Annotated in this window: 34 protein-coding genes (1 of these 34 only partly in view); 15 read left to right on the forward strand and 19 right to left on the reverse strand. The window is 41.4% G+C overall.

Features of this window, described 5'->3' with window-relative positions:
• From WA352_RS13515 to soxR, 4 genes are all read right to left on the reverse strand, one after another.
• Positions 1-3,038 carry the 5' portion of an RHS repeat-associated core domain-containing protein gene (locus WA352_RS13515; protein ID WP_033133560.1) on the reverse strand. It extends 1,834 nt beyond the left edge of the window, so only the first 3,038 of its 4,872 coding nucleotides appear in the window; its start codon is at positions 3,036-3,038; its stop codon lies beyond the left edge, outside the window.
• A gap of 19 nt (positions 3,039-3,057) precedes the next feature.
• Positions 3,058-6,258: a type VI secretion system Vgr family protein gene (locus WA352_RS13520; protein ID WP_033133559.1), complete on the reverse strand. Its 3,201-nt coding sequence runs from the start codon at positions 6,256-6,258 to the stop codon at positions 3,058-3,060.
• Positions 6,259-6,569: 311 nt separating this feature from the next.
• Positions 6,570-8,810 carry a TonB-dependent siderophore receptor gene (locus WA352_RS13525; RefSeq protein WP_033133558.1) on the reverse strand — a complete coding sequence of 747 codons (2,241 nt, stop codon included), beginning with the start codon at positions 8,808-8,810 and terminating at the stop codon, positions 6,570-6,572.
• A gap of 280 nt (positions 8,811-9,090) precedes the next feature.
• Positions 9,091-9,573 (reverse strand): redox-sensitive transcriptional activator SoxR, encoded by a 483-nt coding sequence (gene soxR / locus WA352_RS13530; protein ID WP_033133557.1) that lies wholly within the window; start codon positions 9,571-9,573, stop codon positions 9,091-9,093.
• A gap of 319 nt (positions 9,574-9,892) precedes the next feature.
• On the opposite strand from soxR, the gene WA352_RS13535 reads away from it, so the two are divergent.
• Genes WA352_RS13535 through adeC form a run of 4 tightly spaced genes read left to right on the forward strand, consistent with a single transcriptional unit; the run spans position 9,893 to position 15,947 of the window.
• Complete coding sequence (locus WA352_RS13535) at positions 9,893-10,321, forward strand: DoxX family protein (protein WP_033133556.1); 429 nt, start codon at positions 9,893-9,895, stop codon at positions 10,319-10,321.
• Positions 10,318-11,421, forward strand: a complete 1,104-nt coding sequence (locus WA352_RS13540) for an efflux RND transporter periplasmic adaptor subunit (protein ID WP_033133555.1) — start codon at positions 10,318-10,320, stop codon at positions 11,419-11,421. The genes WA352_RS13535 and WA352_RS13540 overlap by 4 nt, the downstream gene beginning before the upstream one ends.
• Positions 11,422-11,433: 12 nt before the next feature.
• A complete protein-coding gene (locus WA352_RS13545) occupies positions 11,434-14,517 on the forward strand; it encodes a MexW/MexI family multidrug efflux RND transporter permease subunit (protein WP_033133554.1) in 3,084 nt (1,027 codons plus the stop codon).
• Positions 14,514-15,947, forward strand: coding sequence for an AdeC/AdeK/OprM family multidrug efflux complex outer membrane factor (adeC, locus tag WA352_RS13550; protein WP_096089475.1), 1,434 nt, complete (start codon positions 14,514-14,516; stop codon positions 15,945-15,947). The genes WA352_RS13545 and adeC overlap by 4 nt, the downstream gene beginning before the upstream one ends.
• Positions 15,948-16,175: 228 nt before the next feature.
• Here the strand turns inward: adeC and WA352_RS13555 are convergent, their stop codons facing one another.
• Genes WA352_RS13555 through WA352_RS13565 form a run of 3 tightly spaced genes read right to left on the reverse strand, consistent with a single transcriptional unit; the run spans position 16,176 to position 19,475 of the window.
• Complete coding sequence (locus tag WA352_RS13555) at positions 16,176-17,099, reverse strand: alpha/beta hydrolase (protein WP_033133553.1); 924 nt, start codon at positions 17,097-17,099, stop codon at positions 16,176-16,178.
• Positions 17,100-17,135: 36 nt separating this feature from the next.
• Positions 17,136-18,623 carry a flavin-containing monooxygenase gene (locus WA352_RS13560; RefSeq protein ID WP_336142910.1) on the reverse strand — a complete coding sequence of 496 codons (1,488 nt, stop codon included), beginning with the start codon at positions 18,621-18,623 and terminating at the stop codon, positions 17,136-17,138.
• A gap of 12 nt (positions 18,624-18,635) precedes the next feature.
• Positions 18,636-19,475 (reverse strand): SDR family oxidoreductase, encoded by an 840-nt coding sequence (locus tag WA352_RS13565; RefSeq protein ID WP_033133551.1) that lies wholly within the window; start codon positions 19,473-19,475, stop codon positions 18,636-18,638.
• Positions 19,476-19,602: 127 nt separating this feature from the next.
• Here WA352_RS13565 and WA352_RS13570 point away from each other — a divergent pair, with 127 nt between their 5' ends.
• Positions 19,603-20,229, forward strand: coding sequence for a TetR/AcrR family transcriptional regulator (locus WA352_RS13570; protein WP_004805327.1), 627 nt, complete (start codon positions 19,603-19,605; stop codon positions 20,227-20,229).
• On the opposite strand, the gene WA352_RS13575 is transcribed toward WA352_RS13570, so the two are convergent.
• The 4 genes from WA352_RS13575 to WA352_RS13590 form a co-directional block, all read right to left on the reverse strand.
• Complete coding sequence (locus tag WA352_RS13575; protein WP_033133550.1) at positions 20,226-21,125, reverse strand: metal-dependent hydrolase; 900 nt, start codon at positions 21,123-21,125, stop codon at positions 20,226-20,228. The genes WA352_RS13570 and WA352_RS13575 overlap by 4 nt on opposite strands.
• A 34-nt stretch (positions 21,126-21,159) precedes the next feature.
• Positions 21,160-22,389, reverse strand: a complete 1,230-nt coding sequence (locus tag WA352_RS13580) for an NADH:flavin oxidoreductase/NADH oxidase family protein (protein WP_033133549.1) — start codon at positions 22,387-22,389, stop codon at positions 21,160-21,162.
• A 95-nt stretch (positions 22,390-22,484) separates the two neighbouring features.
• The gene (locus tag WA352_RS13585) at positions 22,485-23,231 is read right to left on the reverse strand and encodes an acetoacetate decarboxylase family protein (protein ID WP_033133548.1); all 747 of its coding nucleotides are present in this window, start codon (positions 23,229-23,231) and stop codon (positions 22,485-22,487) included.
• Positions 23,228-24,031: an SDR family NAD(P)-dependent oxidoreductase gene (locus WA352_RS13590; protein ID WP_033133547.1), complete on the reverse strand. Its 804-nt coding sequence runs from the start codon at positions 24,029-24,031 to the stop codon at positions 23,228-23,230. Before WA352_RS13590 ends, WA352_RS13585 begins: the two co-directional genes overlap by 4 nt.
• 109 nt (positions 24,032-24,140) lie before the next feature.
• Here WA352_RS13590 and WA352_RS13595 point away from each other — a divergent pair, with 109 nt between their 5' ends.
• A complete protein-coding gene (locus WA352_RS13595) occupies positions 24,141-25,190 on the forward strand; it encodes a helix-turn-helix transcriptional regulator (protein ID WP_033133564.1) in 1,050 nt (349 codons plus the stop codon).
• Positions 25,191-25,245: 55 nt separating this feature from the next.
• Here the strand turns inward: WA352_RS13595 and WA352_RS13600 are convergent, their stop codons facing one another.
• Positions 25,246-26,127, reverse strand: a complete 882-nt coding sequence (locus tag WA352_RS13600; RefSeq protein ID WP_033133546.1) for a dihydrodipicolinate synthase family protein — start codon at positions 26,125-26,127, stop codon at positions 25,246-25,248.
• A gap of 5 nt (positions 26,128-26,132) precedes the next feature.
• Entirely contained in the window at positions 26,133-26,912 is a 780-nt protein-coding gene (locus WA352_RS13605; RefSeq protein WP_033133545.1) for an aldolase, read from the reverse strand.
• 38 nt (positions 26,913-26,950) lie between these two features.
• On the opposite strand from WA352_RS13605, the gene pdxR reads away from it, so the two are divergent.
• Entirely contained in the window at positions 26,951-28,456 is a 1,506-nt protein-coding gene (pdxR, locus tag WA352_RS13610; protein ID WP_033133544.1) for a MocR-like pyridoxine biosynthesis transcription factor PdxR, read from the forward strand.
• A gap of 12 nt (positions 28,457-28,468) precedes the next feature.
• On the opposite strand, the gene WA352_RS13615 is transcribed toward pdxR, so the two are convergent.
• From WA352_RS13615 to WA352_RS13630, 4 genes are all read right to left on the reverse strand, one after another.
• On the reverse strand, positions 28,469-29,158 hold the full coding sequence (locus WA352_RS13615; RefSeq protein ID WP_033133543.1) for an SDR family NAD(P)-dependent oxidoreductase: 690 nt from the start codon (positions 29,156-29,158) through the stop codon (positions 28,469-28,471).
• 1 nt (position 29,159) lies between these two features.
• Positions 29,160-29,927, reverse strand: coding sequence for an SDR family NAD(P)-dependent oxidoreductase (locus WA352_RS13620; RefSeq protein WP_033133542.1), 768 nt, complete (start codon positions 29,925-29,927; stop codon positions 29,160-29,162).
• Positions 29,924-30,604, reverse strand: a complete 681-nt coding sequence (locus WA352_RS13625; RefSeq protein ID WP_033133541.1) for a glutathione S-transferase family protein — start codon at positions 30,602-30,604, stop codon at positions 29,924-29,926. The genes WA352_RS13620 and WA352_RS13625 overlap by 4 nt, the downstream gene beginning before the upstream one ends.
• A gap of 129 nt (positions 30,605-30,733) precedes the next feature.
• Entirely contained in the window at positions 30,734-31,600 is an 867-nt protein-coding gene (locus WA352_RS13630) for a metal-dependent hydrolase (protein ID WP_033133540.1), read from the reverse strand.
• Between the two features lie 163 nt (positions 31,601-31,763).
• On the opposite strand from WA352_RS13630, the gene WA352_RS13635 reads away from it, so the two are divergent.
• The 8 genes from WA352_RS13635 (at position 31,764) to WA352_RS13670 (ending at position 42,054) form a co-directional block, all read left to right on the forward strand.
• On the forward strand, positions 31,764-32,219 hold the full coding sequence (locus tag WA352_RS13635) for a winged helix-turn-helix transcriptional regulator (protein ID WP_033133539.1): 456 nt from the start codon (positions 31,764-31,766) through the stop codon (positions 32,217-32,219).
• A 244-nt stretch (positions 32,220-32,463) separates the two neighbouring features.
• The gene (locus WA352_RS13640; RefSeq protein WP_033133538.1) at positions 32,464-32,877 is read left to right on the forward strand and encodes a hypothetical protein; all 414 of its coding nucleotides are present in this window, start codon (positions 32,464-32,466) and stop codon (positions 32,875-32,877) included.
• A gap of 8 nt (positions 32,878-32,885) precedes the next feature.
• Positions 32,886-33,215 carry a hypothetical protein gene (locus WA352_RS13645; protein WP_033133537.1) on the forward strand — a complete coding sequence of 110 codons (330 nt, stop codon included), beginning with the start codon at positions 32,886-32,888 and terminating at the stop codon, positions 33,213-33,215.
• 872 nt (positions 33,216-34,087) lie between these two features.
• The gene (locus WA352_RS13650; RefSeq protein WP_162180583.1) at positions 34,088-35,377 is read left to right on the forward strand and encodes a TolC family protein; all 1,290 of its coding nucleotides are present in this window, start codon (positions 34,088-34,090) and stop codon (positions 35,375-35,377) included.
• A 9-nt stretch (positions 35,378-35,386) separates the two neighbouring features.
• The gene (locus WA352_RS13655; RefSeq protein ID WP_033133535.1) at positions 35,387-37,081 is read left to right on the forward strand and encodes an efflux RND transporter periplasmic adaptor subunit; all 1,695 of its coding nucleotides are present in this window, start codon (positions 35,387-35,389) and stop codon (positions 37,079-37,081) included.
• A 4-nt stretch (positions 37,082-37,085) separates the two neighbouring features.
• Positions 37,086-39,254, forward strand: coding sequence for a site-2 protease family protein (locus tag WA352_RS13660; RefSeq protein ID WP_157671719.1), 2,169 nt, complete (start codon positions 37,086-37,088; stop codon positions 39,252-39,254).
• The gene (locus tag WA352_RS13665) at positions 39,247-41,247 is read left to right on the forward strand and encodes a preprotein translocase subunit SecA (RefSeq protein WP_050511459.1); all 2,001 of its coding nucleotides are present in this window, start codon (positions 39,247-39,249) and stop codon (positions 41,245-41,247) included. Before WA352_RS13660 ends, WA352_RS13665 begins: the two co-directional genes overlap by 8 nt.
• Positions 41,248-42,054 carry an efflux RND transporter periplasmic adaptor subunit gene (locus WA352_RS13670; RefSeq protein WP_033133533.1) on the forward strand — a complete coding sequence of 269 codons (807 nt, stop codon included), beginning with the start codon at positions 41,248-41,250 and terminating at the stop codon, positions 42,052-42,054.
• Positions 42,055-42,094: 40 nt separating this feature from the next.
• Here WA352_RS13670 and WA352_RS13675 read toward each other — a convergent pair whose 3' ends face one another.
• Positions 42,095-43,351 carry a hypothetical protein gene (locus tag WA352_RS13675; protein ID WP_033133532.1) on the reverse strand — a complete coding sequence of 419 codons (1,257 nt, stop codon included), beginning with the start codon at positions 43,349-43,351 and terminating at the stop codon, positions 42,095-42,097.
• An 80-nt stretch (positions 43,352-43,431) separates the two neighbouring features.
• Positions 43,432-54,672, reverse strand: a complete 11,241-nt coding sequence (locus tag WA352_RS13680) for a tandem-95 repeat protein (RefSeq protein ID WP_336142923.1) — start codon at positions 54,670-54,672, stop codon at positions 43,432-43,434.
• Positions 54,673-54,694 lie beyond the last annotated feature (22 nt).

The raw sequence follows: 54,694 nt of genomic DNA on the forward strand, positions 1-54,694 counted from the left end.
TGTTTTTGTTCTAATTCCTGCTCGGTATAGCCATAGCCTGCTTGACGCTGTTCCAGTCGTCCCATGCTGTCAAATAAGAATTGTTGAATACGATCTTTCGGTGCAGCCCGATCTTTTAAGTCCTGCCCAAATGCAGAGGCTACCTCAATACTGCTGGATAAATTACCATCTGTTTCATCATATTTGTAAAGGGTTTCTTTACCATCAAAATCAATTTCTTTAATCAGGCGACTGGCAACATCATAGAAAAATTCATAGCTTGCCCCATTTTCATTGGTCAAACGTTTCAGACGATTCAGCTTGTCCCATTGATATTTCAACGTGTGCTTCAAGGCATCCGTACGAGATGAAATCAGTCCTGCTGCGTCATATTGATATTGTGTGAGTTGTCCTTTGGCATCGACATGCGCCAATAAACGCCCTTCGGCATCATGGACAAACTGTTCTTCTGTGGCATCGGCATGTTTGATTTTTTCAAGTTGACCAAAAGCATTCAGTGGCAAACCTTGAATGATCGGTTCACGTTGTTCTGTGGTTAGGTCACTATAGAAGTATTCAACCTTTTGTTTTAAGGCATTTTCAACTGATTTTACTCGCCCACGTTCATCATACTGCCATGTTGTGGTTTTGCCCGAACAGTCGGTATAACTGATCAGATTACCCTGATCATCATACTTTAACTGCTTGGAACCCCCTTTGGCATCTTTTATCGAAGTGAGTAAACCTAAAGCATTGTAACTATATTCTGTTACACGTTTTAGCGGATCGATTTCCTTGCTGATATTGCCCTGAGCATCATATTCCTTAAACCAACGCCCTTGCTCAGCATCGACCATACCTGTTAATTGACGCTTGTCATCATAGGCATAATATAAATTTGAACCGTCAGGTTGGGTAACACTGACAATATTGCCACTTTCATCATATTCATAAATGGTTACCGCGGCGTCTCGATCAACATGCTTGGTAACACGGGCAAAATCATCACGGAAGAACCATTCTTCCAATCCATCAGGATAAATGATGCGATAGGTATAGCCATCAATATCATAGTAATACCAAGTTTCTGCCCCATAGGCATCCGTTACATAGGTTAAACGGATATTTTCATCCCATGCCAGTCTGCTCTCAGAGCTGCCATCATCAGCCCATTCGTGAAAGGCCTTCGATGTGGGTTCAATCCCGTCATATTCCAGATTAATACCACGACCAGTCAGATCGGTATAACGGCTTAATAAGTGATGCTCATATTGATAATGATAGCTTGCGCCATTTTCAGTAATGGCCTCGATTAAGTCGCCTTTATGGTTATAGTTATAACTCGCAAGTGGACGAAGCAATTGCCCATTTCCCACCAACCATGCATCGTCAATACGGCCTTGCGCATCGACTTGGAAAGCGACATGCGCCAATAATTTTTGCTTCTCTTTAATCAATACATCCGAAATAAATGAATGATCACCCGATTGATGGTCATAACGAACCGCTAAGGTCACCCCATTTTTATATTCAATCGCAGATAAGCGATAATAATCTTGATACTTTTCAAAAATATGCTTTTCTTCTTTTTGATAAGAAATCATCTGAATATGTTCAGAGATCACACTATAATAAAAATCTTCTGTTTGATTGTGAAAGCTTTCGCCCACTTTTAATTGAGGTAATTTGACTGGGCGTGCGTCTGGACCAATATATTCTAGCCCTGCCAACGGTTTGATATATGCGGCCTGTTGTTCCGTTTCTTCAATATATTCACTTTGCGGCACAATTCGGGTGGTAAAAGAGGTCAACCATCTTGCCCCGAACTCTCCTTGGTCTAATTGATACAAGTTCGATGCATAGGTTCGATTTAAAATAAAACTTTCAATCGCAGACACATAGGCATCCTGATGAGTTAAAAACTCAGTTCCCAATGCATAAGTAATATGTTTTTTAGTACCTGTTTTGGTCTTTCCACCACCTAAATTCAGTGGACATGACACTTCATTTGGATTGTTTTTAGCTTTGGCTTGGTGATTGGTTTTTTCCAGTTCCCCACTCGGTCGACTCTTTTCTTTTTTAGCGACCTGTTTCTGAGTAATATTAGCTGTGGCTTTTTTCTTTAATTTGAATTTTTGCACAGCTTTTAATAAGACATTTAATAACCAAGCAATACTCATTGCTTTGCCCGGATCGGCTAAAGTCATCAAGAACTGCGGCGCTTTTTTACCAAAACCACGAATCCCTGTAATAACCAGTTGAATCGGCTGTTTCGCACTGGCTGGCACAACCGATGAAACACCTTTGGCAACCGTGTTAATATTTTCCTTAACGCTCGCTTTCCATAAGTTCGTCAAACCATCTACAGCATTATTAAAAGTAGCTTTCGGATTACGCTGTAAATTATCTAGATTGACTTTATTAAGTTGTTTCTGTGCTTGTTTGACATTACCTGCTGAACTAAAGACGTGACCATTTAATATTTTTTGTATGCCGTTGGCAAAATCATTACTGATGCTGGTGATTTTTGTTCCACAGTGCTGCATCATATCTTTGACAAGCGGTTGAGCTTTTGCCGCAAACTGATCGAGTTCACCTGCAATACGTTCATTTAAGTGATCACTTAAAATCACCAAAATGGTATCGGAAATGACCCCACCTGCTTTTTGACGAACCAGATTCAAAGTCGGTCTCAAGCTCATGCGCATTGTTGCCATGGTTGGCGGTACAGGAATAATCCCAATCACATCTAAACCAAGATTCAGCCAATCCCCAAAACCCGGGTTTGGTTTTTTACTGATATCGATAACATCGTAAACGGCATCCACCAAAGCAATCGCATTACCAATCACTGGAAGCGAGCCTGCTACACTTTTAATGGTATTTAAGTCGACATAGTCCTTGGTGTTCTTCTTCAACCATGAATTGATTTTATTCATACCTGCTTTGACATCAGCAGCATACATTTTGTTTAAAGGCACAACCGCAACTTGTCCAGTATTGGTTCTTACACTCTGTTTATTTTGCTGATTGTTGGTCTTCTTAGGTGGTGTCGCCATCTTTCATCATTCTCAAAGCTTAATTTTTAAAATCAAAACGCGTTAGATCGAACGGATCTTTGGTTTTTTTATCGCTTGCCATTAGGTTTTGTTGCGCACGCAATGGATTTTTGAACTGGGATAGACTGTCCAAAGGACTGCCTATATTTTTCATCACTTTTTGTGCCAATGGGTTGTCCTTGACCTGATCAGCCAATAGCTTATTTGCTTGTTCTGTCAGGTTCGACTGAACCCCCTGCTGTAGCATTGGCAATAAAGCCTTTGCTCCACCCTCCTTCAACTGCTTTGCAGTCTCAAGCGTTTTTAACACTGAAGAAGGACTGGTAAAGGATTGACCTAAAGCATTCTTGGCGCTGCTAACCGCATTTTTAAGACCTGTCTCTGCTTTGCCCAATAAGGTTTGCGCATCAGGGTCATTTTCATTTGGCCACATTGGCGGGCGTTTAAAGTCACTGGATTCCGCCCACGGATCACGTTTATCATCTTCAAATACAACTTTAGCTGCACCCGTTGCCAGCCCAGAAACCCGAACAAAACCTTTATCATCCAATTGACCAGAAAACTGCTGACCCAGTGAATCAATAACCTGATAGCCACCCTGTTTCACAAACTCGCCATGTTTGTAATCGTGCAGCAATTCCAGTACCCCTTGTCCGCGCTTTGGTGGTGGTGGCAAACTAGACTGTGCACTAACGCTTGAGCCGCTCATAAACAAATGCTGCCCCGCCTTCACCTCAAACTTGCCACCCGTCACAGGAAAAATACCTGAGCCATTCAGCTTGATTTGAGAACCACCCGCGGTAATTACAATTTCTTTCGGACTGCTAATCTGAATCTGACTTTCAGTGGAAATGATCTGGATGCCTTGTTTGGCGAGCAAATCCAGTCCATCTGACTGTGCCTGAACCTCAAACTTGCCTTTGGCAGCCACCTGCTTAATCCCATTCTGGGCAGCAAACAGGCTGATTCGATTTTGAGCATGACCAATCAAATTTTTTTGCGTACTTAAGTTAATACTATCGCCTGCAATCTGATTGATTTGCCCATCTGCAGATACATGAATATCCTCATTACTGCTTAGACCAATACCTGCTGGCGAATGAAGCAACAACAACGCTTTATTAAATTTGGCAATCTTTGCTTCAATCTGTTCTGCAAATTCTTTTAACTGTTCTAAAGATTCAATTTCATCAGTTTGCTGATTTTTGGCGACTTCACTTAAAGCTTTGGCATTGTTCTGGTTGCCTTCTAGCTGTTGCTTGGCAGGTTCTGCATCGAGATGCTCCCCTTGGGCCTGATCCTGCTTTTGAGTACTGAGCAGTAAACCATTGCCTGCACGCACTGCACCCCATTGATCGGTCCGTAGCTCAAAACCCTCACCCCGATCTTCACTTTCAGCCTTATCTTTTGGATGGCTGAGTTTACCCAGATTCAGTTGAGTGGCGGCATGACTACTTTGTAGTTGCGCACTGATTTGTCCCGTGGTGTCATCAAAACGTAGTTGGTTAAACCCTTCACCTTGGTATTCTTTGGATTTAATCCCTGCCAGTTTCTTGGTATCAGGCAACTTGCCCACATGGTCAAACTTAGTCGGACTACGCTGTGCTTCATGAATCCGCCCAACCACAAAAGGTCGATCAATATCACCATCAAAGAAATCAATCACCACGATTTCACCAATCCGCGGCAAGAATCGTGCACCGTAGCCTTCACCTGCCCACGGCGTTAATACATCCACCCATGCAGAGTCAGTATCATTGTCATTGGCACCTGCACCACTATCATGACTGTGGTCATCTGCTCGGGTAAACAGGAAACGAACTTTAATCCGCCCCCATTCATCCACATAAATTTCGTCACCGCTTGGCCCTACTACTTTGGCACGTTGTGGATGTGTCGCAGGTCGATGTTGTAGCGGGTTATATTCAGGAACCAGACCAATATTGCGTCGTTGCAATGTCAGTTGATTGGCTTGCCGCTCATCAGAAACCACATGCTGAAAAGGACTGCTTTGCCAATTGCTTTGTTGAAGCAAAGCTGCGACTTGATCCGTTAAATCTTTAGGTAGGTTATTTTGGTTATAGAACGTTTTTGAGCTGATCAGAAACTCTTTGTCTGCGCCATCATGCTGATCAATTTCAGGATGTTCATTCAGTTCAAACCAATAGCCCACTGGGGTATCGCGAACAGTCGATGTCGCAATAAACTGCTTGGCCTGTGAATCATAATACTGGCTTAAGTTCTGATTCAGTTTTTCAATTTGAGCATTGCCCGATTTGGTGGCGCCATCCTCCCCCTTTAAATCCTGAATCCAAGCAGGGGAAAAATGCCATGCCTGTTCTAACGCAAGCTGTTGGTTATCATGTAGATCGCTATGCTGATGTTTACTCTGAACACTGCCTGCGCCTTCTTCTTGCTCCAAGGCATCGGCTTGCCAACGCTGTACATGCACTGCACTCGGTTGAAGGGTACGCTGCGCTACAAATGCGGTGATGCTGTCCTGTGTTTCGGTTGCACTACTGCGATGAAAGCGGATATGACGGCGCTCTAGGGCTTTATATTGATTATTGTCATCAATGAGTCTGAGTTTCTGCGGCTGAATCTGTTCGCTGGAACTAGATACTTTCAGTTGTGCTTCATCAATCAACCAGTTAATCGACTCTGCTCGCATCAAACGTGTCAAAAAGTCGTAATCAAGTTCATTGGCCTGCATAATAAATGGACGAATGTCATATTGTTTGCTTAAGCCACTTAAGTCCAGACTTAAACTGGCCGCAAACAATGGACTTTTAGCCTGCCATTCTTTAAAAATGGTCTGAATCACATCAACGACGGATTTCGCCATAAAAACACGGCTGTTACGACGCTGCTTCCACAAGGCGGTGGGGTCTTGTACACCTAAACGATAAATAGTCAGCGAACCGTCACTGGCGCCGATATCGGCTTGAGTAATAATCCCTGAGATACGCGTCAACTCTGCTTTATCGGTCACAATATCAATGGCAACCTGACTGCCAATAAAGCTTTTTAAAGGAATGACTGCATTGGTCGAAAGACAGAGTAATTGTAGGTCAAGGCCATGATTGAGCTGATGCAGACCCTCAATACGCTGTAAGAAAACTTGATTATTTAAAGATGTGTTTGAAAATTGAGCGTGAATCGCACGTTTTTGTGCTGTCAGGCCCAAGCTTTCTAAAGCTTGAAAGATATTATTCGCCATCTTTTTTTATAGATTATCTGCTTGAATTTAGCGCATTTTACTCAAAATATCGTTTTACTGTCCATACAGAACCGTCTATTTATGACAATTTGCGTCACTTTTTTGTTCGCTTTATATTATCGAGTCAGGGTAATTAAATTTATGCTTTTGAGTTAGATTGTTTTTTACTTAAAATACTTTGATTCACTTTAGCTATTTTTATAATAAACGTTGCTGCAACTTGCACCTATGGCATCTAAAAAATCTTTTGAATAAAGGCCTATTCTGATCGTTAGGCCTTTATTCACGATTAAAAGTTTATTTTCTGCTGTTTAGAATTTGGCACGTAGCGATAAAGTTACATTACGTGGTTCGCCCCAATAAACACCATTATAGAAACCGACCTGTTGATAGTATTTTTCATCAAATAAGTTATTCACTTGTAAGTTTGCACTGAATGACTCGTTGAAGGTATAGCCCATATTGGCGCTTGCCAAGAAGTAAGCATCTTGTCGCACATAACTATCTGAGTTTTTAGGTGCACTGCTCGACTTACTTACCACCTCACTTTGCCAATTCACACCAAAGCCAATATTGAACTTATTGGCGCCGTCCCAGAGCTGTTCAGGGAGTTTGAAATTGGTATAGATTTTGACTTGATTCTGAGGAAGCGTGGTTGAAGCCTTCACAGTTTCTGAACTAATACTGTTCACATAGGTATAACCCGCCGTAATATTCCACGTCGGTGTGATTCGACCGATGGCTTCTAACTCAAAGCCTTCAATTTTTAGGCCTTCACCCGAGGCTTTCATTGGGTCACCGCCATCATCGGTTTTAATACCTGCTGCGATCGCCTCTTCATCACGAACTGCAACATTCTCCTTTTTCGACCAGAACGCAGCAGCGGTTGCCAAAAGTTGGTTATCCAATAAACTGGCTTTTAAACCCGCCTCATAGCTTTTACCTGTTTCAGGATCTAGGAAACTGTTATTGCGGTCTTTCTGGCTGCTTGGATTAAACATATCGGTATAACTGGCATAAGCAGTGACAATATCGTTAATCGCGTAAGTGGTACCAAAGTAAGGTGTGAAAGCATCGGTTTTCACATCACTCTTGGTACCATTCGTTGCCGAATAATCACTATAACGTCCCCCGACAATCAATTTTAGATCATCTGTTAGGTTTAGCTTTAAGGTACTGTATGCACCATAATTACGTTGTTTCGCATCTTTAGTCGAAGGAATAACCGTGTAGCCTGGTTTAGGTGTTGTATTACCATTCCATGTACGCCAATCATTAATCACACAAGTATCACCAATATTATTAGAAGGTAGCGTTACCCCGTCCACTTTCTTGGTACAAGTCAATTGATTACTGGCAATACCGTCAATAGCTCCACCCGGACTATCTGTAGAACGATCAAAGCCATTTCCACCAATCACCAATTCATGCTCACGATTAAATAATTTAAACGGCCCACTGGCGAACAACTCTAAGCTGGTCTTTTTAGATTCAGATGTTGGATATACTGTTGACCAAACCCCAACGCCCGTTCCATCATTTTGGTTAGGAAAACCAGAACCGCCGTAAGACATCAGCCAGAAACTTTTGGACAATGAATGTGAAGCTGCCGCCTTGATCATCCAGTCATTCTCAAATTTATAGGTCAAATCAGCAAATACAGTTTTGTCACTTTGGCTAATGGTATTCCAGCGATTGGCCAAGCTGAAATTGCGCGGTAAATTGGCCAGCGAACCATCTTGATTCCAGTACGGTACAGTTCCCCACGTCGAACCCCGTGGTTGGTTGTCTTGATATTGAAAACCAATACTGCCTGTTAATTTGTCCGTGATATCGGCTTCAACCATCGCCATCGCCGCCAAGGTTTCCAGAGAGTAATAATCCATATAGGATTCTCCCTCTCGACGTGCGGCCATCACACGGCTGCGCACACTGCCATCAGCCGTCAAAGGGATTGAAACATCCGCCTCATTGCGAATGGTATTCCAGCGACTAAATGAGGTGGCAACCGAGCCTGTCAGTTCCTTTGCAGGACGTTTCCGAATCATATTAATGGTGGCAGATGGATTTCCCGTAGATCCTGTTAAACCTGTTGCCCCCTTCACGACTTCAATACGATCAAAGAAAAAACTATCAACCCGTGGGCTATTCTCGCCAATTGGCATGCCATCAATTTGACGATTGCTAATCGCATAGCCTCGCGCAGAATAATTTGAGCGTTCACTATCATTTTTAGTGACCGTGACCCCTGGCGTGGCCGCAAGCACATCATCAATAATATTGAGATTCCGTTGCTCAATCTGTTCCCGCGTAATGACACTGACGGATTGTGGTGTTTCTTTTAAGGAAAGTTTTAGCTTGGATGATGTACGAGATGATTTCGCTTGAAAGCTTTCGCTACCTTCTGTTTTTTCATCCTCGGCTGCAACTTTGATGGTTGGGAGTACGCTTGCGCCCTGTTCTTGCGCCCAAGCGTGATGTGAAAATGCCCCGAAAATCAGAATCGATTTTATCGCAATATTTAAAGCAGATTGTTTAAGCTGATTGTTCATAATGCTACAAATTAATAAATAAGAATCATTATTATTATCAATATCAATACAAAAATAAATGCAGAATTCACAATTACTTAATATTTATTTGATCTTTTGGGCCAAAAAAGGAAAACGAATCATCCATAGAGATCAAGATGATAATCAAATACATCGAAGCACCAATGTACTTCGATTCAGGACAGGAGCTCAGTTAAAATTTTTTTACTTATACTTTCTGTAGTCGATATAAAGTATATTTTTCCAATCTAAACTAGGTTAATTATTATTTTTCAATCAATTAAAGCTCTAATATTGAATCATCCTCGCGCTCTAGAATACGCGGACCTGAGCCCTGCTCTGCCAGAATATCTTCTGGATTACGCAAACGGCATTGTTCCAAAGATAAACATCCGCAGCCAATGCACCAGTCCATTTCATCCCTTAAACGAGTCAGCTTCTGGATTCGCTCATCCAAGTCCTTACGCCAACAGGTCGATAATTCTGCCCACTGCTCAGCCGTTAACTTGCTACCTATTGGGTAAACACTCAATGCTTTTTTAATCTCCTCCAATGAAATGCCAACTTTTTGCGCGACTTTAATAATGCCGATATAGCGCAGCACAGCCAAAGGATAACGACGTTGATTGCCATTGGTTCGAATACTTTTAATCAGTCCTTTGGATTCATAAAAATGTAGGGTGGAAACCGCGACACCACTTCGTTTGGCGACTTCCCCAACCGTCAGCATCCGATTGATATCAATTTTTCGTTCGAGTGTCATGATTCAATATCTCAAGATTACTTTAGGTTTTATAGTGTATGGCAAAGTAGTTTGTCAATTTAAAGCCTCCCATCATGAGTCAGAACAAGCCATTTGCTTAAGCTCAGCTCCATAAAAAATGCAGAAGCATCGACACAAATTGTGCTGACACTCCTGCTAAAAATGCCTTTTTCCAGACTTTAATTTTCGAGCTCACCCCATTGACCTCAATATAACTTGAGGTTTTAGACTACTTGGCACTGCATTATCAAATGCAATTAAGCAATTCATTTTTAATGTTTTTCAGCAGTCAGTCTGAATCTACTCAGGAAATACGCCTATGCCGTACTTCATTAAATCAAGTTTAGAAAGTCAATGGTTATGGATCATTAGCCGGTGTTGTCTGGCACTGTTATTTTTTAGCTCAGGTCTCAGCAAAGTACTGGATGTCAATACTGGCTTTCAGGAAATGCAAGCTGCAGGTTTAGAACCTGCATGGCTGTTTAATTATGCCTCGGCACTGGTTTTACTTGTGGGTGCATACAGTATTTTGTTTGATCGCTACCTTTGGCTAGGTGCTGCACTGCTCTCTGTTTTTTTAGTGATTACAATTGTATTGGTACACACCTTTTGGAATCTGTCTGGGGGACAAGCACAAATCTCGCTTTATTTTGCACTTGAACACATTTCGGTGATTGGTGGCTTAATCGGTACGGCTATTGCCAGCCATTTTCGTCAACAGCTGCAAGAGGTTGGAGTGATCGCATGAAAACCAAACTGCGTATTTTGCTGATTATCAGTATTTTAATTGTGATTGCTGTAGCCACTTATGTTTATTTTAAATCCCGCTCCACAGAGAATGCTTCCAGCTACAGTTATCCACCCGTAAAAGTCGCGCTGACAACAGTCAAACAACAAGTCACACCGCGTATTCTGTCCAGTATTGGTGAGTTGGAGGCTGTACGGCAAGTTCAAGTTTCAGCGGAAACAACAGGCGTGATTGAACAGATTTATTTCCAGTCAGGACAATTCGTCAAAAAGGGACAATTACTGGTTCAACTCAAAACCAATGTCGAGCAAGGCAATTTAGGTCGGCTACAAGCCAAGCTGAAACAGGCAGAAATGACCTATCACCGCACCAAACAACTGATTGATAGCAATGCGATTTCACGTGCGGAACTAGATACGGCGCTAGCCGATCGAGATATGACCCGTGCTGAAATCCAGCAATTGCAAGCGCTAATTGAACAAAAGTCCATTCGTGCGCCCTTCTCTGGGGTGATCGGGATTCGCCAAGTTCATCAAGGGCAATACCTTGAAGCAGGCATCAGTATTGCCAATTTAGTGGATACACAGCAACTGCTTGCCAATTTCACACTGGATGAACAACTGGCGGCACGGTTAAAAACCGGCCAAGCCGTTCAATTAAAAATAGATGCCTTTCCCGAACAAAGTTTCACTGCCGTAGTAAATGCAATTGATCCAATGGTGAGTAAATCTAGAACCATGACTGGACAGGCACTGCTCAATAATCAGCATCAACAATTAAAACCAGGCATGTACGCAAAAATAGAAATACAGGAAGCCAATCTACCCAGTTTGGTCATCCCTGAAACTGCAATTACTTATACCGCCTATGGCAACACTGTTTTTCTGGTGAAACATGGGCCACAAAAACAAACGGTACAACGGGTTGCGGTCGAACTCGGCGAACGTCATCAAGGTTGGGTCGAAGTACAATCGGGTATTAAAGCTGGTGACCAAGTGGTGGTTTCAGGACAAGTCCGACTTAGTGATGGTATGCAAATCGAACCGACGGTGAATAGCCTAGAGCAAACTTCATCATCCCAAGCCAAAGCCAAGCTTTAGGGAGACACTCAGATGAAATTTACCGATCTTTTTGTAAAACGCCCTGTACTGGCTCTGGTGGTCAGTACCCTGATTTTATTGGCGGGTTTATTCTCACTGAATAAATTGCCGATTCGCCAGTATCCTTTATTAGAAAGTTCAACCATTAGCATCAGCACTGAATATCCGGGTGCATCGGCTGAGCTGATGCAAGGTTTTGTCACGCAACCGATTGCCCAAGCGGTCTCTTCGGTTGAAGGCATTGATTATCTCAGTTCGTCCTCAGTACAAGGCCGCAGTGTCATCACCTTACGTATGCAACTCAACCGAGACTCCACTCAAGCCCTGACCGAAGTCATGGCCAAGGTCAATCAAGTTCGCTACAAATTGCCTGAACAGGCATTTGACCCTGTGATTGAACGCTCCTCAGGCGAATCGACCGACGTAGCCTATATCGGCTTTTCCAGTGAACAGCTGTCTATGCCCGAGCTAACCGACTACCTGTCACGGGTGGTTGAACCGATGCTATCCACCATTGATGGCGTGGCAAAAGTTCAAACCTATGGTAGCCAACGCCTTGCCATGCGGATCTGGCTAGATGCAGACCGTTTGGCCAGTCGTGGTGTGACCGCTGCCGATGTCGCTAGTGCGATTCGTCAAAACAACTACCAAGCCGCCCCCGGCCAAATCAAAGGTGAGTTGGTGGTTTCCAATGTCAATGTGTCAACCGAGCTGACCAGTATTCAGGACTTTAAAAATCTGGTGATTCGTAATGATGGGCAGAACCTGATTCGTTTGCAGGATGTCGCCACGGTTGAACTTGGGGCAGCATCTACCGAAACCAGTGCCTCGATGGACGGGCAACCCGCAATTTTTATTGGTTTACAGGCCACTCCAACAGGTAATCCACTGGTGATTGTTCAAGGCATCAAGGATAAATTGCCTGAGATACAGAAAACCTTACCCCCCAGTGTCAAAGCCAATCTAGCCTATGAAACCGCACGTTTTATTGATGCTTCAATTGATGAAGTGCTGCATACCTTTATCGAAGCCCTAATTATTGTGATTGTTGTGATCTATCTGTGCTTAGGTTCACTTCGTAGTGTCTTGATTCCTGTGGTGACAATTCCGCTTTCAATGCTGGGTGCTTTAGGCTTGATGCTGATTTTTGGCTTTAGTATTAACTTACTGACCTTATTGGCGATGGTACTAGCAATTGGACTGGTGGTGGATGATGCCATTGTAGTGGTGGAAAACGTACACCGCCATATTGAAGAAGGCTTGTCACCTATTGCTGCTGCACTGGTCGGTGCACGTGAAGTCGCAGGCCCCGTAATCGCCATGACCATTACCCTTGCTGCGGTCTATGCGCCGATTGGCCTGATGGGTGGACTAACGGGTTCATTATTTAAGGAATTTGCACTGACCTTGGCAGGCGCAGTTTTGGTCTCAGGGATTATTGCCCTCACCCTCTCCCCAGTGATGAGTTCCTATCTGCTGCAATCCAAGCAGGACGAAGGCCGAATGGCCAAAGCTGCTGAATGGTTCTTTGAACGTTTAACTCATGTCTATCACCACTTACTGCAATTTTCATTGCAGCATCGTTGGATCACTGTGGTCTTTGCCGTTGCTGTTTTTGCCAGCCTACCTTTTCTTTATCAACTCCCACAAAAGGAATTGGCCCCACTGGAAGATCAAGCCAGTGTGCTGACCGCGATTAAGGCACCACAACATGCCAATTTAAACTATGCCGAACACTTCAACTATGAATTAGATAAAGTGTTCTGGACCCTACCTGAAACCAGCACCACATGGATTATTAATGGTACGGATGGCCCAGCAGCCAGTTTCGGGGGCACTACCCTATCCACATGGGCTGAACGTACGCGCTCTGCTGATGAACTTCAACAGGAATTACAAGCCAAGGTCGGTGCAGTAGAAGGTAGCAGTATTTTTGTATTCCAAAATCCAGCTTTGCCCGGTTCAACAGGTGGCTTACCAGTACAGATGGTGCTGCGTAGTGCGCAAGACTATGCCACCATTTATCAAACCATGGAAAATATCAAACAAAAAGCACGTGAAAGCGGTCTGTTTGTGGTGGTAGACAGTGATCTGGATTTCAACAATCCGATGCTGAAAATTGAAGTCGATCGTGCTAAAGCCAATAGCTTGGGCATTCGGATGCAGGACATCGGCGAAGCACTCGCCACGCTCGTGGGTGAAAACTATGTCAATCGTTTTAGTATGCTGGGCCGCGCTTATGATGTGATCCCTCAAAGTATCAAAAGCCAGCGCCTGACCCCACAAGCATTGACCCAGCAATTTGTACGCACTGATCAGGGGACATTGATTCCATTGTCTACCGTCGTCCATCTAAATGAACAGGTTGAGCCGAATAAACTGACACAGTTTGACCAGCAGAATGCCGCAACCTTCCAAGCCATTCCTGCGCCCGGTGTTTCTCTCGGCCAAGCTTTAGCTTTCCTTGAGCAAGTCACGGCTGAGTTACCGACAGGGTTTAGCCATGACTGGCAAGCTGATGCCCGCCAGTATATGCAAGAAGGCAATACGCTGTTGTTTGCATTTTTGGCTGCATTGGTGGTGATTTATCTGGTCTTGGCCGCGCAATATGAAAGTCTGGTCGACCCGTTCATTATCTTAATTACCGTGCCCCTATCGATTTGCGGTGCCTTGATTCCTTTGGCACTCGGTTATGCCACCGTCAATATCTATACCCAAATTGGTCTGGTGACCCTAATCGGTTTGATTAGTAAGCATGGCATCCTCATGGTTGAATTTGCCAATGAGTTGCAACTGCATGAAGGACTGAATAAACAGGCCGCCATCCTTAAAGCGGCACAAATTCGCTTACGCCCGATTCTGATGACCACGGCGGCGATGGTATTTGGTCTTATTCCACTACTGTTTGCGACGGGTGCTGGCGCACATAGCCGTTTTGGTCTTGGATTGGTGATTGTGTGCGGCATGTTGATTGGCACATTCTTCACCCTGTTTGTATTGCCCACCATTTATAGTCTGCTGGCACGTCAACATAACCAAAGTTCGGCTCGTGTGCAGGAACTACAGAAAATTGATGCAATGGAGTCTCAAGCATGAATAACGATCCAGTCTTCACCAAAAGCTCCCAGCATCATTCATACAAGCAGATGATCAGCACTGGACTCATCATGGCAGCTTTGGCCATGTCACTCAGTGGTTGCCAAAATCTTAAACCACAACCACCCAACGTCAGTGCTGATATTCCGAACAGTTACGACCATTCGATTCAAGGCAGCTCCATTGCATCCCAAGGCTATCAGCAGTTTCTTGCTGATCCGCGTTTAGTGCAGGTGATTGAACTAGCCCTCAGTCATAATCGTGATTTACGCAGTGCAAGCCTGAATATTCAGCGTGCACAGCAATATTATCAGATCAGGAAAAATGATCAGTTTCCAATGATTGCTGGCCGTGCAGAGCTGCTTCGCCAAGTCTCTCCGACACTTGATCCAAACAATCCCCGTTCAAGCTTGCAAGTTGGCCTTGGTTTGACAGCTTATGAACTGGATTTTTGGGGACGGGTTCGCAATCTGAAAGATGCGGCACTGGATCGTTATCTGGCGACCCAAAGTGCGCGTGATGCCATGCAAATCAGTTTGGTCAGTCAAGTCAGCCAAGCTTGGTTGGATTATGCCTTTACCCATGCACAGTTAAAACTTGCCCAACAAACGCTTGCGACACAATTGAATGCCTATCAGCTCAATCAAAAACGTTTCGATGCGGGCACTGACAGTGAAATTCCCTTACGTCAGGCACAGATCTCAGTCGAAACTGCACGTCATGATGCGGCCAACTATCAAACGCAAGTGCTGCAGGCGCAGAATTTACTCAATCTATTGGTGGGACAACAGCTTCCTGTAGATCTCTTGCCACAACAACCCGTTAAAAACATCAGTACCAACGCAGTTTTAAGCACAGGTTTAAGCAGTGATTTACTCAATAATCGTCCTGACCTCAAGCTCGCTGAATATCAATTGCACGAAGCAGGTGCCAATATTGCGGTTGCCAAAGCTGCCTTATTTCCCAGCATTCGATTAACAGGCTCAGCGGGTTATGCATCGACTCAACTCAGTGATCTGTTTAAATCTGGTCATGCGGTCTGGTCGATTGGCCCGAGTCTGGATCTGCCGATCTTTGACTGGGGTACCCGTCAGGCCAATCTTAAAATTTCAAAAATCGAGCAGCAAATCGCCCTATCGAATTATGAAAAATCCATTCAATCTGCCTTTAAAGAAGTCAATGATAGCCTTGCCACACGTGCCTATATGGATGAACGGATTACTGCACAACAGCGCCTAGTCGATGCGACCAATCGGAACTACAAACTGTCTAATACCCGCTTTCGTGCAGGGATTGATAGTTATTTAAGTGTCTTGGATGCACAACGCTCTCATTATGCTGCTGAGCAAAGTTTGCTATTGCTGGAACAGGCACGGCTCAACAATCAGATTGAACTCTATAAAGTATTGGGTGGAGGCTTAACACAATAATCACCGCAACGGGTTTTAAGAATGGCTACGGCTGTTCTTAAAACCTCATCCAACCAACCAAAGATAAGCTAGGCTAATAACCGGAACCAAAAGAGCAGCCTATAATCGAGTTAAGCCGATGTTTTATTTCTTATTTGTGAATCATTGTCTATTTTTAAGATCAATCAGCGATTTATATAAATGTTAAAAAATTAAAATGAACCGTTTAAAAAGTCTAAAACGTGAAGCTTATGTCTTTGCCAATGTCGCTTGAATAAAATCACCAATCTCATCTAAGGCCTGTTCAGATTTTTGCACAAAGCGATTAAACATCTGAAAGTTATGCCACATATTTTCATAGACATGCAGATGAACCTGCACACCCGCTTGTTGGGCACGCTCAGCCAGATTGATCGCATCATCCACTAAAATCTCTTCACTGCCTGCTTGAATCAATAACGGTGGAAGACCATTTAAATCAGCAAAAATAGGTGAAATACGTGGATCATTAGATCGTAATTGCCCGCGATATCCATCCCCACCCCGTTTTAAAGCATAAGCACGAATCATCGGATCTCGTTTGGCATTTTTAAATACCGAAGCTGAACTCAAAGTAATATCCACATAGGGCGAAATCATGATCATCCCAGCAGGTAAAATCTGCCCTGCCTCTCTTAATTCCACCGCGAATGCTAAGGCCAAAGCACATCCACCAGAATCTCCACCCAAAATAATTTGCTCAGGCGTCCAGCCATCACTCAGTAAATGTTGATAGACCGACCTCACATCCTCCAATGCCGCAGGATAAGGATGTTCAGGCGCACGTCGATAATCCAGCATATATACTTTGACCTTGGCCCGTGCAGCCAATTCGGTAGCAAGTGCTCGATGGGTTCGTGATGAACCTGCAAAAAAAGCACCGCCATGACAATGCAATAATATCCCTTGCACCTCACCCGCAGGCCTTGCCACTTCGACGGGAACAATACGTTGATCCCGTGCATCTCTTAATTTAATCTGCTGTATAGCAACATCGGCTCTGGGTTTAAAAATACGTGATCCAAGCTCCATTGCACCACGCAAGATCGGAAAAGGTAAAGCCAGACCACTGGCCAGCTTAAAACTCAGCCGCAAGCCCAGTTTCACGCCTGTTTCAATCAGCTTTTGCTGCATCATATGCTCCTGTTGATGGCATCACCGAGTCATCATTTAACTGGCTTTTTGATCCATTTTAGACTCAGTAAAACCAAGTACATAATCATTCAGATCGCATTGTGCCAAGCGAGCACGCATCTCAAAGGTGGTCCATGGCCATAAAGTACTGTTACGACCATTCCGATCGATAAAGTAGCTGCTGCATCCACCGGTATTCCACACCGTATTCGTTAATGCCGCTTGGATTTCATCATTGTATTGCTGCAATACCTCAGCACGAATTTCAACAGTTTCAATCTGCTGCGCCTGTACTTTTTTCAGCATATCCAAGATATATGCCAATTGTGCTTCAATGATGATGAGTGCCGATGAGCTGACCGCAATATTAGGACCAAACATGACAAAGGCATTTGGGCAGCTTTCGACCACCGTACCAAGGTAGCCTTGGGCACTGCCTTGCCATACTTCGTCCATGCTTTTACCATGTTTATTACGAATCTGTTTGGCAATTGGCGGATTACTGACTTCAAAGCCTGTACCAAAAATAATCGCATCGACCTCATGTTGCGATCCATCACTGGCGATCAAAGTATTGCCATGCACTTCTTCCACCCCACAACGCAATACCTCTACATTCGACTTTGCCAATGCTGGATACCATTGATTGGACTGTAATACCCGTTTGCAACCGATGGTAAAGTCAGGCAATAGTTTTTCTCGTAGCGCAGGATCTTTCACCCCTAAGCGAATATTCAATTTGGCTAAGCGTTCAATCTGGCTGACCAGTTTTGGATGGTGCATACTGGAATTTAAGGATTCAAATACGCCATAAACGCCATAACGGGTCAAACGCTGAGTGACTGGAAGTACTTTAAACAGTGCCTGAGCAAGTTTTGGTAGGCTTTGATCCATTTTTGGCAATACCCATTGTGGGGTACGCTGCAGTAAAGTGAGTTTCTCCACTTGGGCTTGAATCTCAGGTACAAATTGAATTGCAGATGCACCTGCACCAACAACGGCAACCTTTTTACCATTTAAGTCAACATCATGATTCCATTCTGCCGAGTGGAACTGAGCCCCTTTAAATGTCTCTAAACCTTTAATCCTAGGCAATACAGGTTGTTGCATTGGCCCACCCGCCATAATCGCAAAACGGGCATGGATAAGGCCATGATTGGTTTTCACCACCCAATGTTTAGCCTGATCATCCCAAGCACTTTCCAGCATTTCATAGCCAAAGCGTACATACTTTTGCACATCGAATTGCTGTGCAACATGTTGTATATAGGTCTTAATTTCTTGTTGCTGTGCAAACACCCGACTCCATTGTGGATTCGGTGCAAATGAATAGGAATATAACGCCGACGGCACATCACAAGCACAACCTGGATAAGTGTTGGCACGCCAGACACCGCCAATTTCATCGGCTTTTTCCAAGACCACAAAATCTGTAAAACCTGCTTGCTGTAACTTAATGGCTGCACCAATCCCTGCAAAGCCAGCCCCGATAATCACCACGTGAAATTTTTCGATCTTCGCCATGAGTTTTAATCCTTATTTTGTCTGTGCCAATTGGCTTAAACGTTGGCTATATGCTTTGCGATCATTCTGATCCAAGCCTTTTAAAATACGATCATCTCCGATCAGTTTTCGGAATCCAGTATTCAACCAATGCGGGACCAATCCATAGGCTTTCGGGGTATGGGTTAAATAATTCGGCACCGCAATTTCAGCAAGATTATGTGCGATGGCTTGAATAATCGCATTCGCCACATCTTGGGGTTCTACCGTCGGAATCGGCAAACTGTCTCCAGTTCCAGACGACAACTCAGTCAAGACTTTGGACGGTAGCACTGCCGATAAGCCAATCGGCGTGTCTCTAAGCTCTTGTTGCATCGATGCGGTTAAACCCACCACAGCAAATTTGGTCGCGCAATAAATACTGGCACCCGGAATCGGATATTTACCTGCTAGCGAAGCCACATTGACGATATGCCCTGTTTGTCGCTCCAGCATTTTGGGCAATACCGCTTTCATACCATGAATCACTCCACGTAAATTGATATCAATTTGCGCATCGGTAATGGCTTGGCTTTCCTCGACCATCGCCCCCATTGGCATAATGCCAGCGTTGTTGACCAAGATATCGATGGGACCCAATTGCTTTTCAATCTGCGCAATGAGGTCATGAAATGAGTTCTGTGAACGTACATCCAAATAGCCGCCAAAGCCTTGCACTTTAGTGGCGGCTTGCTGAGCCAACTCTAGATCAATATCGCCAATCGCCACTTTGGCGCCAAGTTTCCTAAAGGCAACGGCGGTGGCCAAACCAATCCCTCGTCCACCACCGGTAATCAGCACCACTTTGTTTAAAAAATTGTATTTTTTTCCCATGTCCAGTTCCTTTCGCCAGTCAAAAAACCACCAATTCGGAATATAATGTCATTTACGGAATGAAGTGTCAATTTTAGTTGATTTTGTTTTATCGTATTTCCGATAAAGTTCTGATAAAATTTTTAGCATGAATGATCAAACAACTCTCTCGCGTGCTGAACGCCAACGTATTCAATTACAAGCAGAAATTATTGAAGCTGCTTTTTTGGAATTTTCTGAACGCGGTTATCATCAAACTGCGATCTCTGACATTGCCAAAAGACTCGGTATTGGTCACGGCACTTTCTATCGTCATTTTGAGAATAAAAGAGACATCCTAGATAAAGTCATTGTCGATACCATGTTCAAAATAACCGCCTTATTGGCCGATGAAAATGCACCAGATGCGGTATCCACACTGGAGGCTTATCGTATCCAATGCGAACGGATTTCCAGTAAATTTCAGGAGTTTGCCAAGGACAATCCACGTGCGGTACGTTTGATTTTGCTTGAAGCGACCTCGATTGATAAAGAAATGACCGCCCAAGTGCATAACCTGCTGCACCTTGGAGGTTTACTCACTGCAGACTATTTAAAAAATGGGGTGAAGTGCGGTTATTTAAAAGCAGATCTAGATACTGAAATGACAGGACATGCCATTGTCGGCATGATTATCGCCGGCGCATTTAAGTTCTTATCTGCACCTGAAGATGCCAATCTGTTAAAAAAATATAGCGATGCTGCAATTCAAATGATGATGGCGGGCATCGCTTAAAACTCAACTTTGGCTTGTGATTTATGTGGCTTAAATGCTGGCATTTGATTTAAATAGGCCAAGGCCTGCTCTGTTGCCCCTTCATGTAATGGGCTGTGTTTGGGATTAAAATAGCGTAAGCAAGCAGTCAAGACATCACCCACACGCGGCACGCGATCCTGTCGTGCGGCACGTAAATAGTCTTTGATGCGAAAACGCTGCGGTAATTGCGGATCTTTTGCAACCAAGGTTTCCACAGCAACATAAGCCAATATAATAAATAAAGGAAAGGTAATAGCAGCTGTACCTGTTCGTAACAGTAAGTTATTACTTAAATGCCGAAACAGGGCATCGGCGACTTCACGATGTTCTACTTCTTCGGCACCATGCCACTGCAATAGGCGTAGCATTTCCTCATCGACAGGTGCTTGTTGTAAACCTTGTGCATTGAGTACCCAATGTCCTAATACGCCAGTAAGGTGTTCCGCTGCTGCAACCATAGCAAGGCGGGTATGTAACCATGTCTGTTTCAAGCCTGAGTGATGCAGCTCATAACCGAATGGTTTCTGCCCAAGCATGTCATGAAATATCCAGTTCATCAGTTGACTATATTGACTCAGATCAATCCCCAAGGCCTCAATATGTCGCGTGCCCAAGATATGTCCATGACTGTGCGCCCCTTCCTGTTTAATAAAAGCGATGACTGCTGCTTTTAACTGTTCATCCTGGATTAGTGGCAGTGCATCTCTGAAGGTCTGACAGAACCAGCGTTCAGGTGCGGGGGTAATTGGGTTGATGACATTAAGAATCTGCGACGCCAAAGGATCATCATAAATCCAATGGCTCGGTGTTTCTGTAAAATCAAATACGGGACGTCGAGGAACAATGTGATGGGTTTGTTTGATTAATCCGCGCATAAAAGAACTCCTTGTATCAATAAAACCTTGAGCACTAATCCTGCGTCAAAATGTTAAAGCCCATACGCGGTCCAAATGCCAGTAAAGTACGGACGAGACTCTTAATCGCCTTCGGTTGTTGACCACTACTAATACGACGGAATTGAGCTGCATGCCAAGCCAATTGCAGATAAGCATCGATAGGTTTATAGCCAACTGCAGGAATTTTTGTAGGCGCTGTGACTGATTTTCCTGCCATGAGCTGTTTGGCTAGATCTGGCTGTAAGGCGAAAGGACGAGCTAAACCGACGACATCTACCGTGCCATCACTGACTAAACGATTCATTACGTCTACATCGCGTAGTCCACCAGTCAACATCAGTGGTAATTGACTTTGTTGGCGCAATGCGGTGGCATAATCTAGAAAATAAGCATCTCGCTGAACCTGACGATCAGGGGCATAGCCCAGTTGCGCTGGAGATTCGTAATTGCCCCCAGACACTTCCAATAAATCTATCCCTTCCTCTTCTAATGCCAAAGCAATGTGCCGTGACTCTTCCTGACTCAGCCCGCCTTTCTGGAAATCGGCAGAATTCAGTTTGACACTGAGGATTTTATTTTTGCCAATGGCCTGACGCACAGCTCGAACTGTTTCAATCAAGATACGACGACGATTTTCTGGATTCCCGCCCCATTGATCGGTACGGGTATTGACCAAAGGCGATAAAAATTGAGATAACAAATAGCCATGTGCCGCATGGACTTGTACACCATCAAAGCCAGCCTGTACCGCCAATGCCGCTGTGGTGGCAAAACGTTGGATTTGTTCTAGGATTTCTGTTTCAGACATGGCTCGCGGGACACGAATCAGATTCATTGCGGGTAAATCTAAGCCTACTGCTGAAGGTGCAATCGGCTTTTTAAGTAACGGCAGTACAGCAACCCGCCCCGGATGGTTAATTTGCATAATAATCTTGCTGCCATTGGCTTGTGCCGCTTGGGCCCAAAGTTTATGCGCTTGTAAGAATTGTTCATCTTCCAGCACCACATTTCTTGGCTCAACAAAGGCACGATGGTCAACCATGACATTGCCAGTGATTAATAAACCCGTACCGCCTCTGGCCCATGCCGCATAGAGTTGCTGTAAATCCGTGGTGGGCGAGCCATGTCGATCAGCCAATTGTTCACTCATGGCAGACTTTGCAATTCGGTTTGGAATAGTGATGCCACATGCCAAAGCTAATGGTTGTTGTAAGGGTGAATGGCTAACATTTGATTGTGTCATTTTGCTGTTCCTCAAACTCTGATCGATATAGATCGATGTCATCTGTTTTATTCATTTTTCTGAGTAAATCTATAAGTCAATCTGGGGTTTATCCTCTATAAAACCCGTGGATTAAATTGACGCAATAAAAACAACGGAGTCCGTAATCGAGGAATTTGAATCGGTGGAATCAAGCCACCCGATAAATCCACCCGATGTAAGCGCGCATCCACCACTTTGCCTAAGCCCATTTCATGCAAAGGATCATTCACCGTTCCCCTAAAGCATAATTCCATCTCCACACGACGCACTTCAACAACATGCTCTTTCGGGGTGAATCGAACTTCTCGAGGTAAACCTAACCCCAAACCACCTGTAATATTACGATGCGGCAAACCTAAAATAGGCGGTGCATCCTGTAGTACTTCACCCAATTTAGCTTCCATTTCAATCAGCACCGTCCCACGGCGTGATGCTTGGCTGATGATGCGTGAACCATCATTATCCCAACTGATTTCCCCAATTTTTTTCGGATAACCGAGCAACTCACGCCCAATAATCATGGCGCGATCATCATCCAGTATCATCCACGGGCAAAAGATGCCGGTTTTATTGCCGACCTGAATATGCACAAATAGTCCCGCTTCGTGATAAGCGCCGGTATACACATTTTCAGGGAAATAAGCACAAAACAAATCCGCTCTGGCTGGTTTCGCCAGCTTCATTCCAGCAGGCAGCCAACGTGCCATTCGCTTCTCATCGACTTCGACCACCGCAGTTAAATATTGGGCATTGTGATAGAGCTTATTGCCCAAATTGGCGAGACCTATGGGTGTGCGTAAATCTTGAATCAACTGTCTCATGCTTTTAATCTCGAAAAGACGTGCTTTAATATCGGTAATAAAATAATGCGCGGGGTATAACGTCCCCCTAGAGTCTGTGCCTGTGCAATTAAGCCGGGAATCACAATACGGCGATTGCAAGCCATGCCTTGAATGGCCTCTTTAGCAACCCGTTCTGCAGTTACCCAAACCAGACTGCCACCAATTCCATTAATCTTGCTGATCCCTGCCACTGCATTAAAACCGGTGATAGTGGGACCAGGTGCCAATAAGGTGCAGCTCACCCCAGTACCGCTCAGCTCGCTATACAGCGACTCGGCAAAAGAGTTAGCAAAGGCTTTGCTTGCCGCATAAGTGGCATTGGCTGGTGTGGGTTGATGACCTGAGGTAGATCCAACAATAAGAATGGCACCCCGTCGTTTCTGAATCATATTGGGCAATACTGCCAATGTCAGATCCTGTACAGCCACTACATTTAGCTCGGTCTGTTCACGTTCACGATCTGCATCTAAGTCCTGCAATCGGCCAAAAGTGGCAAAGCCTGCGTTATTACATAAAATCGCGACATCCAGCTGCTCGAGTTCTTGACGGAATTGAGTTCTTGCCTCGCGATCCGCGAGATCACAGGGACGTAACATCACGTCAACTTGATATTTTTGACCTAAATGAAGCGCTAAAGCCTCAAGTTTATCAACTCGTCGTGCCACCAGAACAAGCGAATAGCCACGTGCAGCGAATTGTTTTGCGAGTTCTTCGCCAATACCAGACGATGCGCCAGTAATCACAACGGGGGAATCTTTAATAGGAAGAGGTAAACTCATTACCAATACTCAGATCAACAGAATAACCCTAGTATCAAAGAGCTAAAACTTGAGCGTGAGCGGTAATTCAGCCATACTGCTAATCATTTTCGGCCAATTAAAACTAAAAATGAAAGATCCCTATGGCTTGTCCAAAGCGACTATCCCGATTTCATATGCACATTTATTATTAGAAATCATGGTTGAAAAAGGCTTTTCTGCTTCCGAAATTCTATACCAAAGCAAAATACCGTCAGCACTTCTGCATCAAGTCGATGCCCGTATTACTCCAATCCAATGGTCAAAATTGGCATGGGTCAGTTTAGGCTTAGCGCAAGACTGTGGTCTGGGATATGAATATGGACTCAAACTTCGTTTAACCGCGCATGGTGCCATGGGCTTTGCACTAATGAGTAGCCCCTCGCTCAAACATGCTATTGCCTTGGCCAGTCAGTTTTTTAATATGCGGCTCAAAGATTATCGTATTGATTGTTATGAACAAGCCCAGCAGTCGATTATTGAAATTCAGCAGACCCATCCTGTGGTCAGCCAGCACCCTGAACAGGCAGACATCCTAAGACGTTTTTTTTATGAATGTTTGATGATTGGTATTATCCAAACAGGCCGAAGCTTAATCGATCACCGTTTTGCCGATGTTGAACTGTGGGTAGATTGGCCTGAACCACCCTATCACGCCAGATTTCAAGCACAACTTCCTCTGATCCACTTTAATCAGGCGCAAAATCAAGTGCGCTATCCAAGCTTAGTGCTCAATCATGCCACCAAAATGGCAGATCCAATGGCTTTCCAGCAGGCTTTAGCCCAATGTGAAGCTGAACAAATCCGTTTTTCCGAAACCATTCAAGATATTGGACTCAGGGTCAAAACCGAGTTGCAGCTCACGCCACAAAAAGGCTACCCGAGTTTAGATAGCGTTGCTGAGCGCTTGCATACATCCAGCAGAACCTTAAGACGAAAGTTAGATGAAGCAGGTTATTCCTATCTGGGTTTATTAGATGAGGTCAGATATCAAGAGGCAAAACAGCTGTTACTCAATCCACACATGGAAGTACAGGATATCGCACTGTACTTAGGCTATCTACAACCTGCCAACTTTGCCCGTGCCTTTAAGAAATGGAGTGGGCTTACACCCAGTCAATTTCGTCAAACTCAAACTTAAGCTGCTCAGAATATATTTAAGTCAGGTCGCTCGATGTCGACCTGACTTAACTTATTTATTTTACAGCCGCTTGTATCAAGCCTTTTAACTGCTCAATTTCAGCTCCTGTCGCACCTTGCAAAGGCGATCTTGGCATACCAACCGAAAAGCCCAGTAAGTTAAGCCCTGATTTCACTGTTTTCGGTAAGCCACCTTTGACAATAAAGCTCAGCACAGGTAATTGCTGATAAAATATCGCCTGCGCTTTTGGCAGATCACCTTGTTGAATCGCTTGATACAATTGCTTTGGCAGGTCACCCAACAAATTCGGCGCAACAGTACACCAACCAGCTGCTCCAGCACAGAAGGCTTCTAGCGCCAATGGATTAGAACCGTTATAAAAAGGCAATTTTCCGCGGCTCAATGCATGAAACTTATGCATGCGCTGAATATCACCAGTGCTGTCTTTGACCATACAAACATTGTCGATCTCATTAAACATTTTCACGATCAATTCAGGTGACATATCAATCCCGCTGGTGGCAGGATTGTTATAGACCATAATCGGCAATTTTACCGATGCGGCAATCTGCTGATAATAATCATAAATTTCTTGATTGGTGAGTTTCCAGTAAGAGACAGGAATCACCATAATCACATCTGCACCCAATTCTTCTGCTTTTTTGGCTTTTTGAATCGCCATTGCAGTGGTCAGTTCAGAAATCCCAACAATCACCGGAACACGCTGATTCACCACTTCAATTGTGGTTTGCGCCACCTGTTGCCATTCTTGCCAAGTTAAATAGGCACTTTCCCCTGCACTGCCTAAAGGTGCAATCGCATCACATTGTGATTCAAGCAATGCATTTAGACTGATGCTCAAGGCCTCAAGGTCAAGCTGTTGGCCGTCTGCTTTAAATGGCGTGACGGGATAAGCAATAATGCCTTCAATTTTCATGAGATTTACTCCTCGATACAATCTTGATGGTTTTTCAACGCCTTACGTGCGTAATAGGCAAAATTGACTTTGTTACGCTTATCGGTAGACAGCCAGTCATGCGCTTCTTTTGCCAGTTCATGCGGAATCGGTTGGATTTGTCCTGCAGACATGGCTAACAGTTGCAAACGTGCGGCACGTTCAATCAACAGCGCTAAATTACAGGCTTCTTCAATGCTCTTTCCTGCCACCAATTGACCATGATGAGACAGCAACACCGCCCGATTTTTTCCCAAAGCTTCAGAAATAAAAATGCCTTCTTCATTACCGACTGGTACTCCCGGCCATTCATCGACAAAAGAACAATCCTCATACAAGGCACAGGTATCCATTTGCGAGATGGCAAGTGGCACACGTAGCATCGACAAGGCTGCAATATGAGTGGGATGAGTATGGATAATGCAATTCACTTCAGGATGTTGCTGATAAATCCAGGTATGAAAACGGTTGGCTGGATTGGCCATGCCTTGCTGATCTAAAGGTTTAAGGTCCTGATCCACGACCAATAAATTGGCTGCGGTAATTTCGTCAAAACCCAAACCAAAACGTTGCGTAATAAAGCTATTTTCTTGTTCGGCACGACAGGTAATTTGTCCTGCCAAGCCTGCATCATGACCATGATCAAATAAAATACGACAGGTCAAAGCTAGCTTCTGTCGATCCGTGTAATTGACCTCTTGGATCAAATTCATATTCTGCTGCGCAGTTTGCATCAATTGCTGTTTGCTGAGTAATGCGGTTTGCATGAGACCACCTCGCTACGGTTGATTTGTGGATGGGACAGATGCAGAATACGAAGTCAGTGGATGAGTTAAAATATCCAGTTTTTAAAACTTATATGGTCCAGATCAGCATGCAGCAGCCATGGAAGATTCGTCTTCATCTTGAAGACCGAGAAGAAAAAACCATCTTTCTCAAATTGGCCAATCAGATTATTGAAGAGATTCTGTCTGGACGGCTCAGCTCAGGTTCACGTCTGTCTGGCTCGCGCTCGCTTGCCGATGAATTAAGAATTAATCGTAAAACCGTACAGTCGGTTTATGAGGATTTAGAGGCACAAGGTTGGTTGATCTCTAAGCCACGCCAAGGCACTTTTGTGGCGGAGAATTTGCCTGAGTTAAAACATAAAAAGATCAATGCAGCAGCAGAACCTAATCCTTCATCCAATACAATCAGTCTAGTAGCAATTAAGAATGATGGCATTCCAGATACGCGCCTCATCCCTTATGAATTATTTTCCCGTGCTTATCGACATGCCCTGATTCAAGTGACCCGTTCTCAGATCATGGGCTATGGCGATCCTCAAGGCAGTATTGAATTACGTCAGGCATTGCTGCAAATGCTGTCGATGGAACGTTTTATTAAAACCAGCGTTGACAATATCTGTGTGGTTCGTGGTAGCCAAATGGGGATTTTTTTAGCGGCTCGTGTGCTGGCTAAACAAAGCTCATCACGCAAAGTGATTGTGGTGGAACAATGGTCTTATCCACCTGCTGTCGAAACCTTTTTATCGCATCATTATCACATCGTTCGGGTTCGACTAGATCAACACGGTCTTGATATTGAACATCTGGAAGAAATATTAGAAAAGTATGCTCTGGCTGCAATCTATACCACCCCACATCATCAATATCCCAGCACCGTAACCATGGCCATGGATCGACGCCTGAAACTATTGGAACTGTCGAAGGCTTTTGATTTTTATATTATTGAAGATGACTATGACCATGAGTTTCATTATGACAGCCGCCCAATTCCACCGCTGATCAGCTTACCGCATGCAGAAAAGGTGATTCATATTGGTTCACTGTCCAAGGTCTTTGCCCCAAGCCTAAGAATTGGTTATGTGGTCGCCAATCGAGACATCATCCACGCCATGAATCAGGATATTTTATTGATCGATAAACAAGGCAATATCATCACTGAACTGGCGATGGCGGAACTGATGCAACAGGGGGAAATCAAACGGCATATCCGCAAGATGCGCAAGGTTTATCAACAACGGCGCGACTTTGCGCTGGGTCGCTTGCAAGCGGTATTTAAAGATCAGGTCGAAATCAACTCACCATTGGGGGGTATGGCCTTATGGGTCAAATTTAAATTTCCCTATCGTGCTGAATATGCCGAGCTACTGAATCAATTGCATATTGATGCCGAAGCGCATTTTTCGGAGCAAGGTCAGCAATCTAATGAGCATTTTCATATCCGCTTTGGTTATGCTGCCATTAATGAAACGGAAATTTCAAACATCATCCGTTTGCTCTATGGCACATTTCAGCCCGACGATTGAATGCGCATGATTTTATAATCCTAAGCGCAGTTCCTGACTCCATGTCGACCTAGGTTGTTGGTACAAATGCCAACAGGTCTGTTGCAATGATTGCATTAATTCATTGTTTTCATTTTGCAAATGTGGCACCACACAATAGACCACATGAATGCCCTTGGGGTGGAACTCTCTGGCTAAGGACTGTGCTAAAGCGCGAATACTGGCAGACATGCTTTGACTAAATAAATCCTGCTCCGATTCGACGGGCTGCTGAGTCCCTAAAAAGATCAAGGTGCCTTGCTGTTTCGGCAGCATCTGCCGAATTACAGCTTGGGCAATACTCACCGCCGTTAAACCTGTGTTTTGCCAATAGTTCTCAAGCTGTTCAGCGGACAATGCATGACTATTTTCAGGTAGCACAAAGTCAGGCTGAAAAATGCATAAATCGACAAAATGCCCTGCTTTCTGAATCTGCTGCATAACACTTTTTAGCGAAGCAGCATCAAGTAGATTGAGTCGAACAGCGATCAGCCCCTCCGCTTGAACTTCAATTTTTGGCTGTGTTTGTATCGCATCATGCTGCAGTTGATAAACAGGCAGAGCATCGCACTGAACTTGCTCAGCAAAAAGTTGGCTGAGTTGCTGGACATCATTGCCCACAATCACAATACAGCCCTTGGTTTTTCGTTTGGATTTAAACCATTGTGGTAACAACTTACTCATCTTAGAATTTCTCCTGATAAGGACGTAGATCCAATTCATGCGTCCATAAGTCAGCATTTTGCTGATAGAGCATCCAGTAATTTTCGGCAATTGCCTCAATATTTAAACCACCTGTGCCACGAGTTAACCGCGCCAGCCGCCCCAAGCCCCATAAGGCTTTATTGACACGATCACCATCGACCATGCCATCTACCACCACATGCGCCACATGGATATTTTGAGAACGATATAGCGCTGCCAAATTTAAGGCATAGCTTCTCAGCGCAGACTTACCCATGGTAAATGCAGCAAAAAAAGGTTTCCCGCGCAATGAGGCACTGGCACCAGTAAAAATCAAGCTGCCCTGCTGTTGTTTTTGAAAAATGGGCAAACTACGCTGCGCCACCAATACCGCAGATAAAAAGGTCGAACGCCACATTTGGCTAAAAAACTTTAAACTGCTCTGTAAAAAGATCGAAGGAATATTCCCCCCCACATTATGGATCACTGCTGCCAATGCTTCTGGCTGATCGCTTAAATGCTCAAACAAGGTCTGGACCTGTTGCTGATTTTCAGCATCCAGTGCATAAGCCACTGCTTGCCCACCTTGACCATTAATTGTCGCAGCCACTTTTTCAACTTTATTGAGCGTTCGCCCCACCACATAAACTTTGAATTGCTCATGGGCAAAACGGCAACACACCGCTGCACCAATGCCTTGTTCTGCTCCAACGCCAATCACGACGACAATCCCTGTTGGCTGAGTTGGAGCTTGATCGACCTGATTCATAATTGTTGTATCCAATGCTGAATATGCGGATAGCTGTTAATTTTTGGCCCCCAGATTTTACTGGTGCGTATCACTTCTAACAGTTGAGAACCGACTGCAATATCGGCAATGGTTTTGACTTCGCCAACCAGCCAACCCGTTTGACCTAATACCAATTCAATGCGTTCTAAGTGCCGTGTAAATTCTGCTTCGATATCAGCCTTTGCCATTCGCCCCGTACCTTGCATCTTCACTTGCATATTCAAAGCAGCCTTGAGCAAAGGTTTCATCAGTACAACCTCATGCTTGGGACGACCCTCTGCACTGATGGCCACCGCTTGATTCAAGGCATCAGCATCACTGACCCGAAAATACACTTCATAGAAATATAACAACTCATCGGACCAGTCTTCCCACAATTCGACATAGGCTTTTTGTAGTGGATCTACAGGATATAAAAGTGGCAAATCTGGATAAGCTTCATCCAAATAACGCGCAATGCGGGTACTGTCCTGAATGCGTTGTCCGTTAATGTCCAGCACAGGGACTTTACCGACTTTACTCAACATTGGGACTTTGGCCCCCAATACACCGTTATAATTTACAGTTTCAAATGGAATGCCTTTAAACGCTAACATGCGTGCGACTTTTTTGCAGAACGGTGAAATTTCCCATTGATGTAAGACCACTGTACTCATTGTTATCTATCCATTTTTTATTGAATTCATCTCGGTGATAAGTGAGCAGCTTGGCGCTCACTGCACTTATCTTACAGATATTTGTCCCTTTGGCGATGCATTCATGTAGATGATTTTCTCTACAATTTATTAATGCACGAAAGTCGACTGCTCAGGAGACAGGCCAATTTTGATTTTGGTTTTTGCCACGATGTCAGACTCATCGGTATCGTTGGGATGGAAGTCACGACGATAATAAGAAAAAAATTGTGGCACCAATTTTCGATAGGCCTGCACAGTAAAGCCTGCAAATTTAGCCCACGATTTTAGATTGAGTAATTGCTTATCTCTGGACATCAATACCACTTGGTAGACATTCGAGAAGGTTGTGATAAGAACCAAGCTCAGGCTAAAAATCGCAACCCGTGGGATATAGGCATCAAGCCCTTTGCCATAGAGATATTCATACATATCATAGGCAACCGCTTTGTGTTCGGTTTCTTCCACACTGTGCCACAGCCAGAGATTTCGAATGGTAGTATCGGTCATTAATTCATTGACGTTTTTCATCATCTCCACCACCAGTACTGCGGTGTAATGTTCCAGCCCAACCGTCACCAAGAGATTCCACTTTTTCGGGAAAGTTCGTTCAATCGCTTTGAGGATGATGCCTGTCGCTTTTTCCAATGATTCAGGATCTAGCCCATATTGTTGTGCACTAACATGAAAGGCATGGTGTTCTTTGGAATGCATGGCTTCCTGACCAATGAATGCACCAATATCACGATCCAGTTGTGGGTTACTTTTGACTTGGTCACGCAAAGCCCTGACTGAACGGACAAAGTAAGACTCTCCTTCAGGAAATAGAGTGGAAAGTCCCGTGAAATAATGAGTAAAGGTTGGCTCATCATTACACCAATATTTAGGCATATCCTGAAATTCATAATCCATACGGCGGACTGGAAATGATGCAGGTATCTTTTGCTTTGATTTTTCTTTTAACGCTGACGCAGACATAACTCACCTCAAGAATAGATCTCAAAATATTAAGTTCCAAAAAAGAACTTAATTGAAAAATATAGCTGCTATGATAAGTTGTCAATAAAGCGGATATCTTAATCGTTCAAGTTGTCCTAAAATGACAGCCTGCTTCCTGTAAAGACATATAGATGGTATTGCGATGAAATGGCATGAACTCGGTGAAATGAATTGTCCAATTGCACGGACTTTGTCAATTTTTGGCGACCGTTGGACCCTGCTGATTATTCGTAATGCTTTTATGAAAACCCGTCGTTTTGATGATTTTCAAAAGCAGTTGGGCATCACCCGTCATTTGCTGACCGAACGTATTAACCGCTTGGTGGAGCACAAGATTTTTGAGAAAGTGCTGTATCACGAAGCACCGAAGCGTTATGAGTATAAGCTGACTGAAAAGGGTTTAGCGCTATATCCGATTATTGTCACCATGAGTACATGGGGCAATATTTGGCAGAATGAAAATAAGCAATTTCCTGAGCTGCGTTATCTGCACAAAAGCTGTGGGCATGTGACCAGCCCAAGCCTAACTTGTGATTGTTGCAAGCAGCCTCTTGATGCCAGGCAGATGTCGCCTGTTTATGTGGCGGATGAGGAATGAGAGTAAGGCATGACAAGTGAACAGCACTTACCCAAATCGTTACTGAACCTGTTGTAACCATCTACAAAAAAACTCTTAGCTTAAATATTCTCGATCTATTTATTTTATCAAGTGGTTAAGTTTACATGCAAAAACATATTATTTTTAATAAAAAACAATGTTTTCTATTTAATTAAAATTTCGTGACAAATTTAAACATCCCGACTAAGGTATGGGGTTTTAAACATTAGAAAATGGGTAAAACATGAAAAAATTATTAATAATTGGATTAATGCTTGCTTTGGCTGGTTGTAGCAAAACACTTCCACCAGGAAAAACTACGGCTGATGCAGAAGTACAGATGCCAACAGAAAACCCAACGCCATTCCCAATTGAAGGGGCTGATAAACTTGCAGAAGATTGTAATGAAGTGGCAAGTTTAGCTAAAGCAATAATGCAGTTACGCCAGGATAACAAGAATTCTAAGGCAGCATATAAAACGGCTAATGATCAAGGATATGCTAATGGTAAACTAAGCCAACTTGAACATGAATATGTTAATCAGATGCTGGAGTTCGCTTGGGAAAGTTCAGTAGGTGAAACGGAAAAGATTAAGGAAGAACGTGCCAAAGCATTTGGTCAATTGAACTTAATGATGTGCGAAGCGGCTAGAAAATAGAACAACCTATGAATTTAATTAAAATTTTATTATCTGTCTTGTTTTACTTTACAGTGACAACGGTTCAGGCAGCTAATCAAGCATGTTTAGAACATGCAAACGTGGCTGGAGAAGTTATGGGATGGCGGACTACAGGTAAAACATTGAAGGAAAGTAGGGAAAATCTAGACATTGTATATGGAATGGGGAGACTTTCTACACAAAATTACCGCTATTATAACTCATTGTTAACAATGGCTTACCAGGAGAAAATGGGTAAAAGCAAAGCCGAAAAGAAAGAGCTTATTAAAAAATTTATGAAAAAACATTATGATATTTGTATGACCATTAACTCTTAGATTGGATAGGTAAACAAAGAAAATTGTTTAATAACATCAATTCCGTAATTCTGACTTAAGCTCTATACAAAGCCAGATTTTTTGTCTTTAGATGGTAATACTGTTTCACAGAATAGTATTACCATCTAAATTTTAGAGAGTGCAATCCACTCAGGAAGCGATATACAGAAAATAACGCTATAAGTTGGCATATAAAGTTATGCAATAGGTATAAAAATCCCAGCCTATTACTAGTTAAGTCTGTATACCGGTATATAAATTTAGATATTTTCTAGAGATGGCCTTAGTTAAACTATAGCAATAACATCAGATTTTATTTGTATCAGAATTCAAAATTACCCCTCTTTGACCCACAAAGTTAAAGACTTTTAGTATAGGCCTTAGCTTAATTCACAATACCATACCTAACCAAGATTCAACCAAATTGTTAAAGGAAGGTAATTAGTTGCACTCATAAGTTTTAGATGCTGGTTTACTTATCTAAAGATTATACAGATGAATAAACCCTTACAGAAATTTGATGTTGAAAAACACCCACTAATAGAATCCAAATTGATAAAATAAAAATATGGAGTTTGCCACTAAATAAAAAATTTAATATCCCCCTCCAATTACAACACTTTAGTCTTTAAAACAATCAAAAATTAAATATTTTATTAAAAATAATAAACAATCAAAGTATCAAATTAATTTAATGGTGAAGAATTCTCATAAAATTTATCTACGATCATAGCTTCAGTAAATCTTTTATAAAGCCCTCTATTCAATTCTTAATTTTTATGCAAAAATTACAAAAACATACAATTCATTACATCATGAATAAAAACCGACATTTTTTTACACAAAGTCTCCTCTGTGCAATGGCAACAATCTTGTTTACACAGCAAGCCTGTGCAGATAATTTATTTACACTCTTCCAGAAAGCAAAACTCTATTCTCCTCATTTACCTCTCGCTGAAGCACAAAAGGAAATAGCCAAGCAAAAATTAAATCAGGCGCGAGCAAGTAAAGAGGCTAAGATTAATTTCAGTGCTCAAGAAAAAATGGGCCAAAATAAACGCCCAGGGCAAAGTGAAATAGATTACCGTGTACGTAATTATGCAATACAGTTTTCAATACCTGTTTACAATAAAATACAAGATGAAACGATTTCAACAGCCAAAATTGGGGAAGAAATTTCTTTAGAACAATTCCAAGTGAGCTATAACGAATTATTGCAGAATATTGTAGACCAGTATTTTAAAATACTCAGCCTAAAGTCCAAACTTGAACTGATACAGCAACAAAAAGTTTTGGTTCTAGAACAAAAGCAAATGGCAATTGCAAACTTTAATCAAGGTATGGTGTCCATTACCGATCTAAAGGAAGCAGAAGCCAAGTTTTCAACCTTACAAAGTCAAGAGCAAAGTACCAATTTCGAGATCTATAAAGAATTAAGTATTCTGGCTGAATTTATAGGTACAGATGACGTTGCGTTTACTAAAAATAAGATTCCCGTTGAAACACTGCCACCGTTATCCTATGGGGATCAATCCTTATATAACCAATTTTTGCTGACAAATAATCATCAAATTCGAATCTCTGAGCTAAACTTAAAAGTATCTCAAAATGAAATAAAACAATCCAAAGCTGAAAAATATCCTGTACTTAATTTTTCCGCGAAAATGAGTCGAAATTTTGACTCTCAAGATTCCGCATTTACCAATAAACAGAATGGCTTAGATTATTTATATGGTCTTGAATTAAACATTCCGATGTATAATTCCGAAAACTACTTCAAAATTAAAGAGCAAAAAGCGTCATTAGAAAAAAATAAAAATGAGTTATTGTTAACGACTCAAAAGCAGAAAGCCCAAATGCTGGATAACTTTTACAGCTCGCTAGCTGCTATATCAAAAACCAAAGGCATGCAAGATGCTGAATCTTCATCTCAAAAAGCATGGATAGCCAACAAACGGGCATATGAGGTTGGCATGCGTGTTAATGCTGAGGTTTTAGAAGCACAAGCCAAATATTTTGAAGCAAGACAAGAACGCGTATCTGCATGGTATGAAGCATGGCAAAACTATCTCAAGTTAAAAATAACGACAGGCACATTGATAGAACAAGAAATTTTTGATCTTGATCAAATTTTCCATCCCTCCCTTACTCTACAGAATTAAGTTACAACCATGCTCAATAATAAAATGAATGACTTACCTAATTCTATTCAGATTTGGATACTTAACTTAAAGCGTTTAAACGTCAATGTATTAGATATATGCTTTGAAAATTTAATCGATCTAGGTACGCATGCTTTTCAGGATCAGAAGCTACAGGAGTTATGGGCATCACTCAAACTTCAATTAACAGCAGAACAGCCAGTTGTTATTCAAAAAAATGAGTCGACTTACATCATTGGCTATTTATTAACATATTCCAATACATCATCTATTATTGGCCTATCAATAGCTCCTCCTATTAATGAAGTCACTCTGGAACTAATACGTACCAGTATGGGCTGGTTATTCTACGAACAGCAAAGCCAAAAACTACAGCACGCTTTTCAAGCAGAACAGTTACTTGAGATTTTTGCTCACGTCGTGAATCAAGACCAATTTAGGGTTGCCGCACAAGAATGGATTAATCAAACAACAAGTTATATTCGGCATCGGTTTCCCCAGCATACGAACATTCAACTAAATTATTTAATGGTCGAAGGCCCACATAAAGTCAAATGGATCGTCTCGTCTGAGCTGTCTTGGACAGAAAAAGGCGCTGCCGATATGCAAAAATTAAATGAAATTGCGTTGCAAACCTTATTTTTACAACATGAATTACATGAGCATAGTTGGTTTGGTTACCCTATTTTTAACCAAGGAAAGATCCAAGCAATACTTGTGGCAAATGACCGCGCGTTTGAACACCAAAATACTCAAGCAGAGTTAAGTATCTATTTAAAAAGTAACAGTGATTTAATTCAGCCACTACTTCAACATTGGTATCAATCAGAACAGAGTTTAATTGGCCATAGCCTTCAATCTAGTCGTAATTTATTCAAAAAATACAGTTCAGATGGCCACTATACTTGGAAAATTCTCACCAGTCTTATCATCTTATTTTTACTCTGTATCACCTTAATTCCTGTCGACAAACTCGTCACTGCCAACCTAAATGTTGAAGGTAAAACTCGCTGGATTATTCCTGCACCAACGCAAGGTTTTATAGAAAAGGTATTTGTTCGTCCTGGAGATAAAGTCCAAAAAGACCAAGCCTTAATTCAACTCGATAATACCGATTTAAAAATTCAACTGGCTGAACAACAAAGCCTATTGGATCAAGCACAGCATCAATTTCGCATCGCAATGGCAGATCAAAATTTAACAGATAGTGGTTTAGCCGCAAATCAAATTAAACAGCAAGAAACCAAAATCCAAACACTACAAAGAAAGATCAATCAAACCCGAGTATCCGCCCCAATAACAGGAACAGTTATTGATGGAGACTGGATTCAACAAATTGGAACCCCTATTGAAGATGGTAAGGAACTCTTCCAGATTGCATCACAAGATGCCTATAAAGTGATCTTACATGTGGCAGATAAAGACATTCACTTGATTGAAAAAGATCAAAAGGGAAATTTAAAACTGACAGGTTTGCCAGATCAAACTTTCCCTATTCGTATTACCCGTATTACACCAGTCGCTTCTGTTCAAAGTAATGTGAATGGCTTTAAAGTTGAGGCTGCTTGGTTAGATTCTCCCCCTGCCCTGACCCCAGGTATGCAAGGTGTTGGAAAAATTACGGTTGGTAAAACCAACCTACTGCTTCGCTGGTCACGAGATTTCATCAACTGGATGAAATTAAAAATCTGGGCGAACTGGTAAAGCGATGCAAAGCTTATTCTCTGAACATTGGCATCTGGTGCGGCATCTTAGACCCCAATTACGCCAGAATATTGAGGTTCTACCACGCACGCTAAGAGGTCGTGCGTGGTTTCTGTTGTTTGAACCCATGTCGCAGCGGTTTGTGCGAGTTAACCCTGAAACATGGTATGTCATTACCTTATTAGACGGCCAATCCAATGTAGAACAAATTTGGGATAAAGCAGCAGAATATATCGAACAACAAAATATTCATTTAAATAAACAATATCGAGCAATTAGCCAAAATGAATTAGTCCAGCTTCTGACTCAGCTCTATAACAACGACCTGCTACAAACTGAAGTATCTTTTGATGCAGAGGAAATGTTTAAACGGTTTAAGAAGCATAAATTCAATAAATTAAAGCAATCGTTCTTAAATCCGATGAGTCTCAAAATACCATTGGTTTATCCAGATCGGTTTTTTAATCAATTACAAAAAGTCGCTCAATCAGTTTTTAGCATCTGGGGTCTACTCATTTGGTTGATGATCGTATGCCCGGCCTTATTATTGCTTGCCGAACATTGGCAAAGCCTAACCAATAATTTGTCAGATCGGGTATTGTCTACAAGTAACCTGTTAATTCTTTGGTTTACCTATCCAATTGTTAAATTAATTCATGAATTCGCTCATGGCTTAGCCATAAAAGCATGGAATGGTAATGTTCGAGAAATGGGCTTGATGTTCATTCTATTTATTCCCATCCCGTATGTTGATGCCACCTCGTCCTATCACTTTATTTCCAAGTGGCAAAGGATTGCTGTATCTATTGCAGGCATATTGACAGAATTATTATTGGGTGCAATTGCCATTTACCTATGGGTCTCCACCGAATCTGGACTCATTCATGCTTTTGCTTATAACGTCATCTTTATCGCAACTGTTTCCACCGTGTTGGTCAATGGTAATCCATTGATGCGTTATGACGGTTACTATATTTTGTCTGATTTACTTGAAATTCCAAATTTAGCAGGTCGAGCAACAAAATATTGGGTTTATTTATCTGACCGTTATCTTTTGGGCGCTAAAACAGCTCAACCTCCCTATGCTGCTGAAAATGAAAAATTTTGGCTAATTAGTTATGGTTTTATCTCTCCAATCTACCGCATCACCATCATGGTGAGCTTAATTTGGTTTGTGGCTCAGAAATATTTTTTCTTTGGTGTCATTCTGGCCTTTATTTCTGGATTTATGACCATTGTTTTACCTCTCTATAAAGGCATTAAACATATCTATCAAGGAGCGACATTGTCAAAATATCGTGATCAGGCAGTCCGACGTTTCTGGGGAATTCTTGCCACGCTTATCGTGATTTTTTTTATTCTCCCCTTTCCTTATTTTAGTACTCAGCAGGCCATCGTATGGATGCCTGAAGAGTCAATCATTCGAGCCAATGAATCAGGTCATATTGCAACAATCAATTTGAAAAACAATCAAATTCAGCAAAACCAAATGCTTTTTCAACTGTCTAATGCTGAACTCACCGAAAAATATGAACTACAAAAACTACAGGTTGAAGAATTAGATTATAAACTCAGACAAGCTTCACTTGATGATATATCGCAACAACGTAAATTAGAGTATCAAAAACAAGGTGCTGTGCAGCAACTTCAACAATATCAGACCAAATTTGAACAACTTCAAGTCTATAGCCCACTTGCTGGTCACTGGTTTGCTAAAGATAGCATTGAACTCAATCAAAGATTTTACAAGCGTGGGGATATCATTGGTTACGTCATCAATCAACCCGCTCAGATTGTTCGTGGTGCCGTTTTACAACAAGATTATGATTTGATTCAAACAAGGTTAAAAGGAATCGAAATCCGATTTAAAAACCATTTTGATGTGGTTTATACAGGCAAAATTATTCGAAGTACACCACAAACACAAAAGAAACTTCTCACTTCAGCATTAGGTAGTCAGGCGGGAGGAAACATCACCGTTGACCCCAATGATCAGGAAGGTACAACAGCTTTACAAAACTATTTCGATCTCGATATTCAATTATCACAACCGTTGGACTCTTCCGTATTTGGTGATGTCGCATACGTTCGTTATGATTTAGGTTATTCGCCACTGGCATGGCAGTGGATCAGAAAATTGCATCAATTATTTTTGGAGCAGTTCTATGTCTAATTTACGGGTGGTTCAGAGCTTATCCTTGCGCCCTTTTCATCTATCTAACGTTGCGCGTGTAGAACAAAAAGATCAGGAATTGCATAAATTAGAAATTTTCTTTGCCAACCTTTTAGGCTGGATTCCCGCAAAAAAAATTTCCAGAACACATATTCAAAAGTTTGCTCAAGCAATTTCACCGCTCCGAGACGCATTAAAACAGCTTGATCAAGAACAGCTCATACAAAAATTTCAACAAGCCATTCACGATTTATCAACACAGCCCTCACATGATACCGCAATCGCTGTAATTTTTGCTTGCGTAGGAGAAGGCATCTCCCGTGTCTTCAATATTTACCCACATCCTGTTCAATTTATGGGTGCCTATATTCTACTAACGGGCCGCCTTGCTGAAATGCCCACTGGAGAAGGTAAAACGCTGGTTGCTGGTATGGCAGCAACTATTATGGCGGCAACAGGAAATTTTGTTCATGTTCTCACGACCAATGCATATTTAGCACAACGTGACGAAGAGGAATTACGTTCTTTATTTCAGTTTTTTCAACTGAGTAGCGCTGCCATTTATGGTGAAATGGAAATTCCAGAAAGAAAGGAAAATTATCACAAGCAAATTTGCTATGTGAGTGCCAATGAAATTGTTTTTGATTATCTAAAAGACCATATTTCAGGCAAAGGTACTCAACCACGCCAAATTGAAAACTTACGTGCATTGGCAACGGGACAAACTTCTGATGACGGGATGATTGTTTCTGCACTGCACTTCTGTATCGTGGATGAAGCGGATAGCGTATTTATTGATGAAGCTCAAACCCCTATGGTTATCTCTCAAGAAGCTGAAGGGCTTATTGAAGCAGCCATAATTCACTGGGCAATTGAACAAGCACAGCAGCTTGTTGCAGACGTTGATTTTTCAATACTCGAAGCTGAGCATCATGTTGATATTGAAAAAATCCCTGTCAATAAAGAAATTCCACTTCCTCAGAATGTACGCCCAATATGGTATAACCATGCTTGGAAAATGCTGCTGATTAAACAAGCTTTGACGGCATTACACCTCTACCATAAAGACCAACATTACATTATTCAAGACAATAAAATTCAGATTGTAGACGAATCCACAGGACGAATCATGGCTGATCGTTCTTGGGAGCAAGGTCTACACCAACTGATTGAAGCAAAAGAAAAGGTAGAACTGACTAAAGGTCGAGATACGTTAGCGCGCATGACCTTTCAGCGTTTTTTTAGACGATATTTACTGTTATCTGGGCTCACAGGAACCGGTTTAGAAGTTTCAAAAGAACTCTGGATGATTTATCGCTTAAAAGTTTGCCAAATCCCGCCGAATATTCCATCTAAGCGTAAGCAATTTAAACATCATTATTTTAAAAATAATCAACAGAAATATATCGCGATTGCCCAGCATGCAAAAACAATGGCAGATGCAAATCGTTCTGTTTTGGTGGGTACGCGTAGTATCGAAGCCTCAGAAGCTATTTCCGAGGCCCTGACACAACTCAACATTGAGCATATTGTATTAAATGCGCGCCAAGATGCACAGGAAGCCGCCATCATTGCTGAAGCGGGTCACAGCGGAAAAATTACGGTAGCGACCAACATGGCTGGGCGTGGTACCGATATTAAACTGCGCCCAGAAACTAAACAAGCCGGTGGTCTACATGTCATTTTAACTGAATTTCATGAATCCGCTCGTATTGACCGTCAACTCTATGGTCGAGCTGGACGTCAGGGAGATCAAGGCTCATGCGTTGCCTATGTTTCAGGTGAAGATCAACTCATGCAACAAAATATCCAAGGGTTAATCTATCTACTCAATCTCATCCCTATCTATGTACTTAGACACTATTTTTTAAGTCTTGCAGTCAAACATATGCAGAAGAAATGTCAGAAACGAGCTTATCGCAATCGTATCTCAATGTTTAAACAAGATAAAAAATTAAACTCTCAAATTGGCTTTGCTGGAAAAATTTATTAAATGAAATACGCACTTGTTTTCTTCGCCACTCTCAGCTGTTCTACCTCAGTGCTTGCAGATTCATTAAATTTTGCATGTATGGTACAGCCTGCACAAATTGTTGAAATTCGCAGCCCGATTACAGGTATTTTGCAAAATATTCCAGTTAAATCCGGTATGCCAATTAAAAAAGGACAAGTTCTGGCACAAATCGAATCAAGTGTAGAAAAATCCGCTACGCAAACTGCATATTTTCGAACGCAATTACGCGGTTCAGCCAATACGGCACGTTCTAAAATCGAACATGCCGAAAGCAAAGTAAATCGTATGAAACAACTACTGGCGGAAAATTTTGTCTCAAAACAAGCCTATGACGATGCATATAGTGAGCTACAGCAAGCCCGTTCAGAATTGCAGACTGCACAGGAAAATATTAAACAGGCTGAATATGAATACAAACAAAGTCAGGCCGATTTAAATCGCAGAACCATTTATAGTCCTTTTAACGGCGTCGTGATACAACAATATATTTATGCTGGAAGTCTGGTAAATCCAACCGAAGGAAAAAATCCAATTTTAAAAATTGCACAAACAGACCAATTTAAAATTAATGCAATTATTCCATTAAAGTATTTTAATACAGTTAGAAAGGGACAAAAGCTAAAATTGATTCCCGAAGCTCCATTTGAAAAATATGCAGCAATCATTCAGCTTGACCATGTCGATCAGGTCATTGATGCAAGCTCTGGTACATTTAGTGCGGGTGCAACCATCAAAAGTAACAGTGTTAAATTCCCGAGTGGGATTCGTTGTAAGATGTATTTATAAAAATACATCTTACCCAAGAATGATTATTTTTCTAAAAACTTTAACCAACTATTTTCTGATATGGAGGTAATGCAGTACCCGCCTCTTCAACAAGAGTCATTAATACTTTATATTCTGCATAACTATTGTTTAAATAATCAAGCTCAGAGTCTTTTTTTTCATTACGAAGAATTTCACAATGATATTGATAACGTTTTTCGAGATAATCCTTATCTAACCCAAGTGCAATAATCATGAGTTCCTGTGACCAATGCATTTGCACGAGAATATGATCAATAACATCTCCATATGCCCAGGTTTGTAGACTTCTTAAATTGCCGTTTGCGAAATGCTGATGCAAAAAGTTTATAAATCGATCAAACTCCTGAAAAAATATTTTAAGCCCATAACTGCTTTCCCATCTAGAATTCAAGTTAAAATTTAATGCATAAAATTGTTCAGCACCTGATAGTCTTTGCATAGTATTTCTAATATCCGGGATATCTATTCTAATTTTAAGTTTCTTCGCAAATTTATGTTTCATTTCCTCTGTTAAGAAATGATTTGTAATATCCAAAGTCAGATCAATGTCTGGAGATTGAGTTAAACTCCACAATATAACTTTAAGTTGATAAAAAATACTGTTTTTATCACTAATAAATATGAAATGTCTCATTCCACTATTAATATTATTTTCAGCATCAGGGCGATTCCATTGAGGCTCAATAAAATCATAGTTTCGATAAAACCGATGTAACTCCAGATTTTTTAAAATAGGATGATGTAAACACCATAACTTAAACAATTCTTCTGCTTTCTTTATATTGCGAGGTGCTTCAATTTTGTCTAGCTCAAAAGACTGCTGCTCAGCACTCAGAGGTTTCAGAAAAGACGTTAAAACAGCTGTGACTGCATGATCAGGAACTTGTACAAGACCGATTCCCCACACTGAAAAGCGTGGTTCATAAAAACCAACCCCTGAATTCTGGACAGCCTCATAAAATACCCTGTACAAAGCATCGCCCTGTGCAACTATATCAAAATGTTCTAATTCTAATATCGCACATGGCTCAGCGGTGAGACCATGCTGTAAATTAATGCACCACTGCTGAACTTCCTTTGAAAAATATTCGCTGTAGTCAGAATTGGTGACTTTTTGAACCATATATTCCGCCCAATCTTGCAGCTTTTTACCCGCTGCAGGCGTATCTCGATGCTGTTGGTATAACTCATAAGCTACGCGCTCAGATTCATTCAGCGAAGGAATCTGAGCTGTAAAAATCTCAGGTTCCCATAAATAAATTGCACCTAATGACATTTCTTTGTCCTTAAATTAAATAATCTTATTAATTTAATTAAGACCTCATACTTTTAAAAGCATGAGGCCAATCTTTTCAATTAAAACAATTGTTTCCAGTTCTGTTGTGCAGTTTGTTCCAAAGATTTCAACCATGCATCTGACTGTTCTTCTTGACGGAGTAGAATCAGATCCTCATCTTCGTCTTTTGGTAAGATGCTCAACTCTAACTGAGTTGAAAGCAATGGAATTGAACAAGCCCACTGTGCTTTCACCGTCAAAGGAATCGATGCGATATGGTTGACCCATGTCGATACAAAACCGTTGACCAATCGCCAAGGGTTGATACACGCTTGTCCATCCAACATTTTCACTGCAATCGTCTTGAGACTACTCGCACTATGCTGGTTGCTCTGCTCGATTGCCGTCGCTTTTACTTGAATCGCCATATCTTGATTACGGCTACTTGCAAAGCGTAACTGCGTCCAATCCCATGTACTAATATCAATCCACTGCTGAGTTGAGTTAATCGTGATGTAGTTTGTTCCATCCGTCACGACCGTACCTTGACTAAAACCTGTCAGTTCTAATTTCATTCGCTCAGAACCATCGAGATCATTACTACGTGCCGCAATAATTGGTAAATACGTAGTCTGGCCGACAACAGCATAGACTTGGTTTGCAGTTGAAGTATAGGTTTCAACTAAACGAATATCGTTGATAAAGGCACTACGACCACTCAGATTTCCTTCAAGCTGCAAACGGATAGTTCGGTCACACCCATTACCCGCAAAGCTAATTTGATACTCCTGCCAGTTCAATGCGGTTTGTCCACTCGCTGCGTCAAACACAGCGATCTGTTGTCCGTCGACATATACCCCGACACGCCCCATATTTGCAGTTTGGCTTAACAAGCCTGCCATATCAAAGCTTAAGGTATAAGTCGTCCCGTTGACCGTATTTACCTGACGTTCAATCGCAGTTTGCTGATACAGTGCATCCTTACCATCATTCAAACGAATCCAAGCATTTGAACCCACGCCTTGTAAGCTTATATTTTGATTCGCAGCATTCTTCATTTGATCGCCAGAGTGCCATACTTCAAAAGCATCGAGTTTAAGTAACTGATCTTTTTGAGTCATCCAACCATCTAAACTCCAGCCATACACCACTGACGGGTTTTTATTGAGAATGGCATTATAAACACCTCCCCATTCAGTATGGAAAATCTCACGGCTCGTTAAAGCATTTTGTGATTGATGAGTTTCTAAACTTGGCGCATCTGCAACAGCTTCGATATATACCGTTAACTCATGAATCGCTGACGCAAGACTTGCATTAGATTTTTCAATACTGCTTGCCACCACTTGTAACTTCAGTTCACCGCTAAAGTCTTTAGGTGGTGTGAACTGTAGTGTGTTGAGATTCCAAGTGCTGATGTCAGCAACCGTATGCTGATCGGTCACCACAAACTGGTGTGAACCATCAGTTAACTTACTACCTAATGGCATGCCTGCAAGCGCAAGTTTAAGCTGTTCTGAACCATCTTTGTCCTGCAACTGAGCTGAGATACTAGACAACTGCATTGCCAAGTCTTCTTTGCCTCGATTCAGTGGCTTATTGGTCGAAAGTACAATGTTATCAATCATCGCACCTCGCCCACTTAAATGTGTCAATGGCGCATCAATATGAATTTGGATATTTTGCAGTTTACCCGTACCCACAAAACTAAATTGGATATTTTGCCAATTCAGCTGATCATTCGGACTGGTATTGGCATAAGTCGCAATACGTTTACCATCAACATAAATACCAATTTGGGTAAAGCATTCGCTAAAGCCTAAACGCCCTGCATAATCGAAACTGAGATTATAGCTACGCCCGAATTCAGTTTGTACATTACGCGCAATCCCCAAGGTTTGAGCTTGGAACAAGCCTGCATCATTGAGCTCTAACCAGTTATTACCATTACCAGCTTTTGCTTGAACTGTTTTAAGCTGACCATAGGCATTCTCCATGCGGTCGCCATTGCCCCAGATTTCAAAACCATCTGTACCAAACAGGTTGCAATCCAATCCTTTAAGTAATGTCCAACCCTCAAACATATTCTGTTCGATCAAGGTTGAAGTCAGGTCTGGGTTTGCTGCAGTTTCCCAACTGGTCTGGAACAAAATTTCTTGATTAGTAGTCGAACCAATATTTAGAATCGGTTGATCTGCAACAGCCTCGATTTCAATATTCAACCAGGTCATTGCACTGTAAAGCTGCCCATCAAAAGCTTTATAACCAACTTGTGCATAAATTGCTTTTTGATTACCAATACCTGCAATTGCACGATCACTGGCCTCATTCAAACTTGGCACAAAACGAATATGCCCAGCATTAGAATCGGCTTGATTGAAACGTGTGCCTACACTCACTAACTCCCACTGGTCATGGATAAACTGTTGTAATAAACCAGTTTGAGGGAGAGCACTAATTTCTATGCTTAAGACATCGCCATCTGTATCGAGCACAGCAAAATCAGACCATTTTAAAATCAGGACTTGGTCTTCTAAACCTTGAACAGTTTGAGCGTTTGCAGTTGGGGCATCATTTACAGAGTTAACCGTAATAGCAACCACAACCGTCTGAGATTTAAGCTCACCATCCGTTACATAGTAACTAAAGCTGTCTGCACCAAAGTAGTTGGCATTCGGTACATATTGATATTGTCCATTTGCTAATGGTTTCAACTGACCATTGAGAGGTTGTGAAACTAGTACAGGCGTTAAGACATCATGCTCCACATCTTGAGCTGTTGAAAGAAGATCTATCGTTACCGCACTATCTTCATTCGTCACTATCTGTTGTGCAAACAATGTCGGTGCATCATTTACTGCATTTACAGTAATCGATACGGTTACAACCTGCGAGTTTAGTGCATGATCAGTCACATAATAGCTAAAGCTATCCGTACCGTAATAATTTGCATGTGGCACATATTGATAACGTCCATCCGTCAATCGTACCAGTTGTCCATGGACAGGTTCCGTCACAATTACGGCATTTAATACATCGCCTTCTATATCCTGTGCTGTCGCCAGTAAATCAATGAAGACCGCAGTATCTTCGTCTGTGATCAGCGTTTGTGCTTGTAGCATCGGAGCATCATTCACAGCTTTGATATGAATCGTCACGCTGACCACTTGTGAATCCAGTTTTCCATCTGTGACATAGTAGCTAAAGCTGTCTGTACCAAAGTAATTGGCATTTGGTACGTATTGATAACGCCCATCCGCCAATTGTTCTAAACGTCCATATAGCGGCTGTAGCGTTATATGCGCGCCAAGTACATCACCATCGGCATCATAAGCACTTGCCAATGGATCAAAGATCACCGCTTGATCTTCATCGATCTCTATATCTTGTGTATTTAATACGGGTGCCGTATTTGATGCCAAAACATGAATACTAAAGGTATAAGGTTGGGAAGAATCTATACCATCGCTGAGTATAACCGTAAATGTGTCATCACCCACAAAATCCTTATCAACCAAATAGACATAATGACCTGTCGCAGCATCATAACTAATTGTGCCGTATTGTGGCTGTTGGGTGATTTGTACTGTCACTAGATTGCTTTCGACATCTTTAACGTAGCTATCAAAATCTAAGACCAGTGGTTCACCCGCAATAATTTCCCAATTTGGTTGTTGGCTAAAAATCGGTGCATCATTTACTGGGTTGATATCAAATTGTACAGTCGCAACTTTAGACTGCTGCCCATCGAGGGTGACAAAGTAGTAGCTAAATTGATCCGCACCAAAATAGTTGGCATGCGGTACATAGCTAAATTCACCATTGGCAAGCAAGACCAGCTCACCATGTTGCGGTGCAGTCACGAGTACCACGTTTTCAATTGATTTACCAATCAGTAAATCATTATCCAACACATTGCCCGTGAGGGTTGTATCTTCATCAAACTGGTAGTGATCATTCATTGCCAATGCTTCAGCAACTAAACGGATATTGCTAAGCGTGACTGAACTATCTGCTGCCCCAAAGCCAAGTAAATCAAAAGATAATAGAACTTCTCTACCAGCTAAAGCTTGGTCTAGGTTGATAAAGAATGTTTGACTACCATCACTGTTAATAACTCGCTCAATTCCTTGTGCCAAATAGTTTTGACCATTGGCTTGCAGGTTAAAGAGTGCATCTGATTGACTCAGATCATTCACTTTAAATAGTGCTTCGCCTGTTTTTGCATCCAGCAGCGCAACCTCAAAGGCATCATCTGGACCATTGTTATAGTCTGTTAGATGCTGATCTTTTACCGTAAATGTAAGGACTCGATCTTGTGCCCCGAGTTTAAAGGCTTGGGATAGATTGGTATGAGTCTGCTCAATTTCAGTAAGGATAATATCTTCATTGCCTTGTATCTGCACCGCACCTAGATGCTTCCATCCGGTTAATGTAGAACTTACGTTGTTAAACATATCCTGAATATTCAGATGTTGCTCACCCCATTCTCTTGCATTTAAATTTGGTACAACTAAACGGCTAATTACAAATTCATGTCCAACTTTGAAATGATTATCTAACTCATGCATATGACTCAGATCATTTAAATTTGGTAATATCCGCACTCCTGGCTGAATCAGACCTGTCATAATGTTATTTTGACTATAATTATCCGCATAACCTATAACATGCCCCAACTCATGTATCAGTACAGTTAACAAATCAATTTGTTTTCCTAAATCTGCCCGATTTGCCACACTATAATAAGAGTTAATAAAATTAAATTCACTAGATTCACCTGGGGTCTGGTCAATAAACCATCCCCATCCCCCTGCATTCTGAGAAAGGTAAATCTCCTTATCTTTTGTTGTATAGGCAATAGTACTATCATTAAGACTCTGGTCTAATTGCAGTCGAATATTCTCCAATAACGATGCATCTATACCAATATCTACCCAATATTGTTTGGCTTGTTCAAATACAGCCTCAATCTCGGACCATTGCATAATATCCACAACGCCATTATTCAAGCTCAGCAATGACATTGCTTGCCCTGACTTTTTAGGTAGTTTGATTTTGCTGTAGTCATCTAAGAGATAGCTTTTATGCGGTGAATTTGCATTATTGACATAGATTTGAACAGCTGTTTCTGCTGCATCCGAACTAAATCCAGCTGCAATTGCAATTGAATCTGCCGCTGCTTTATTTAAATCATAAGCTCTGACTTCCAGTTTAATTTCTTTCCGACTTAGGTATTTCCCTATATTTAAATAAACTCCATCAATAAATAAATCTTGTAAAATTAATTGACGCTCAATATCACTCAAGCCACTATCACTTTTAATTAATCTTTCAATTAAATCAATTGAGTTAACATTTAGCTTTAGCTGTAAATTCCTACTGGAATCTAATAAAGCCCGATATAAATAACGTTGATTGTCTGTAAAAGCAACTGCATCATAAATATCCTTACCATCTTTCTTACCATCTATTATATTTTCCATACGATCATCACGAGTTGATTTCGCTTCGATAATGGTAAATTTTTTCTCAGTGCTATTCCATTCAAGGAAATCAAAAATCCCCGAAGATTCTTGTCCATTCTTCGTCTGATAAGGAATAACATTACTGCCATTCTCATATAAAGTATAACCAATCTGAGATAATATTTTACGACCACTCCCTTGATAAATACTCTCTAAGTCATTTTCAAATGCTTTACCTACAACTTGTGAAATTAATAAAGCTTTAGCTGTAAGTTTTTCATTTTCTCTACTGATTGAAGCTAGATCTGAGAACCATTGACCATTTATCTTTGAAACATCATCACCATTTATCTTCGCTTCAGCTTCAAGCTCAGCCCAATACGAGTCTGCATAAGCAGCCGCGTCACTATGGTTTTTATCATCTTCTTTTGCATTTAATCCTTTCACAATTGAAGAGTACTTAAAGGCCTTATCAACAACATAGCCCAAGTTATTTACGATCTCTTTAAATTCATGAGTTAAAATTGAATTAAATCGTTCTTGATTACTAAGAGCCACAGTACTAATACTAATCTTTAATGGTTGCAAGAAAAATTGTAAGGGGTTAATAAAATCGCCCCACTTCGTAAAACGTAAATAATGTCCTGCTAATAACGTCGCTTGACCACTCTTATATTTTGCAGTTATTTCATTTTTTCTCTTTTCATCTAAAAACTCATTGTTTGTAACATATTGGTTTAAAATAGCGTCAGAACGATCCTCTTCAAACACAACTTTTATTGTATAAGACAAAGCTTCTATCGCTACTTTATTCCCTTTAACATCATCTTTAAATAACTGATCTAATAACTGTTTTAGCTCATCAGGTAAATAGTCATTAAAATACTGTTTCAAGCTAATAAAAATACTAAATAAACTCTCAGCAGTTGTATTCATATGATCAGCAAGCTGTTTTAAGCTTATTGTTACATCATAACTAACCTCCTGAAAGGTCGCTGTTTTTTTAGAAGTACTTGGATTCGATATATTTTCTTTATCCGTCACCCCAATTGAGGCAAATCCAAAAAGCTCCTTTTTCGCACTTTCCAACATGGTTTCGAGAGTTTTCTTTTCCCCATTTTCCTTATAAATTGCCTGATATCCTTGTTCTTCAAGATAGAAAGTACCACCTATAGAAATAGTATTAGGTTCTTTCTTTTTCGCTTCTGGTTCCCCAGTCGTAACATCTGTAAGAACAGTTCCAACAGTTAATGCAAGTAATAAAATCTGTAGTGATTTAAGATCTTTATTATCTAAAATTGGACCACCAACAATGACACCTGTACCTGTTACAGCTCCAACGGTTAGGACCCGCTTATAATTTGCTTTGTTGATAATCTGGAGAGCAGCTTTATAATCCACAGCCTTTCCTGCTTTTACCAGCATTTCTCTTGCCAATTTTATTTGCTGTCCAGCCTTTTTCATAGCATCTTGGAGTTCTTTAGCTTTTAATACATTCTTCGCTTGGTTGATCAACATTTCTGTTGGTCTAAAAATGCCTAATGATGTTTTACCAGTTCCAGTAGAACCAACAATTTTTCCAGCAGGGAACCCAAGTGCGATTGAAGCCTTTTGAACATCAGAATCACTAGTCGATTTAAAATCTTCAATAACTTGCTCAAGTGAGATTTTAGAAAAATCTAGTGGATTCCCCGAATCATCTACAACTTTAAGCTTAGATTTAGGAATCTCAATATTAAATTTCTTAATGATATAAGCGAGTAATTCTTTTTCCTTTTGATGTAGGAACTCCATTAATATTGCAGCAGTGTGTAAATCATTAGTTAAAGTATTCTTTAACTGATTTAAAAACTCTCGAGTATGAGAAACAATTTCTTCAGTATTCTCTTGTAACTTATCAGCATCAACAGTAATTGTTTTTAGCAGCTTTAATGCTAAAACCATTCTTTCATCTTCAGCTGTATAGTCCGTATGAATTAGTTTCAGAATTTCTTTCTGAACAGCTGCGATGAAATACATTGTAGAAGCTTGATTTCGGATTAAATTAACCTCCTCTTCTTGAGTTAACTCAATATTATCATCCTCTTCATTCTGTTTATCGCCATCTTTATCTTCAAGATCATCTAAAGAGAAAATACCGATTTGATCATCATAGTAATTTTGATAGCTTCTGTGCCATTCAAAAACACTTTGCTGGTTTTCAGTTAAATCAAATTTTTTCGGCATAGCTTCTGGAATTTCTATATAACGTGTTTCGTAACGATTTAGTTCATTTAATACTCGTTTTTTTCCAGATCGATCAAGCGGAATGTCCATTCCTAAGCCTTTATCTCGATGGTTAATTGCTGCATCGAGAAGCCCCTTCAAATCCCATGAATATAGCGTTTTATAAGATCTCCAGACTTTTTCTTCTGGTACATATTCATCATATTGCCAAACAATACTTTGTAACAGACCTTGTGCAGTAACTGCTAATGTTTGTACAGCTCCACCAACAATTGGAGTTGTAGCACCTAAATATACAGGAACACCAAAAGGATCTTCGATAATTCCAAGCTTACCTCCTGATTGGACCGGTTTAGTTTGGTTTAACCAATCAAATTCATTAAAGTCAAAATTATAATCAGCTACAATGGCATATAATTTACCTTTGTATACAGTTAGCACCATATCTGTTGCTCGCTGTATATCTAACCTCATGAAATAATCTCTATAAGAATAGCTCGTTCCAGGTACTTCAGGTCGAAGCGAGTTCGGTGCTAGAGTTGTTGCATCTTTAATATCGCCAGTACGTACATCAAGATCTAGTTTTATTGCCATAAAACCTCGCCCATGATCATTCGTAGTTGATAATAGGAACTCCCCTGGTAATACTCCTGTAATTAACTTATCTGGACCTCTACCTTTATAAGATGGAAGTTTAGAACTATCAACAACAAATGGATCTTTAGATAGCCCTACTTCATCTACATAATTACCATCAACATCGATTCTATTTAGATCCAGAATATAAATATTGCCTTGGTCAAAATTTGTTTTAAAGCCTAGAGCCTCACGGATATTGGTTGCAGCTATAGCAAGATAGCGATCATAGCTTAAAGCCATATCAGACAATCCAAACTTAGATGGGAGTTTTACGTTAATTTTTTGCTCAGTATTTAAATAATCATCACCATACGTATCTATATTCACACGAACTAACGAATTACCATCATTTCCTTCCGCTATATATAACCAAGATTGGGTGGCAATAAGACTTCGAACACTACTGATATTCTTTAACTGAATGGTATATACAATATTATGAGAGTGCATATCCATTACATAGATTAACCCCTTAACACCTGCAATAAATGCAGTAGAACCATCAAGACTAAATGCTATTTGATCATCGTAATGACTGACAAAATTTAAAGGTTGACCCTTTTCATCTTCAGTAATTTTTCTAACCACCTCAAGCTCATCGACTTTATTAGTCTGTTTGACAATCTTTATAGAATCTCGCCCTGAAGTTAATACAGAGTAATTTTTTATATTTTCTTCACTGTAGTAGGATACAAGCTCACTATTAACGGGAACACTATATTGTTTTCTGACTCCATTCTCATCAACATAAATTGAGTATCTTTGTACTAAAATATAATGCTGAGATAAAGATATTTTCTTACTAACATCTAATTCTATTTCCGATTTAGACAAATTAATATTATTTCTACCAATATCATAGATGTGATTAATCAACCCTCTGTCTGGATTTTCTTCAGTTGAAATAACACCACTTTCACCTTTTGGAATAATCCAAACTTTGAAATTAAAATCATCAATTTTAGCACCCAATGGTATTAATTTATCCATTGAAAGTTTAATTGTATTTTTATCCTTATCCTCATTAATTTTATAAGTAATTTTATTTATTTCCGGAGTGTTTCTCTGAATATTACTTTTAGGAATTTCAACAGAAATTTCATTGTCTTTCATTTCTATAATTGGCTTGGAATGATAGCTTCCTTCTAGCGTATAATTTATAAAATTAAAATTAGTTGAATAATCCCACATAAATGCTCCCATGAGAGCTAAATACCCCCCACCAAAAGCGATATTCATGAGGTTATTAATGAATACTCCATAATCAAAAGAAGCACCTCTTACTTTCATTTCACCGTTCTGTTTATTTATAGATGAAACTGCTGTAGTAACAACTAATGTTCCACTAACTTGAACACCAGTATATGGCGGGCTGGCAGTTTTCGCTGTTCCATCTGCCATAATGTAGCCATTATCGACTAACCACCAAATCTCCTTTTCAATACCATTTTCATCAGTAATGACTCCTTTTCTCCAGAACTGTACCTCCATTCCTTCTTGTATAATTTCAGCCTTACCTGTCATAGGATTAATATATTCACTACCAACTTTTAGTGATAGCTGAATTGGTAAGTTGGCTTGGCTATCACCGACATTAATTTCAACTGCAGCTAACGCAGCTAAGTAATCCTTAGCTGGAGGAGTAATTCCCAACTCATCCAATGATCTAGCCTTGATCGAAACTTCAGTACCTTCTTTTACAGCACCTGGCGCAACCATTAAAATATTGCCTTGTTCATCCTGAACCACAGCACCTTTCTTGGCATCTACGACCGCAGAACCAATTTCAGGCTGTTGAATAATCAGGCTAAAGGTATATTGGTGGCCTTTATTGATCACTGTAACTTGTGCAATACCTGTTGCTTTTGCATGAATCAGACCATCAGCACTAATTTCTGCAATACTGCTGTCGCTGATATAGTATTTAGTACCAGCAGAAGCCGCAGAAACCTTATTCCCATCAACATCGGTCACTTTAAGTTGACGCTCACCATTGAGTGGTAAAGTCACTGCTTTTGGATAAACATCCACTTCAAAGCCATTGTCATCCAGCTCTGGTTCATCACCATATAAACTGACTGAAATTGCATTCACCCCTTCAATACCACGAGCAGATACATGAATTGTTGCGATACCAGCTTTTTTGGTCGTGATATTACCTTGCGCATCTACAGTGAGCACATTCGGGTTATCACTGACAAACTGCAAATAATCAGCCGTTAAGATAACGCCACTTTCATCTTCAAAGTCACCTTTGACTTGTAAGGTTGCTCCATTACCCAGCGCCAATGCCGCCAAACGTTCGACATGAATTAAAACTAACTTGGCATCACTCACATAGATTTTCAGTTCAATTGGCTGACCTTTGCTATAACCATCATCTGCTTGTAGTGTTACTGTCGCATAACCTGAGAAGCCTGCTTCTGGTTTAAAGCTAAGATTCTTACCATTTGGTGAAAGTTGAGCAATACCATGTGTATTACCTAGAATATTCCAGTAAACCGTATCACCCTCACGATCAACTGCAATCTGCTCCAATGCACCGCTCACCGATAAATCTGTATGCGTTTTTAAAGCTTGTTTGCCCTGTTCGACCACATTGACTGGGGCTTGGTTTGATTTCCAACCATAGTTGGCATAGAGAACTTGTAAATCGGTATTATTGACAACGCCATCACCATTTAAATCAAATTGCTGTTGTCCTGCTTGTGCTTGTTGCCACAACGCACTATCTAAGCCATCGACATAGCCATCACGATTTAAATCACCCACTATAGATAAACGAACCGCAACTGAACCTGTTCCTTTTACAGCCAACTGCTTAAAGCCTGCCGAAGTGATTCGAACCAAGGTAATGGTACGATCACCATGTCGCTGTTGCGACACAATGTTTGTATCTGCAACAACAATGTCTTGAACATTACCTTGTGTTTCTATTGCCACTAACACAGCACCAGTAGCACCCATTGCTTTAATGGTAGATGCCAATTCTGACTCACGAATCGCAAAG

This window comes from Acinetobacter sp. 102 (assembly GCF_037028485.1).
Classification (GTDB): Bacteria; Pseudomonadota; Gammaproteobacteria; order Pseudomonadales; family Moraxellaceae; genus Acinetobacter; species Acinetobacter higginsii.

Bases quoted from the DNA above. Each gene is read 5' to 3' on its own strand.
- soxR (WP_033133557.1), bottom strand. From the start codon at position 9,573: ATGACACTCGAACGAAAAATTGATATCAATCGGATGCTGACGGTTGGG.
- WA352_RS13580 (WP_033133549.1), bottom strand. From the start codon at position 22,389: ATGACACAATCAAATGTTAGCCATTCACCCTTACAACAACCATTAGCT.
- WA352_RS13565 (WP_033133551.1), bottom strand. From the start codon at position 19,475: ATGGGAAAAAAATACAATTTTTTAAACAAAGTGGTGCTGATTACCGGT.
- WA352_RS13605 (WP_033133545.1), bottom strand. From the start codon at position 26,912: ATGCAAACCGCATTACTCAGCAAACAGCAATTGATGCAAACTGCGCAG.
- WA352_RS13585 (WP_033133548.1), bottom strand. From the start codon at position 23,231: ATGAGACAGTTGATTCAAGATTTACGCACACCCATAGGTCTCGCCAAT.
- WA352_RS13540 (WP_033133555.1), top strand. From the start codon at position 10,318: ATGAAAACCAAACTGCGTATTTTGCTGATTATCAGTATTTTAATTGTG.
- WA352_RS13615 (WP_033133543.1), bottom strand. From the start codon at position 29,158: ATGAGTAAGTTGTTACCACAATGGTTTAAATCCAAACGAAAAACCAAG.
- WA352_RS13600 (WP_033133546.1), bottom strand. From the start codon at position 26,127: ATGAAAATTGAAGGCATTATTGCTTATCCCGTCACGCCATTTAAAGCA.
- WA352_RS13590 (WP_033133547.1), bottom strand. From the start codon at position 24,031: ATGAGTTTACCTCTTCCTATTAAAGATTCCCCCGTTGTGATTACTGGC.
- WA352_RS13660 (WP_157671719.1), top strand. From the start codon at position 37,086: ATGCAAAGCTTATTCTCTGAACATTGGCATCTGGTGCGGCATCTTAGA.
- WA352_RS13635 (WP_033133539.1), top strand. From the start codon at position 31,764: ATGAAATGGCATGAACTCGGTGAAATGAATTGTCCAATTGCACGGACT.
- WA352_RS13620 (WP_033133542.1), bottom strand. From the start codon at position 29,927: ATGAATCAGGTCGATCAAGCTCCAACTCAGCCAACAGGGATTGTCGTC.
- WA352_RS13630 (WP_033133540.1), bottom strand. From the start codon at position 31,600: ATGTCTGCGTCAGCGTTAAAAGAAAAATCAAAGCAAAAGATACCTGCA.
- WA352_RS13640 (WP_033133538.1), top strand. From the start codon at position 32,464: ATGAAAAAATTATTAATAATTGGATTAATGCTTGCTTTGGCTGGTTGT.
- WA352_RS13625 (WP_033133541.1), bottom strand. From the start codon at position 30,604: ATGAGTACAGTGGTCTTACATCAATGGGAAATTTCACCGTTCTGCAAA.
- WA352_RS13665 (WP_050511459.1), top strand. From the start codon at position 39,247: ATGTCTAATTTACGGGTGGTTCAGAGCTTATCCTTGCGCCCTTTTCAT.
- WA352_RS13555 (WP_033133553.1), bottom strand. From the start codon at position 17,099: ATGCAGCAAAAGCTGATTGAAACAGGCGTGAAACTGGGCTTGCGGCTG.
- WA352_RS13545 (WP_033133554.1), top strand. From the start codon at position 11,434: ATGAAATTTACCGATCTTTTTGTAAAACGCCCTGTACTGGCTCTGGTG.
- WA352_RS13595 (WP_033133564.1), top strand. From the start codon at position 24,141: ATGAAAGATCCCTATGGCTTGTCCAAAGCGACTATCCCGATTTCATAT.
- adeC (WP_096089475.1), top strand. From the start codon at position 14,514: ATGAATAACGATCCAGTCTTCACCAAAAGCTCCCAGCATCATTCATAC.
- WA352_RS13560 (WP_336142910.1), bottom strand. From the start codon at position 18,623: ATGGCGAAGATCGAAAAATTTCACGTGGTGATTATCGGGGCTGGCTTT.
- WA352_RS13655 (WP_033133535.1), top strand. From the start codon at position 35,387: ATGCTCAATAATAAAATGAATGACTTACCTAATTCTATTCAGATTTGG.
- pdxR (WP_033133544.1), top strand. From the start codon at position 26,951: ATGCAGAATACGAAGTCAGTGGATGAGTTAAAATATCCAGTTTTTAAA.
- WA352_RS13520 (WP_033133559.1), bottom strand. From the start codon at position 6,258: ATGGCGAATAATATCTTTCAAGCTTTAGAAAGCTTGGGCCTGACAGCA.
- WA352_RS13675 (WP_033133532.1), bottom strand. From the start codon at position 43,351: ATGTCATTAGGTGCAATTTATTTATGGGAACCTGAGATTTTTACAGCT.
- WA352_RS13670 (WP_033133533.1), top strand. From the start codon at position 41,248: ATGAAATACGCACTTGTTTTCTTCGCCACTCTCAGCTGTTCTACCTCA.
- WA352_RS13645 (WP_033133537.1), top strand. From the start codon at position 32,886: ATGAATTTAATTAAAATTTTATTATCTGTCTTGTTTTACTTTACAGTG.
- WA352_RS13525 (WP_033133558.1), bottom strand. From the start codon at position 8,810: ATGAACAATCAGCTTAAACAATCTGCTTTAAATATTGCGATAAAATCG.
- WA352_RS13535 (WP_033133556.1), top strand. From the start codon at position 9,893: ATGCCGTACTTCATTAAATCAAGTTTAGAAAGTCAATGGTTATGGATC.
- WA352_RS13570 (WP_004805327.1), top strand. From the start codon at position 19,603: ATGAATGATCAAACAACTCTCTCGCGTGCTGAACGCCAACGTATTCAA.
- WA352_RS13575 (WP_033133550.1), bottom strand. From the start codon at position 21,125: ATGCGCGGATTAATCAAACAAACCCATCACATTGTTCCTCGACGTCCC.